The organism is Streptomyces radicis (genome assembly GCF_003626575.1).
Taxonomy (GTDB): domain Bacteria; phylum Actinomycetota; class Actinomycetes; order Streptomycetales; family Streptomycetaceae; genus Streptomyces; species Streptomyces radicis.
Genome location: NZ_RBDY01000003.1, coordinates 113787 through 169143 on the forward strand (window position 1 = coordinate 113787; position 55357 = coordinate 169143).

60 protein-coding genes, 1 other RNA gene and 2 pseudogenes (2 of these 63 only partly in view) are annotated in these 55357 nt (G+C 73.1%); 33 read left to right on the forward strand and 30 right to left on the reverse strand.

What is annotated here, in order from left to right; translation table 11 throughout:
• Positions 1-26, reverse strand: partial view of a glycosyltransferase gene (locus D7318_RS06055; RefSeq protein WP_120695833.1) — the 5' end (the start) only. It extends 1228 nt beyond the left edge of the window; only the first 26 of its 1254 coding nucleotides appear in the window; the start codon lies at positions 24-26; its stop codon lies beyond the left edge, outside the window.
• Positions 27-209: 183 nt separating this feature from the next.
• Between D7318_RS06055 and D7318_RS06060 the strand changes: the two genes are divergently transcribed.
• Positions 210-680, forward strand: coding sequence for an adenylyltransferase/cytidyltransferase family protein (locus tag D7318_RS06060; protein WP_120695834.1), 471 nt, complete (start codon positions 210-212; stop codon positions 678-680).
• Here D7318_RS06060 and D7318_RS06065 read toward each other — a convergent pair.
• Positions 596-1342, reverse strand: coding sequence for a CDP-alcohol phosphatidyltransferase family protein (locus tag D7318_RS06065; RefSeq protein WP_230423418.1), 747 nt, complete (start codon positions 1340-1342; stop codon positions 596-598). The two genes, D7318_RS06060 and D7318_RS06065, sit on opposite strands and share 85 nt — an antisense overlap.
• A gap of 110 nt (positions 1343-1452) precedes the next feature.
• On the opposite strand from D7318_RS06065, the gene D7318_RS06070 reads away from it, so the two are divergent.
• Positions 1453-2427, forward strand: a complete 975-nt coding sequence (locus D7318_RS06070) for a hypothetical protein (protein WP_147437629.1) — start codon at positions 1453-1455, stop codon at positions 2425-2427.
• Positions 2428-2458: 31 nt separating this feature from the next.
• Here D7318_RS06070 and D7318_RS06075 read toward each other — a convergent pair whose 3' ends face one another.
• Genes D7318_RS06075 through D7318_RS06085 form a run of 3 tightly spaced genes read right to left on the reverse strand, consistent with a single transcriptional unit; the run spans position 2459 to position 5767 of the window.
• Complete coding sequence (locus D7318_RS06075) at positions 2459-3178, reverse strand: bifunctional DNA primase/polymerase (RefSeq protein WP_120695837.1); 720 nt, start codon at positions 3176-3178, stop codon at positions 2459-2461.
• Positions 3179-3230: 52 nt separating this feature from the next.
• Positions 3231-4439 carry a small ribosomal subunit Rsm22 family protein gene (locus tag D7318_RS06080; protein WP_230423419.1) on the reverse strand — a complete coding sequence of 403 codons (1209 nt, stop codon included), beginning with the start codon at positions 4437-4439 and terminating at the stop codon, positions 3231-3233.
• Entirely contained in the window at positions 4436-5767 is a 1332-nt protein-coding gene (locus D7318_RS06085) for a multidrug effflux MFS transporter (protein ID WP_120695838.1), read from the reverse strand. The genes D7318_RS06080 and D7318_RS06085 overlap by 4 nt, the downstream gene beginning before the upstream one ends.
• A 256-nt stretch (positions 5768-6023) precedes the next feature.
• Between D7318_RS06085 and D7318_RS33695 the strand changes: the two genes are divergently transcribed.
• From D7318_RS33695 to D7318_RS06110, 5 genes are all read left to right on the forward strand, one after another.
• Complete coding sequence (locus D7318_RS33695; RefSeq protein ID WP_120695839.1) at positions 6024-6284, forward strand: hypothetical protein; 261 nt, start codon at positions 6024-6026, stop codon at positions 6282-6284.
• A complete protein-coding gene (locus D7318_RS06095) occupies positions 6256-6786 on the forward strand; it encodes a DUF6879 family protein (protein ID WP_120695840.1) in 531 nt (176 codons plus the stop codon). Before D7318_RS33695 ends, D7318_RS06095 begins: the two co-directional genes overlap by 29 nt.
• A 19-nt stretch (positions 6787-6805) precedes the next feature.
• The gene (locus D7318_RS06100; protein ID WP_120695841.1) at positions 6806-7654 is read left to right on the forward strand and encodes a helix-turn-helix domain-containing protein; all 849 of its coding nucleotides are present in this window, start codon (positions 6806-6808) and stop codon (positions 7652-7654) included.
• 319 nt (positions 7655-7973) lie between these two features.
• Positions 7974-8942: a hydroxymethylbilane synthase gene (gene hemC, locus D7318_RS06105; protein WP_268987330.1), complete on the forward strand. Its 969-nt coding sequence runs from the start codon at positions 7974-7976 to the stop codon at positions 8940-8942.
• 86 nt (positions 8943-9028) lie between these two features.
• Complete coding sequence (locus tag D7318_RS06110; RefSeq protein ID WP_120695842.1) at positions 9029-9892, forward strand: PhzF family phenazine biosynthesis protein; 864 nt, start codon at positions 9029-9031, stop codon at positions 9890-9892.
• Between the two features lie 24 nt (positions 9893-9916).
• On the opposite strand, the gene D7318_RS06115 is transcribed toward D7318_RS06110, so the two are convergent.
• Entirely contained in the window at positions 9917-10183 is a 267-nt protein-coding gene (locus D7318_RS06115; RefSeq protein WP_120695843.1) for a DUF1876 domain-containing protein, read from the reverse strand.
• A gap of 141 nt (positions 10184-10324) precedes the next feature.
• Between D7318_RS06115 and D7318_RS06120 the strand changes: the two genes are divergently transcribed.
• The gene (locus D7318_RS06120) at positions 10325-11320 is read left to right on the forward strand and encodes a YihY/virulence factor BrkB family protein (RefSeq protein ID WP_230423420.1); all 996 of its coding nucleotides are present in this window, start codon (positions 10325-10327) and stop codon (positions 11318-11320) included.
• Here D7318_RS06120 and D7318_RS06125 read toward each other — a convergent pair.
• Both D7318_RS06125 and D7318_RS06130 read right to left on the reverse strand, forming a co-directional pair.
• A complete protein-coding gene (locus tag D7318_RS06125; protein ID WP_120695844.1) occupies positions 11271-11948 on the reverse strand; it encodes an AIM24 family protein in 678 nt (225 codons plus the stop codon). The genes D7318_RS06120 and D7318_RS06125 overlap by 50 nt on opposite strands.
• A gap of 349 nt (positions 11949-12297) precedes the next feature.
• Positions 12298-13785 (reverse strand): MFS transporter, encoded by a 1488-nt coding sequence (locus D7318_RS06130; protein ID WP_120695845.1) that lies wholly within the window; start codon positions 13783-13785, stop codon positions 12298-12300.
• 224 nt (positions 13786-14009) lie between these two features.
• Between D7318_RS06130 and D7318_RS06135 the strand changes: the two genes are divergently transcribed.
• The gene (locus tag D7318_RS06135) at positions 14010-14669 is read left to right on the forward strand and encodes a TetR/AcrR family transcriptional regulator (protein WP_120696084.1); all 660 of its coding nucleotides are present in this window, start codon (positions 14010-14012) and stop codon (positions 14667-14669) included.
• Between the two features lie 750 nt (positions 14670-15419).
• On the opposite strand, the gene D7318_RS06140 is transcribed toward D7318_RS06135, so the two are convergent.
• Positions 15420-17087: an amidase family protein gene (locus D7318_RS06140; RefSeq protein ID WP_120695846.1), complete on the reverse strand. Its 1668-nt coding sequence runs from the start codon at positions 17085-17087 to the stop codon at positions 15420-15422.
• Positions 17088-17422: 335 nt separating this feature from the next.
• On the opposite strand from D7318_RS06140, the gene D7318_RS06145 reads away from it, so the two are divergent.
• Genes D7318_RS06145 through D7318_RS06155 form a run of 3 tightly spaced genes read left to right on the forward strand, consistent with a single transcriptional unit; the run spans position 17423 to position 21391 of the window.
• Positions 17423-18250, forward strand: coding sequence for an ABC transporter ATP-binding protein (locus D7318_RS06145; protein ID WP_408055448.1), 828 nt, complete (start codon positions 17423-17425; stop codon positions 18248-18250).
• Between the two features lie 50 nt (positions 18251-18300).
• Positions 18301-19287 (forward strand): ABC transporter substrate-binding protein, encoded by a 987-nt coding sequence (locus tag D7318_RS06150; RefSeq protein WP_120695847.1) that lies wholly within the window; start codon positions 18301-18303, stop codon positions 19285-19287.
• Positions 19288-19294: 7 nt separating this feature from the next.
• Positions 19295-21391 carry an iron ABC transporter permease gene (locus tag D7318_RS06155; RefSeq protein ID WP_120695848.1) on the forward strand — a complete coding sequence of 699 codons (2097 nt, stop codon included), beginning with the start codon at positions 19295-19297 and terminating at the stop codon, positions 21389-21391.
• A gap of 157 nt (positions 21392-21548) precedes the next feature.
• Here D7318_RS06155 and D7318_RS06160 read toward each other — a convergent pair whose 3' ends face one another.
• Positions 21549-22034, reverse strand: coding sequence for a hypothetical protein (locus D7318_RS06160; protein WP_230423422.1), 486 nt, complete (start codon positions 22032-22034; stop codon positions 21549-21551).
• Between the two features lie 349 nt (positions 22035-22383).
• Here D7318_RS06160 and D7318_RS06165 point away from each other — a divergent pair, with 349 nt between their 5' ends.
• The 6 genes from D7318_RS06165 (at position 22384) to tyrS (ending at position 29307) form a co-directional block, all read left to right on the forward strand.
• A complete protein-coding gene (locus D7318_RS06165) occupies positions 22384-22983 on the forward strand; it encodes a DUF4254 domain-containing protein (protein WP_120695849.1) in 600 nt (199 codons plus the stop codon).
• A gap of 45 nt (positions 22984-23028) precedes the next feature.
• A complete protein-coding gene (locus D7318_RS06170) occupies positions 23029-24729 on the forward strand; it encodes a pyridoxal phosphate-dependent decarboxylase family protein (RefSeq protein ID WP_120695850.1) in 1701 nt (566 codons plus the stop codon).
• A complete protein-coding gene (locus tag D7318_RS06175) occupies positions 24726-25802 on the forward strand; it encodes a glycosyltransferase family 9 protein (protein ID WP_183091280.1) in 1077 nt (358 codons plus the stop codon). Before D7318_RS06170 ends, D7318_RS06175 begins: the two co-directional genes overlap by 4 nt.
• Complete coding sequence (locus D7318_RS06180) at positions 25799-26752, forward strand: phosphotransferase family protein (protein ID WP_183091279.1); 954 nt, start codon at positions 25799-25801, stop codon at positions 26750-26752. Before D7318_RS06175 ends, D7318_RS06180 begins: the two co-directional genes overlap by 4 nt.
• A gap of 4 nt (positions 26753-26756) precedes the next feature.
• Positions 26757-27902, forward strand: coding sequence for a glycosyltransferase family 4 protein (locus D7318_RS06185; RefSeq protein ID WP_220729521.1), 1146 nt, complete (start codon positions 26757-26759; stop codon positions 27900-27902).
• A 136-nt stretch (positions 27903-28038) separates the two neighbouring features.
• Entirely contained in the window at positions 28039-29307 is a 1269-nt protein-coding gene (tyrS, locus tag D7318_RS06190; protein WP_120695853.1) for a tyrosine--tRNA ligase, read from the forward strand.
• Positions 29308-29386: 79 nt separating this feature from the next.
• Here the strand turns inward: tyrS and rnpB are convergent.
• Positions 29387-29785, reverse strand: an RNA gene (gene rnpB / locus D7318_RS06195) — RNase P RNA component class A.
• A gap of 6 nt (positions 29786-29791) precedes the next feature.
• On the opposite strand from rnpB, the gene D7318_RS33700 reads away from it, so the two are divergent.
• On the forward strand, positions 29792-29968 hold the full coding sequence (locus tag D7318_RS33700; protein ID WP_230423423.1) for a hypothetical protein: 177 nt from the start codon (positions 29792-29794) through the stop codon (positions 29966-29968).
• On the opposite strand, the pseudogene D7318_RS06200 reads toward D7318_RS33700, so the two are convergent.
• Positions 29917-30687 (reverse strand): annotated as a pseudogene (locus D7318_RS06200) (DMT family transporter); the annotation flags it as partial. The gene D7318_RS33700 and the pseudogene D7318_RS06200 overlap by 52 nt on opposite strands.
• Positions 30688-30697: 10 nt before the next feature.
• Entirely contained in the window at positions 30698-31570 is an 873-nt protein-coding gene (locus tag D7318_RS06205; RefSeq protein ID WP_120695854.1) for a helix-turn-helix transcriptional regulator, read from the reverse strand.
• 44 nt (positions 31571-31614) lie between these two features.
• Between D7318_RS06205 and yaaA the strand changes: the two genes are divergently transcribed.
• Complete coding sequence (yaaA, locus tag D7318_RS06210) at positions 31615-32400, forward strand: peroxide stress protein YaaA (RefSeq protein ID WP_120695855.1); 786 nt, start codon at positions 31615-31617, stop codon at positions 32398-32400.
• On the opposite strand, the gene D7318_RS06215 is transcribed toward yaaA, so the two are convergent.
• The 5 genes from D7318_RS06215 to D7318_RS06235 form a co-directional block, all read right to left on the reverse strand.
• On the reverse strand, positions 32387-32578 hold the full coding sequence (locus D7318_RS06215) for a hypothetical protein (protein ID WP_120695856.1): 192 nt from the start codon (positions 32576-32578) through the stop codon (positions 32387-32389). The genes yaaA and D7318_RS06215 overlap by 14 nt on opposite strands.
• On the reverse strand, positions 32575-33324 hold the full coding sequence (locus D7318_RS06220; protein ID WP_120695857.1) for an SAM-dependent methyltransferase: 750 nt from the start codon (positions 33322-33324) through the stop codon (positions 32575-32577). Before D7318_RS06220 ends, D7318_RS06215 begins: the two co-directional genes overlap by 4 nt.
• Before the next feature lie 96 nt (positions 33325-33420).
• Complete coding sequence (locus tag D7318_RS06225; protein ID WP_120695858.1) at positions 33421-33693, reverse strand: hypothetical protein; 273 nt, start codon at positions 33691-33693, stop codon at positions 33421-33423.
• Positions 33694-33769: 76 nt separating this feature from the next.
• The gene (locus tag D7318_RS06230; protein WP_230423424.1) at positions 33770-34225 is read right to left on the reverse strand and encodes an NUDIX hydrolase; all 456 of its coding nucleotides are present in this window, start codon (positions 34223-34225) and stop codon (positions 33770-33772) included.
• A gap of 197 nt (positions 34226-34422) precedes the next feature.
• Entirely contained in the window at positions 34423-34764 is a 342-nt protein-coding gene (locus tag D7318_RS06235; protein WP_230423425.1) for an ATP-binding protein, read from the reverse strand.
• A 300-nt stretch (positions 34765-35064) separates the two neighbouring features.
• Here D7318_RS06235 and D7318_RS06240 point away from each other — a divergent pair, with 300 nt between their 5' ends.
• Positions 35065-35907, forward strand: a complete 843-nt coding sequence (locus D7318_RS06240) for a helix-turn-helix domain-containing protein (RefSeq protein WP_230423430.1) — start codon at positions 35065-35067, stop codon at positions 35905-35907.
• Positions 35907-36140, forward strand: coding sequence for a DUF397 domain-containing protein (locus D7318_RS06245; RefSeq protein WP_120695861.1), 234 nt, complete (start codon positions 35907-35909; stop codon positions 36138-36140). Before D7318_RS06240 ends, D7318_RS06245 begins: the two co-directional genes overlap by 1 nt.
• Positions 36141-36197: 57 nt before the next feature.
• On the opposite strand, the gene D7318_RS06250 is transcribed toward D7318_RS06245, so the two are convergent.
• A complete protein-coding gene (locus D7318_RS06250) occupies positions 36198-36803 on the reverse strand; it encodes a hypothetical protein (RefSeq protein WP_147437630.1) in 606 nt (201 codons plus the stop codon).
• Positions 36804-37038: 235 nt separating this feature from the next.
• Between D7318_RS06250 and D7318_RS06255 the strand changes: the two genes are divergently transcribed.
• Positions 37039-37572: a hypothetical protein gene (locus D7318_RS06255; RefSeq protein ID WP_120695863.1), complete on the forward strand. Its 534-nt coding sequence runs from the start codon at positions 37039-37041 to the stop codon at positions 37570-37572.
• Here the strand turns inward: D7318_RS06255 and D7318_RS34880 are convergent.
• From D7318_RS34880 to D7318_RS06270, 3 genes are read right to left on the reverse strand one after another with little or no spacing between them, the layout of a single operon-like run.
• Positions 37493-37951: a helix-turn-helix domain-containing protein gene (locus D7318_RS34880; RefSeq protein ID WP_408055449.1), complete on the reverse strand. Its 459-nt coding sequence runs from the start codon at positions 37949-37951 to the stop codon at positions 37493-37495. The two genes, D7318_RS06255 and D7318_RS34880, sit on opposite strands and share 80 nt — an antisense overlap.
• 2 nt (positions 37952-37953) lie before the next feature.
• Positions 37954-38460 carry a DUF6879 family protein gene (locus D7318_RS06265; protein ID WP_120695864.1) on the reverse strand — a complete coding sequence of 169 codons (507 nt, stop codon included), beginning with the start codon at positions 38458-38460 and terminating at the stop codon, positions 37954-37956.
• Positions 38441-38668 carry a hypothetical protein gene (locus D7318_RS06270; RefSeq protein ID WP_120696088.1) on the reverse strand — a complete coding sequence of 76 codons (228 nt, stop codon included), beginning with the start codon at positions 38666-38668 and terminating at the stop codon, positions 38441-38443. Before D7318_RS06270 ends, D7318_RS06265 begins: the two co-directional genes overlap by 20 nt.
• Positions 38669-38792: 124 nt before the next feature.
• Here D7318_RS06270 and D7318_RS06275 point away from each other — a divergent pair.
• Both D7318_RS06275 and D7318_RS32680 read left to right on the forward strand, forming a co-directional pair.
• A pseudogene (locus D7318_RS06275) lies at positions 38793-39212 on the forward strand (cupin domain-containing protein); the annotation flags it as partial.
• Between the two features lie 37 nt (positions 39213-39249).
• Entirely contained in the window at positions 39250-39417 is a 168-nt protein-coding gene (locus tag D7318_RS32680) for a DUF6126 family protein (protein ID WP_183091278.1), read from the forward strand.
• A gap of 222 nt (positions 39418-39639) precedes the next feature.
• On the opposite strand, the gene D7318_RS06280 is transcribed toward D7318_RS32680, so the two are convergent.
• The 5 genes from D7318_RS06280 to D7318_RS06300 form a co-directional block, all read right to left on the reverse strand.
• Positions 39640-40647, reverse strand: a complete 1008-nt coding sequence (locus tag D7318_RS06280; protein WP_230423432.1) for an FAD-dependent oxidoreductase — start codon at positions 40645-40647, stop codon at positions 39640-39642.
• A complete protein-coding gene (gene cynS, locus D7318_RS06285; protein WP_120695865.1) occupies positions 40644-41093 on the reverse strand; it encodes a cyanase in 450 nt (149 codons plus the stop codon). Before cynS ends, D7318_RS06280 begins: the two co-directional genes overlap by 4 nt.
• Before the next feature lie 61 nt (positions 41094-41154).
• The gene (locus tag D7318_RS06290) at positions 41155-42258 is read right to left on the reverse strand and encodes a bifunctional RNase H/acid phosphatase (protein WP_120695866.1); all 1104 of its coding nucleotides are present in this window, start codon (positions 42256-42258) and stop codon (positions 41155-41157) included.
• A gap of 10 nt (positions 42259-42268) precedes the next feature.
• Positions 42269-43012 (reverse strand): zinc ribbon domain-containing protein, encoded by a 744-nt coding sequence (locus D7318_RS06295; protein WP_183091287.1) that lies wholly within the window; start codon positions 43010-43012, stop codon positions 42269-42271.
• A gap of 20 nt (positions 43013-43032) precedes the next feature.
• A complete protein-coding gene (locus D7318_RS06300) occupies positions 43033-43887 on the reverse strand; it encodes a Nif3-like dinuclear metal center hexameric protein (protein ID WP_120695867.1) in 855 nt (284 codons plus the stop codon).
• 262 nt (positions 43888-44149) lie between these two features.
• On the opposite strand from D7318_RS06300, the gene D7318_RS06305 reads away from it, so the two are divergent.
• The 3 genes from D7318_RS06305 (at position 44150) to D7318_RS06315 (ending at position 47239) form a co-directional block, all read left to right on the forward strand.
• Entirely contained in the window at positions 44150-45472 is a 1323-nt protein-coding gene (locus D7318_RS06305; protein ID WP_120695868.1) for a hypothetical protein, read from the forward strand.
• A 154-nt stretch (positions 45473-45626) separates the two neighbouring features.
• On the forward strand, positions 45627-46235 hold the full coding sequence (locus tag D7318_RS06310; protein ID WP_230423485.1) for a class I SAM-dependent methyltransferase: 609 nt from the start codon (positions 45627-45629) through the stop codon (positions 46233-46235).
• Positions 46236-46393: 158 nt separating this feature from the next.
• Positions 46394-47239 (forward strand): hypothetical protein, encoded by an 846-nt coding sequence (locus D7318_RS06315; protein ID WP_120695870.1) that lies wholly within the window; start codon positions 46394-46396, stop codon positions 47237-47239.
• Positions 47240-47323: 84 nt separating this feature from the next.
• On the opposite strand, the gene D7318_RS06320 is transcribed toward D7318_RS06315, so the two are convergent.
• The 3 genes from D7318_RS06320 to D7318_RS06330 form a co-directional block, all read right to left on the reverse strand.
• Positions 47324-48397 carry a prenyltransferase/squalene oxidase repeat-containing protein gene (locus D7318_RS06320; RefSeq protein WP_120695871.1) on the reverse strand — a complete coding sequence of 358 codons (1074 nt, stop codon included), beginning with the start codon at positions 48395-48397 and terminating at the stop codon, positions 47324-47326.
• Positions 48394-49164: a class I SAM-dependent methyltransferase gene (locus tag D7318_RS06325; RefSeq protein WP_120695872.1), complete on the reverse strand. Its 771-nt coding sequence runs from the start codon at positions 49162-49164 to the stop codon at positions 48394-48396. Before D7318_RS06325 ends, D7318_RS06320 begins: the two co-directional genes overlap by 4 nt.
• Before the next feature lie 74 nt (positions 49165-49238).
• On the reverse strand, positions 49239-50531 hold the full coding sequence (locus tag D7318_RS06330) for a glycosyltransferase family 4 protein (RefSeq protein WP_120695873.1): 1293 nt from the start codon (positions 50529-50531) through the stop codon (positions 49239-49241).
• A 168-nt stretch (positions 50532-50699) separates the two neighbouring features.
• Between D7318_RS06330 and D7318_RS06335 the strand changes: the two genes are divergently transcribed.
• From D7318_RS06335 to D7318_RS06350, 5 genes are all read left to right on the forward strand, one after another.
• On the forward strand, positions 50700-51278 hold the full coding sequence (locus D7318_RS06335) for a TetR family transcriptional regulator (RefSeq protein ID WP_120695874.1): 579 nt from the start codon (positions 50700-50702) through the stop codon (positions 51276-51278).
• Between the two features lie 243 nt (positions 51279-51521).
• On the forward strand, positions 51522-53003 hold the full coding sequence (locus D7318_RS06340; RefSeq protein WP_230423434.1) for a prenyltransferase/squalene oxidase repeat-containing protein: 1482 nt from the start codon (positions 51522-51524) through the stop codon (positions 53001-53003).
• Entirely contained in the window at positions 53000-53746 is a 747-nt protein-coding gene (locus tag D7318_RS32685; protein ID WP_183091277.1) for an SCO2322 family protein, read from the forward strand. Before D7318_RS06340 ends, D7318_RS32685 begins: the two co-directional genes overlap by 4 nt.
• Positions 53743-54927 (forward strand): energy-coupling factor transporter transmembrane component T, encoded by a 1185-nt coding sequence (locus tag D7318_RS06345; protein ID WP_183091276.1) that lies wholly within the window; start codon positions 53743-53745, stop codon positions 54925-54927. The genes D7318_RS32685 and D7318_RS06345 overlap by 4 nt, the downstream gene beginning before the upstream one ends.
• Positions 54924-55357 carry the 5' portion of an ABC transporter ATP-binding protein gene (locus D7318_RS06350; RefSeq protein ID WP_120695876.1) on the forward strand. Its footprint extends 1225 nt past the window's final position, so only the first 434 of its 1659 coding nucleotides appear in the window; it begins with the start codon at positions 54924-54926; its stop codon lies off the right edge, out of view. The genes D7318_RS06345 and D7318_RS06350 overlap by 4 nt, the downstream gene beginning before the upstream one ends.

Here is a 55357-nt window from a genome sequence, read left to right on the forward strand (position 1 = left end):
GACACGAGCAGCAGCCGTTCGCCCACGGTGGGTCTCCTCCCCGGCGCTCCACGCCGCCCATGCCCCTGAGTCTGCCCCTGAGTTCCGCCCCGGGTATCCAGCCTATCCGCAGAATCGCCACGCGTTGTGGCGCTATGGTCAAAGGATCGTCGCGCGTGAAGGACGCGTGAACCCGGTGAATTCGGCGGGACCAGTGGGGGGTCGGACGAATGCCGCAGACGGTGGGCTACGCGCCCGGGGTCTATGACCTCTTCCATGTGGGGCACCTCAACATCCTCAGGCACGCCAGGAGTCACTGCGACTACCTGGTGGCCGGGGTCGTCTCGGACGAGATGGCGACCCTGGCCAAGGGCAGGCCGCCGGTGATCCCGCTGGTGGAGCGCCTCGAGATCGTGCGCTCGATCCGGCATGTGGACGCGGCGTTCGTGGAGACGGTGCCGGACAAGCTGGAGACCTGGCAACAGGTGCGGTTCGACGTGCTGTTCAAGGGCGACGACTGGCGGGGCACCCCCAAGGGGGCGCGTCTTGAGCGGGACTTCGCGACCGTGGGCGTCCGCATCGTCTACTTCCCCTACACGGTACACACGTCCAGCACTCAACTGCGGGCGGCGCTCGACGCGTTGAGCGCGGACAGCTCGCGGAACCACTTCACCGAGAACGCCACGCAGAACAGCACGTAGACCGCGCACAGCGCCGCGTACCCGAGGCGGAACGCCGTCTCGCTGCCCAGCAGCAGGAACAGCGCGCACAGCACCCCGTAGTCCACGGGCAGCAGCGCCACCGCCCGCACCCGGGACGGCGGCGCGCCCCCCGGCGAACTCCCCGGCGCCGCCTTCGGCTTGAGCTTGTCGGTGAGCAGCCCGCCGAAGAAGATCAGCACGGCGGCCAGCTGGAAGAGCAGCGGCACCAGCAGCCACCCCTCGCCCGGCAGGTCGAAGAACCGGTGGAACGAGATCAGCACCGCCGCGTGCAGCACCGTGATCTTGGCGCAGTCCACCACATGGTCGAGCCACTCCCCCACCGCGCTCGACTCCCCGCGCAGCCGCGCCAGTTGGCCGTCGGCCGAGTCCAGCGCGAAGCCCACCACGAGGCCCGCCCACACCGCGAGGGCCAGCGGCCACGACGGCTCGGCCAGCGCGACGCCCGCGATCGCGGCGTAGCTCAGCAGGGCGCTGAGCGCCGTCACCTGGTTCGGGCGCAGCCCGGCCCGGTGGGCCGCCGCGGCGAACACCCGGCCGAGCGGCCGGTTCAGGTAACGGGAGTACAACGAGATCCCCTTGGCGGTCTTCTGCGCGTCACGAAGCCGCCGCAACGCCGCCCCGTAGCTCCCCGTCCCCGGCATGCGTGGCATCATCCCATGCGTCGGGCCCCCTCGGGCATCGATACGATGCGCGGGCCGGGCGTGAGACCGGCGAGACAACAGGCATGACGGGGAGGGCCCTGACGATGCGGGTGCGAGCACGACTGACGACGGCCGCGGCGGGGTCGACCCTGGCCCTTGTGGCGTCCCTGTCGGGCTGCATGACGGTCCACGGCGAGGAAGCGGTGGTGCCCGCCGCCTCGGAGGAGGAGGCGGAGGAGGCCCTTGAGCGCTATGTGGAGACCAGCAACGAGGCGGGTCGCGCGTTCGACCCCGAGCTGAACTCCACGGTCGAGATCGGCCCGCTCGGCGCCATCCGCGCGGCCCAGTTCGCGTCGTTGCGCGCCAGGAACCCCGGGGGCAACCAGGACTTCGCGCCCCTCGCGGTCAACGACACCCAGTTCCACATCCCGCAGCAGGCGGGCTGGCCCAAGTTCTTCGTCGCCGACACCCAGACCAACCAGGACCCGGACAACCGCTGGATGCTGGTCTTCACCCGCAACAGCGTCGACGAGGAGTGGAACGCCTCCTATGTGACGGTGCTGCCCACGGGCCGAGGCCCCGAGCTGGCCGAGGACGAGGACGGGTACCTGGACGACCTGCCGGTGACCGGCGAGACGGACACAGGGCTGGCCGTCGAGCCGGGCCAACTCCCCACCGCCTACACCGAGTACCTGGCGAACGGCTCGGGCCCGTTCAACGACGGCGCCTACACGAGCGACGAGGTCGCGGCCAGGGAACAGGCCAACGGGAGCGCCGCGTTCGTCATGGACTACCAGGACATGCCGCCCGACGAGGACGAGTTCGCGTACCGGCCCGTGGCGATGCGGACGGCGGACGGCGGCGCGCTCGTGCTGTTCTCGACGCTGCACAACCAGAAGCAGACGATGGCCGAGGGCCAGGCGATCGAGGTCCACGAGGCCATCGAGCCGCTGCTGTCATCCCCGGCGGAGCGCGCGCTCACGGTGGAGCAGGTCGCGATGTTCTCGGCGGTGGTGCCCGAGGGCGAGGGCGAGGTGGAGCTGCTGTTCCGCTCGCTCGGCGTGATCGCGGCCGCGGGCGAGTGACGCGTCGGCCCGGCGCCCGGGCCCCGCGGCGTCAGCGGCGCGGGCCCGCCTCGGCCTCGCGCGCGGCGCCGCGCCCCGACAGCTCGTCGCCGCACGCGTCGGTGAGCGCGGCGAGCAGCGTCAACGGCTCGGGCAGCGGGTGCTCGGGCCCGCGCAGCCAGCGCACGCCCGCCTCGCTCGCGCCGGGGACGCGCGAGGGCGGCAGCAGCACATAGCTGCCGCGGCAGTGCCAGCGCAGCCCTGGGTGCTCGTCGAGCGTCTCGGGGTGGCAGTCGAGCTCGCAGGGCCACCACTCGTCCTCATCGTCCGGGGTGCCGCGGGTGGCCGTGAAGAACAGCACACGGTCGGGGTCGGCGACGGCCACGGGCCCGAACGTTTCGGCCCCGCCCGACAGCCGCTCGAGCGCCGCGTAGCCCGCGGCGGCCGGGAGGTCGAGAACGTCGTGGGCGCGGCCCGTCGCGGTGATGAAGTTGGCGTCGGGGTGGACGCGCAGCCAGCGCCCGATCTGGTCGGGGTCGGTGGTGGCCTGGGTGGCCCAGGCGAGCGACAGCGGATGGCGGCCCGGGCTCGGACAGCCGATGCGGTCGCAGGAACAGCCGTAGTCCAGCGGGTGGGCGGCCGGGGCCAGCGGAAAGCCCGCCTCGGCGGCGGCGAGCAGCAGCCCTTCCCTGGCGCGGGCGGCGGCGACCCCCGCGGCGGCGCCCCGGGCCCCGCGTCGCAGCCAGCGGGGGAATCTGCTGTCGCGTTCCATGAGCCTTCTGCCGCCTCACTTCCGTCCCGGTGCAGCGTGGCGGCCCGGGCCGTTATTCCGCGTCGTCCGCGCGTTCCGCGGGTGCCGCGGGGTCCCGTGCCGCGTCCGTCCGCTGCACATCCTGCCCTGGATGAGCGGCGGATGGGTAATCGGGAGGAGAGGGTGGAGAGGGGGACGGATGGGGCGGCCAGGGCGCTCCCCACTCGCTGTCCCTGGCGGCCCTGTACTCCTGGCCGCGGCGCTTGGAGACCGTCGTGCGGCGCAGCCCGCCCTCGGGCGTGCACAGGTCGAGCAGCACCTGGCCCTTGCGCAGCAGCGGCCTGCGCACGATGCGGCCGGGCGCGGGACCGGCGTCGGGGCCGGGTGTGGCGGCCGCCACATACGCGAACTTCTCGTCCTCGTACGGCAGTACGCCGCCCTTGACGCGGCGGTGCAGCGCGGAGCGGCTGACGCGGGCGGCGAAGTGGCACCAGTCGGCACCCACCTCGATGGGGCACTCGGCGCCGTGCGGGCAGGGCGCGAGGACGCGCAGCCCGGCGCCCAGGAGGCGGTCGCGCGCGTCCCTGATCCGCCGGTACCCCTCGGGGGTGCCGGGCTCCACGAGCACGACGGCCCCGGTGGCGGCCCGTTCCCCCGCGTCCCGCGTGGCGCGCGTCACCGCCGCCGCCGCGGCGTCCACCACGGCGTCGCGGGCGGGCTCCGGCAGCTCGCCCAGCACATAGGAGACGGTGACCAGGTCGGCGCCCGGCAGCTCGGGCGCCCCTTCGGCGGTCGCGCCGAGCCGCCCCTGGCGCCACTCGACCTGGCCGCCGAGGCCGCCCGCCGTGGCCAGCTCGCGGCCCAGGTCGAGCGCGGGCCCTGCCCGGTCGACGACGACGGTGCGGCGGTCGCGCCCCGGCCACACCTCGGCCGCGGCCCAGGGCGCCGCGCCGGTGCCGCCGCCCATGTCGAGGTGGGCGGTGGGGGCCCAGCCCGGCAGCCTGGCGGCCAGCTCGCGCAGCGCCGCGGTGACCGCCTCGAACGTCGCGGGCATGCGGTAGGCGGCGTAGGCGACCGCGTCCGCGCGGTCCCGCAGGACCGGCGCGGGGGCGAACGGGCCGCCGCGCTCGGCGCGTTCGGCCCCTTCGGAACGTTCGGCCCGTTCCTGACGCTCGCGGTAGCCCGCCATCAGCCGCTCGACCGCGCCTGCCGCCTGGCGTGGCGGCAGGCCGTCGAGCAGCTGGTCGAGCGCGGCGCGCAGGGTCGTGGATGCGCTGGTCACCGGGACAGGATAGGGCGGCCCGCCCGGCGCCACGGGCGGCACAGGGTCACGAAGCAGACGGCCGCGAGCAGCACGGACGTGAGCTGGACCACGGCCATCGGCAGGGCCGTTCCCTCGCCCGCGACGCCGACGAGCGGCGAGGCGATGGCGCCCACGAAGAACGCGGACGCGCCCAGCAGCGCGGAGGCCGAGCCCGCGGCGTGCGGAGTGCGTTCGAGGCCCTCGGAGTTGGCGTTGGGCAGCACCAGGGGCATCGAGCCCATCAGCAGGAACAGGCCGACGGAGACGGCGACCAGCCCCGGGTCGCCCAGCACGCCGCTGGTCATGACGAGCAGCGCGAGCGCGGACAGGGTCACCCCGGCCAGGCCGATGGCCATGATGTGGTGGGTGGGGAGGCGGCCGACGAGCACGTTGCCGTTGATCTGGCTGACGCCCACCAGGCCGATGGAGTTGACCATGAACAGCATGCTGAACGTCTGCGGCGAGGCGCCGTAGATCTCCTGGATGACGAACGGCGAGGCGGCGACATACGCGAACAGCGCCGCGAACGTCAGGCTGCCGACCAGGAGATGGCCCGTGAAGACCCGGTCCCTGAACAGCCCGCCCATGTCGCGCAGCGCCGAGCGCACGCCCCCCGCGTGGCGCCGCTCCCTCGGCAGCGTCTCGGGCAGCCAGCGGGCGACGACCAGGGTCAGCACGACCCCGGCCGCGGCCAGCACGACGAAGATGCCGCGCCAGTCGGTGAACCGCATCAACTGGCCGCCGAACACCGGCGACAGGATGGGCGCGGCCCCCGAGATCAGCATCAGGGTGGAGAAGAAACGGGCCATGGCCACGCCGTCGAACAGGTCGCGCACGATGGCCCGGGAGATCACGACCCCGGCCGAGCCCGCGAGGCCCTGGATGAAGCGGAACGCGGTCAGCGACTCGACCGTGGGCGCGAGCGCGCACGCGACCGAGGCCACGACATAGCAGCCCATGCCGATCAACAGCGGGCGACGACGGCCGAGTTGGTCGCTCATCGGGCCGACGATCAGCTGGCCTAGACCCAGGCCGAGCAGGCACGCGGTCAGCGTGAGCTGCACCGTGGCGGCGCCGGTGCCGAGCGAGTCGCCCACCTCGGGGAGGGCGGGCAGGTACATGTCCATCGACAGCGGGGGGACCGCGGAGAGCGCGCCGAGGATCAACGTCAGCAGCACCCCGGCGCGTTGGCGGCGCGTGAGCTGGGCGGCGGTGGCCCCCGCCGGGTCGCGGCGGGGGCCGGATATCGGAAGCGTGTCGGGAGTGGAGTCGGGGGCGGCCATGCTGGATGGGCCGGGCAGGTTCATGCACCTCTCCGTGACGTACTGGGGATCGGCCCAATCATCCCACGACCACCCCCTCGGGCCCCAGTCCGTCAAGCGCCTCCGGGCCCCCCGCCGGGGGCCCCGCCGTTGGGCACGGCCCGTTGAGCACGGCCCGTTGAGCCGGGCCTGGTCGGCGGGGTGAGTGCGATCACCCACTGTGTCTGGCCATTGACAGAACGCGCGTCCAGGGGTGATTGTCATGCAATCCGACGCAACCCCTTCTGCGCAGGAGCCCGCCATGACGCTACGGTTCATCGGAGTGGACCCGGACACAGGACAGCAGGGTTCACCAACTATCTGGATCGACGACGCAAGCGGCGAGATCATCGTGCAGGGATGGAAACCGAGCCCTGATCTCGAGGCTGCGTGCGCCGCGTCCCCGGCCCCGGGGCATACCCCGGGCATCCCGGCCCATGAGGCTGTCGTCCGTATCCCGGCACGCAGGGTGCCGATGCTGAGGGAGGCATGCGATGTCGCAGAGCGAACCCGGCTTTCTTGATCTGCTGGCCAGCGCCCGGCACACGGCGATGCATCTTGAGATGCGCGACATCTACGACGTCGGCGATGAGGCCGCTGACTTCGAGCGCTGGCAGCGCACCGGTGAGCGGGACGTCGACCCGGCATCGGAGTACTGGGCGCCGTGGGTTGGTCTGATCGAGGAGACCGTGGCTCGCGGTGTCGCCGTTCGCCGGGCCCGCGTGGTGTCGGAGCCGGTGAGCGACTACATCCGGTACGAGCACGCCGGGGCAGCGGTGAACGTCGCCGCTGGTGAGGACGTGCGATGGTTGCCCAGGCGGCGTGCGTCCGACCTCCTGCTCCCTGGGAACGATCTGTGGGTCTTCGACGAGACCGCAGTGTTGTTCAACCACTTCGATGGGCACGGGAATTGGTCCTCGCCGAAGTGGGAGGTGCGCACCGAACCTGACCTGATCGCCCAGGTCCGCGGCTCGCTCAGGGCCGTGTGGGACAGGGCCGTGCCCCACGAGCAGTACAAGGTCTGAGCCGCTCAGCGATCCGCCGATGCCCGCGAACCCGTCATCGTCCGCCCAGGAAGCGCGCCAAGTCGTCGCAGGGAGACTACGTGACCTACGGCTGGACGCCGAGATCACAGCCCGCGAGCTGGCGTCCCGCTGTGGCTGGAGCGAGGCCAAGTCCTCTCGCATCGAGCACGCGAAGACGGCGCCATCGGACGCGGACATCCGCGCTTGGTGCACCGCCTGCGGGGCCGCCGACCAGGCCGCTGAGCTGATCGCGGCCAACCGGCGGGTCGACGAGATGTACGTGCGCTGGCGGCGGCTGCACGGGCACGGGATGCGGCGCGCGCAGGAGGCGGTCCTGCCGCTGTACGAGCGGACCCGGCACTTGAGGGTCTACGTGTCCAACGTGGTGCCCGGCATTCTCCAGACCGAGCAGTACGCGACCGCCCTGCTGTCGACCATCGCGCGGTTTCAGGGCACCCCGGACGACGCCCCGCAGGCTGCGGCTTCACGTATCGAGCGTTCGCAGGTGTTGCATCGGGGCCACCACACCTTCGCGTTCCTGTTGGAGGAGACGGTGCTGCGGTACCGGATCGGGGACGCCGAGACGATGGCCAACCAACTCGGATACCTACTGGCGGTGATGGCGCTGCCGAACGTCAGCCTGGGCGTCATCCCGTTCTCGGCGCACCGCGCGTTGTGGCCGTTGGAGGCGTTCTACCTCTTCGATGACCAGCGCGTCAGCTCGGAGTTGCTGACGGCTGCGGTGAACGTCTCGGCCTCGAGTGAGATTCAGGTATACGCGAAGGCGTTCGCCGAGCTTGCCGGGATGGCGGTGCACGGCGCTCGCGCACGGCGTCTGATAACGGATGCTATCGCCGCGCTCGGGTGACACGGTGCAAGTTCGCGTAAGCTCGTAGCCGCCCGTCAGCGCGCGCTCCTACGGTCCTGCCACAGGCTCTCGACCGTGGGAGGCGAACATGAGCCAGTACATCCCTGAGTGGGCACGCGAGGATCACACCGCCCCACCCCCTTTGTCCGATGACGAGCCGATGACGGTGATCGTCGGGCGGGAATGTCCCCCGGCGACGCCGCTCGGCCTGTGCCTCGGCTGCCGCGACCGCCTACACGCTCCCGCACCCCCGGATCGCCGCGCGGCTGCGCGCGGGGCCCGGCTGCCGTGAGATCCGCGACACAGAGAGGACCGCCACGTGAACGACTTCCCCGCCGACCGGCCGCTGAGGATCGGCACCCGCGGCTCACCCATGGCCCTGGCGCAGGTTGAGCACGTCAGCGGGTTACTCCGCACGTTGGCGCCCGACCTCGACATCCGCCCTGTGCCCGTGACCACTGAGGCCGACATGTGGCAGGGCGACCTCGCCAAGCTCGGTGGCAAGGGGCTGTTCACCAAGCGCATCGACGAGATGTTGCAGCGCGGCGAGGTGGACATGGCCGTGCACTGCGTCAAGGACGTGCCGGGGGACGTCCCCCTCCCGGAGGGACTGATCTTCGCCGCCTATCTGCCGCGCGAGGACGTGTCGGACGTGCTGCTGTTCCCCGAGGGCAGCGAGCGCCGGACGCTCGCCGACCTGCCAGCCGGGGCCACGGTCGGCACCTCGGCCGTCCGCCGGACGGCACAGATCAACCGCGTCCGCCCGGACCTGAACGTCGTACGGATCCGCGGCCTGGTCGGCACCCGCGTCGAAAAGCTGGACGGGCGGCGGGAAGGCCCCGCCCTTGACGCGCTGGTCCTCGCCCTCGCCGGGCTCGAACGCCTCGGCCTGACCGCACGCGCCCGCCAGGTCTTCACCCCGCGGGAGATCCTGCCCGCCGTCGGCGCCGGGGTCCTCGGCCTTCAGTGCCGCGCCGACGACGGCCCGGTCGCGGGCCTGCTCGCCCGCCTCAACCACGAACGCACCACGCGCGAGGTCACCGCCGAACGCGTCATGCTCCACGGGCTGCGCGGCCACTGCAACAGCCCCATCGCCGGGTACTGCGTCACCGAGCCGGACGGACAACTGTCCCTGCGCGGCACGGTGTTCAACCGCGACGGCTCCCGGTTCGTCCACGCCCACCACTGGGGCGAGGACCGCAACGACCCCGCCACCCTCGGCACCCGCGTCGCCGCCGAACTCCTGCGCCAGGGCGCCCGCGACATCATCTCCGGCATCCCCCACTGACCCGTTGGCGATCCACCGGGTACCCGGCGGGCGCCTGTCCCGCGGGTGACGGAATAACGCGCCGGGCGGCGGCCGTTGCCCCCGGCATGACCACGGGGGACACCACGCGGGTGCTGCGCTACGCGGCGTTCACGGACGACCCCGCGGGGGGCAACCCCGCGGGGGTCGTGCTCGACGCGCGGGGGCTCGACGAGGCCGACATGGCGCGGATCGCCGCCGACGTGGGGTACTCGGAGACCGCTTTCCTGGTGCCACGCGAGGGCCGCGCGTTCGGGGTGCGGTACTTCAGCCCGGTGGCCGAGGTGCCCTTCTGCGGCCACGCGACGATCGCGGCCGCGGTCGCGCTGGGTGAACGGACGGGCGGCGCCGGGGAGTTGCTGTTCGACACGCCAGCGGGGCACGTTCCGGTGAGCGTGGAGGCGGCCGAGGGGGCACCGCGGGCGCTTCGGGCGACGCTGACCAGCGTGGCGCCCCACCAGGAGCCGGTGGACCCGGCCGACCTGGCCGAGGCGCTGGCCGCGCTCGACTGGTCCCCCGGTGACCTCGACCCCGCCCTGCCGACGGTGATCGCGTTCGCGGGCGCCCGCCACCTGGTGGTGCCCGCCGCCACCAGGGCGCGCCTGGCGGATCTCGACTACGACGTGCCCGGGCTGACGGCGTTGATGCTGCGCCTCGACCTGACGACGCTCCAACTGGTGTGGCGGGAGCGCGCGGACGTCTTCCATGTGCGCGACCCGTTCCCGGTGGGCGGCGTCGTGGAGGACCCGGCGACGGGCGCCGCGGCCGCCGCGCTCGGCGGCGCGCTGCGCGCGGCGGGCCTCGTCCCCGACGAGGCGGTGCTCACGCTGCACCAGGGCCATGACATGGGCCGCCCCTCGACGCTGACCGTGGAGCTGCGCGCGGGCGACCCGCGCGTCCGGGTCTCGGGCACGGCCGTTCCCCTCACCTGACGCGCGCCCCTCGCGCCCGGGGGCTCATTCGAGCCGGGTGACGGGGTGGTGCGTCCCCGCCTCGATGTCCTGCGCGGTCAGGTGGAGCAGCTGGTGGGACAGCTCCGACAGCGCACGCGCCACCGCCAGCTCCCGCCCGATGCCCGGCTCCTGCGGGTCCTCGGGGTTGGCGCGCGCGGTGCCCTCCGCCACGAGCACCGTGTCGGGCCGGTCCTCCAGGCGTGCCTCGGCCCGGGTGAGGCGGCCGTCGGAGTCGATCGCCACCCGGACATTCCAGGTCTCACTGGTCATGCGTCCATCCTCACCCCGGCGTCCCCCGCCCGCACTTCGGCCGTTCAACGCCCCCGCGGAGCGCCCGGGCGGCGAGGCGCGTCGCGGTCCGGGAAAATGGGCACCCGCGAAGGGAATGTCGAGTCGCGACGAGAGGGAGCCATGGCACCGGAGGGACGGTCGTCCGAGCCGTGGGCGCGGGCGTTGCGCCGCACGCCCGTGGCGATGTGGCGGGACGACATCGACCACTGGGCGGCGGCGCTCACGTACTACTCGGTGCTCGCGGTCTTCCCCACCCTGATGGTGGCGGTGTCCGTCGCCGGTGTCGCCGATCCGCGCGCCGCGCACCAGCTGATCGCCGAGGTCACGTCGTTGCTCCCGGCGGGCTCAGGGGCTGAGGTGCGTTCGGTGCTCGGCCAGCCGCGGGACGAGCGTTCCACCGCGTGGCTGGTCATCGCGGTGGGCTCGGCGAGCGCGTGGCTGTCCGCGTACAACTACCTGAGTGTGTTCCGCCGGGTGCTGCACGGGATGCACGGCGTGGAGGACCACAGGCCGCCGTGGCGCTCGGTGCCGCGCATGATGATGGCCTCGCTCGGGCTGCTCTGGCTGCTGGTCGGCAGCGCGACGGTGCTGATCCTGACGGGCGGCGCGGTCCGTTCGATCGGGCGGCTGCTCGGCACGGGCGAGGCGGGGACGACCGCGTGGAACGTCCTGAAGTGGCCGTTACTGCTGGTGCTGGTCACGGGGTTGGTGCTGGTCCTCTTCCGCACGGGGCCCGCGGGGACGCGCGCCCCGCACCGCGCGGTGCCCGGCGGGGCGCTCGCGGTGGGGCTCTGGCTGGTGGCGAGCGCGGGCTTCGCGCTGTACGCCTCCCATGTGCCCACGTACAACCGGCTCTACGGCTCGCTCGCCGGGATCATCGTCTTCCTGGTGTGGCTGTGGGTGTCCAACCTGGCGCTGCTGACCGGGGCGCAGTTCAACGCGGAGCTGGCCAGGCTGCGCACGGCGGCGCCCCGTCTGGCCACGCCAGGCGGTGGGCGGCCGAGGCCGCCCACCGGCGGCGGCGGAAGCGACGGGAGCACCGGCGGCGCCGGGACCGAGGGGCTGGCTACTTCTTCTCGCCCACGCCGGGCTGCGCCTCGCTCGGCTGGACGATGACGAAGCCCTCGCCCTGGAGCACCAGCTGATACACCTCGCCCGAGCCGCCGCGCAGCATCGACTTCAGGCTCTGGCTGCGGTTGATCGAGGTGTTGAGCCCGCTCGACCAGCCGACGACCGCGTCCGTGTCGACATAGACAGGCGCCTGGGAGGTGACGGGGATGATGATGGGCGCCCCGTCGCACACCAGGCCGATGCGGCCCTGCCCGGAGAACAGGCAGTTGAACAGTCCACCGCCCGTCATCCCCGCGCCGCTGACCATCTTGATCTCGTAGCTGAGCGTGGGGTCGAAGCACAGGACGTTGCGCCCGTTGATGGTGAGCATGTCCTGCTGCTCGAGGTCGATGAGGAAGCAGTTCTGCGCGTAGTGCGCGAACCACACCTCCCCCTGGCCGCGCACGGCCATGAGCGCCAGGCCCTCGCCGGTGACGGCGCGCTTGAGGAAGTTCCCCACGCCCTGGGACTTCACCTCGAACTGGAGATTCCCCCTGAAGGCGACCATGGCGCCCTGCCGGGCGTGGCACTCGCCGTTGACGACGTACTTGATCGCCTTCGAGTGTTGCAGGGACATCCCGGGGGCGGTGGGCGCCTGCGCCTGGTACTCGGACTTGAAGAGGTCACTTCGCACGCCGCCATCCTAGGGCCCGCCTTCACAGGAGCGCCCGGCTCGCGACGACTTGCATCCCCTCTGGCTGCGTTGCCGAATCGCGCGAGTACGGACAGGTACGAGCTGCGATCCGGCGCCTTGCCAGAAGGGCGCCAGCCGCCGCTCGCTGATCGGACGCCCCCGTGAAGGCGGGCCCTTGCGCCCGCCCGTTCGAACGCGCCCGAACGCGGCAACCGGGTCAGCCGGGACAGAGCGGGAGGGAGCCACCGCGGGCCCGGCGTCTCCCGTAGTGGCAACGTAACGGTGGCAACGTAACGACCCCGCACGGGCGTTGGCGTCCCCCGCGGCCGACGGGGCCCGAGGCCATCGCTCAGCCGCGCGCCGCCGCGTTCCGCGTGGACGGGGCGGTCGTCGAGGCGGCGACCGGGGACGTGGCCGGGGCGCGGTGGCGCGGGAGGAAGGACGCGATCACGAACGCCACCAGGGCCGCCGCCGAGCCCAGGGCCAGCACCACGCGGAAGCCGTCCTGCGACGGCAGGGCCACGCCGCCGAACGACGTCGTCAGCTGCGCCAGGATCACGCCCGCCACCGCGCTGGAGACGGAGGTGCCGATGGCGCGCATCAGGGCGTTGAGGCTGTTGGCGGCGGCCGTCTCGGAGGGCGGCACGGCCGCCATGATCAGGGACGGCATCGCCCCGTACGCCAGGCCGATGCCCGCGCCGATGACGCTCGAGGCGATCACGATCTGCCACAGCGAGGACATCATCACGATGCTCAGGGCGTAGCCCGTCGCGACCACCAGGGCGCCCAGCATGAGGGTGACCTTGGGGCCCCTGGTCCGGGAGATCGTCGCCGAGAGCGGCGCGGTCGCCAGCATCACCAGCCCCGTGGGCGCCATCACCAGGCCGACGGTCAGCATGCTCCGGCCCAGGCCGTAGCCGGTGGCCTCGGGCAGTTGCAGCAGCTGCGGAAGGACCAGGGACATCCCGAACAGCGAGTAGCCGAACACCACGGACGTCACATTGGTCAGCAGCACCTGGCGACGCGCGCTGGTGCGCAGGTCCACCAGCGGGCCGGTCGTGCGCAGCTCCCACAGGCCCCACAGGCCGAGCGTGACCGCCGCGACGGCGAAGAGCCCGAGCGTCAGTCCGTCGCCCCAGCCCCAGTCGCCGCCCTTGGAGATCGCGAGCAGCAGGCTCGCCAGCGCCGTCGAGAGCCCGATCGCGCCGATCACGTCGAACCGCCCGCCGGTGCGCACGGGGGATTCCGGCACCAGCCGGACCACCAGCACGAACGCCAGCACGCCGAGCGCCGCCGACGACCAGAACAGCGCGTGCCAGTCGGCGTTCTCGGCCAGCAGCGCCGCCGCGGGCAGCCCCAGGGCGCCGCCGACGCCGAGTGACGCGCTCATGATCGCCGTGGCCGCGCCCAGGCGTTCCACGGGCAGCTCGTCGCGCATGATGCTGATGCCCAGGGCGATGACGCCCGCCGACAGGCCCTGGAGCGTGCGGCCGACGATCATCGGCGTGAGGCTGTCGCTCAGGCCCGCGACCACCGAGCCCGCGACCAGCAGGACAAGGCTGGCCAGCAGCATGCGCCGTTTGCCGTACATGTCGCCGAGCCGCCCCACCACCGGGGTGGCGACGGCGCCCGCGAGGAGCGTCGCGGTGATCACCCACGTCGCGTCGGACGGCGACGCGTCGAGCAGCCCGGGCAGCTCGGGGATCAGCGGGATCACCAGGGTCTGCATCAGCGCGACCACGATCCCGGCGAACGCCAGGACCCCCACGACCGCGTTCGCGCGCGGCGCCGCCGCCGGGGCCGCGTGGTCGGTGGGGTGGGCAGGGGTGTCGTGCACGGGGGAGCCTCCGTCTTGACGCGGTACGCGACCTCATCGGATTTAAATCAATCGATTGACCGAGACTAGCCGATCGTGTTGCCTGGTTTCGACGCGGCTCGTCCGGGCTGAGAGGCTGGCCACCGGCGGGTCGCACGGGCGGCGGGTCGCACGGGCCGCATGAGGTGTCGTATGAGGTGTCCTATGAGGTGTCGTACGAGGTGAGGACGATGGCGGGCGGGACCATGGAGGGCAGGACGGCGCGGGCCGAACGGGTCGGCGCGACGCGGGAGTCGATCCTGAACGCCGCGGAGCGGCTGTTCGCGGAGCGCGGCGTGTACGCCGTCTCGAACCGCCAGATCAGCGAGGCCGCGGGCCAGGGCAACACGGCCGCCGTCGGCTACCACTTCGGCACCAAGACCGATCTGGTGCGGGCGATCATCCGCAGGCACACCGGGCCGATCGAGGAGATCAGGGAGCGGATGGTGGCCGACCTCGGCCCGTCGCCCGACCTCAGGGACTGGGTCTCCTGCCTGGTCAGGCCGTCCACCGAGCACCTCGCGGCGCTCGGCAGCCCCACGTGGTACGCGCGGTTCTGCGCCCAGGTGACCACGGATCCCACGTTCCAGGCCATGATGCGCGAGGAGTCGCTGGCCTCCCCCGCGCTGCGGCGGGTCGTGGACGGGACGCGGGAGTCGCTGCCCGAGCTGCCGGTGGAGGTGCGCCGGGAGCGCAAGCTCATGGCGCGCGACCTGATCGTGCTCTCATGCGCCCAGCGCGAACGGGCGCTCGCGCGGCGCGAATCCACGAGCAGGGCCTCGTGGCACGAGGCGGCGACGGGGTTGGTCGACGCGCTGGTGGGTCTGTGGCTCGCGCCCGTGACCGTTTCGTCCGCTTCGCGGTGAGGTTTGCGGTGAGGTTTGCGGTGAGGGTGGGCGGCTACGGGCTGGACGTCCTCCCGTTCGCCGCCTGCCGGTTGGTCGGTTTCGTGGTGGGTGCGGGTCAGGGCTGGCACCTACGGGGGAGGGGGCGTCGGGTGTGCGGCCGTCCCGGTCACCGGGCTGTTTCGTTGTGGGCTGCGACCGTTCGCCAAACGGGCGCAGGCGGATACCGGTTTGCGGGTGGCCGACTTCCGCGTGGTCGGCCGGGGTGGCGCGCACCCTTCGGGCCTGCCCTGGCCGCCGCCATCGTCGTTCACCGCGCGCACGTTGAGCTGATGTAGCGGGCCGGTTCCTTATCTGCCGCTTACCCGGGGTCGGGGTCTCTGCTGAAACGCGGCACGTTCTGTTCAACACAAAGTGTGCGCCGTTTCAAAAGACCACCCGCCCCGGCATAAGCCGCAGATAAGCACCGGCGCGCTACATCAGCTCGTCGGACATCAGGAATGAAAACGCTTCGGGCGGCCAGGGCAGGCCCGAAGGGTGCGCGCCACCGCAACCGACCACCGGGAAAACGGCCGCCAACGAGGGACGCGGCCGCGCCCGTTCGGCGAACGGTCCAGGCCAACGACGAGAGCTACCGTTTACCGGGACGGCCGCACACCCGACACCCCTCCCCCGTAGGTGCCAGCTCTTACCCGCACCCACAACACCAGACACCCGGCCGACGGCGAACGGGAGGACGTCCAGCCCGTAGCCGCCGCCGCAGCCGCAGGCTCAAAGCGGCGCAGGCGCCGCCCGCCAAAGCGACTCCTGCTCGTAGTCGTAGGCATACCCGAGCAGTTGGCCCTCGCTGTACGGCCTCCCCATGAACGACAGCGTCATCGGCAGCCCCTGCGCGCCGAAGCCCATCGGGACCACGATGCCGGGGAAGCCGACCGAGCTATACCCGGCGAACGTCGACGGCCTGGGGCGCGACGACGGCACATGGGTGGGGTCGTCGACGCTGAAGACGGGGCTGCGGATCGGCGCGGCGAAGCTGCTCTCGTACGGGAACACCATCGCGTCGAGCCGGTGCCGGTCGAACATCGCCAGCTTCAGCCGCGTCGCCTCGGGAAGGACGCGCCGCATCAGGTCGCGGTACGCGGGCGCGTCGGTCGACGTGGTCAGCGACGTCGTCAGCAGCTCCATCACGCTGTCCTCGACCGGCAGCGGCGACGCGTTGACCTCCGTCTCGTAGATGTGGACGAACTCCTCGACGGTCTTGGGCACTTCGGGGCCCAGCGTGGCCAGGTAGCCCTCCCAGTCCTCCTTGAAGCGGTAGTCGGCGACGTCCCTGATGTTCGCGCCGCCGCCGGTGATGTAGAACTCGACGAACTCCGGGTCGAGCGTGATGTCGACCAGCCGTGCACCCAGCGAGCGCAGCGTGTCCAGCGCGTCGTCGGCCAGCGCGTCGATCTCGGGGTCGCCGCCGAAGAAGTCGCGCACCACGCCGAGTCGGGCCCCGCGCAGCGAGCGCCTGCGCAGGTAGCGGGTGTGGTCCAGGTCGCCGCGCGCCGCCTTGCGCCGCAGCGGCCCCGGGTAGTCGCCGTATACCTCGACGCTCAGCGGGTCCGCGGGGTCCAGGCCCGCGACGGCGCTGAACAGCAGCGCCGTGTCGGTGACCGTGCGCGCCATGGGCCCGGCGGTGTCGAACGTCAGGTTCTTGGGCGCGATACCGTCGCGGCTGATGAGGCCCGTGGTGGGTCGCAGACCTACGAGGCCGCAGAACGACGCGGGGCCGCGCACGGACGTGCTGGTGTCGGTGCCGATGGCGAGCACGGCGAGGTTGGCGGCGATCGCCGCGCCCGAACCCGCGCTGGAGCCACCGGTGTTGCGCTTGGCGTTGTACGGGTTGACGACCTGCCCGTCGATGGTGTTGTAGCTGCCGCCCGCGAACTCGCCCATGGACGCCTTGCCCAGGATCAACGCGCCCTGCCGCCGCAGCGCGCGGGCGATGAACGCGTCGTCCGGGGGCACCGAGTCCCTGAGGATCACCGAGCCGTTGCTCGTGGCCATGTCGCGGGTGTCGACGTTGTCCTTGAGCAGCACGGGGATCCCGTGCAGGGGGCCGCGCCGCCCGCGCCGACGGCGTTCGCGATCCACCTCCTCGGCGGCGCGCAGCGCGTCGGGGTTGACGGTGGTGATCGAGTTGAGGCGGGCGCCGCCGTCCTCGTGCGCGGCGATCCGCGCGAGATACATCTCGGTCAGCTCGACGCAGGTCAGCTCGCGGGAGTCATAGGCCGCCGCGATGTCGGCGACCGTGGCCTCCTCGAGGTCGAAGCGCGGCCCCGGGCGGCGTCGGGGCGCCGGGCCGCCTCGGGCGTCGGCCCCCGTCGCCGTTCCCGCGGTCAGGCCCACGGCCCCCGCCCCGGCGATGAAGCCGCGCCTTCCGAATCGATTCACGTGCTCAGGTCCTTTCCGATGCCGATCATGGGGAAGCGGGCGTGCGGGCGCGCCGAACGGGCCAAGGGAAGAGGGGAGTTCGAGGTGGGGGTGGGTGGTGGGAGAGGGGGGAAGGCGAGACGGGAGGGGCGCCGAGTCGTCAGGCGCCGCGGCTCGGTAAGTGCATGGTGCACCTTTCCATGGGCGGCTTCACCACCGGCTCACCACTGTGGTCCTCGCGCCCCGCGCGCACCACTCCGCGCGTGTTACGACTGGGGAGAATGTGTGTTACGCACCTCACCGTGGATCCCGCCCCGGGGCCCCCATGTTATTAGGTATGCCTTACCTTAGTGCGCGTGACAGTGAACTCAGTGGCCGCGGACGCGGCGATGCGGGCCGACGGCGTCCGGGCGGGCTACCGCGGCACGGCCGTCGTGGACGACGCCTCGGTCCGGCTCGCCGCCGGGCGCGTGACCGCGCTCATCGGCCCCAACGGCAGCGGCAAGTCGACGCTGCTGCGCACCATGGCCGCGCTCCACCCGGCGATGGCGGGGCGGATCGAGCTCGCGGGCGACGTGGCCGTGCGCGACCTCGCCCCCCGCGACCTCGCCCGGCGCGTCACCCTCCTGTCACAGGCCCGGCCCACCCCCGGCGGGGTGACCGTGCGCGAGGTCGTCGAGTACGGCCGCCATCCGCATCGCCCGCGCTGGGGCTCGGGGGACGCCGAGGGGCCCGAAGTGGTCGGGCGTGTCATGGAGATGACCGGTGTCACCGAGCTCGCGCTCCGCCCGGTCGACAGCCTCTCGGGCGGCCAGCTGCAACGCGTCTGGCTGGCCAGCTGCCTCGCCCAGGACACGCCCGTGCTGCTGCTCGACGAGCCGACCACGTTCCTCGACCTGCGTTACCAGGTCGAACTCCTCGACATCGTCCGCGACTTGGCCGACCGCGAGGGCATCGCCGTCGGCCTTGTCCTCCATGACCTCGACCAGGCCGCCGCGGTCGCCGACGACGTCGTGCTGCTCGTCGAGGGCCGCGTCGTCGCCGCGGGGCCGCCCGCCGAGGTCATGACCGCCGAGCTGCTCAGCCCCGCGTACGGCATCGACGTCGACGTCCACCACGACCCCGCGTCGGGGCTCATCCACACCAGGGCCAGGGCCCGCCACCACGGCCGCCTCGGCGCCTGACCGCCGAGCGCTCCCCGCGTTCGCGCCAACCACCCACGAAGGAACCTCTGTTGAGATACACGACCGCCTCCGTCCTGTCCGCCGTCGCCCTCGCGGCCACGCTCGCCGCGTGCGGCACGACCGATGACCCCGCCGACGACGAGGAGGCCCCCGAGTCGTCCGCCGAGTCCATCACCCTCACCGACGCCCGCGGCGAGGAGATCACCCTCGAAGGCCCGGCCGTCAACGTCGCGGGCACCGAGTGGAACGTCATCGAGTACCTGATCTCGCTCGGGGTCCAGCCCGTCGGCGTCTCCGACATCGAGGGCTTCGAGAAGTGGAACAACTCCGTCGAACTGGCCCCCGAGGCAACGGACATCGGCACCCGCGGCGAGCCCAGCCTCGACACGCTCGCCACGCTGGACCTCGACGCGGTCTTCGTCACCGACCAGCTCGTCGAGGGCGCGGTCGAGCAGATCGAGGAGAACACCCCCGTCATCGTCGTGCCGGGGGGCGACGCCGAGGACCCGATCGGCCAGATGTGGGACAACCTGGACCTGGTCGCCCGGGCCACCGGCACCGAGGACCGGGCCGCCGGGCTCCGCGAGCAGTTCGACGCGGCCGTGGCGGACGGCCGTTCCAGCCTCGCCGAGGCCGGGGCCGAGGGCTCGACCGTGGCGTTCAGCGACGCCTACCAGGCGGGCGAGACGATCACCATTCGCCCGTTCGGCGAGGGCTCGCTGATCGGCGGCGTGCTGGCCGAGCTCGGCTTCGTCAACGCGTGGGGCACCGTCGAAGGGCTGGAGTTCGACCCGGTCTACGGCCTGGGCGCCACCGATGTCGAGGGGCTCGCCCAACTCCCCGACGACTCCGCGTTCTGGTACATCGGCGGGGCGGGCGAGACCGACCCGTTCGCCGAGACGCTCAGCGACAACTCCCTGTGGACCTCGCTGCCGTTCTCCGCGGACGCGGTCCGACTCCCCGACTCCATCTGGATGTTCGGCGGCCCGGTCTCGATGATCCAGTTCGTCGACGCGGCCGTCGAGACCGCGAGCTGACACGGCGATGGCGATCGGTACGCTCACCGAACAGCCCACCCGGCGCGGGGCGTTGCCGCCGACCGACCAACGGCCCCCGTCCGGACGGCTGTTCGCGCTGACCGGGACCCTGCTCGTCCTTCTGGTGCTGCTCGCGGCGGTGCACCTGGTGCAGGGCACCGCCGCGGTGGGCGTCGCCGACCTCGTGTCATGGGTCCTGCGGCGCGAGTCGGGGCTCGAGGCCGCCGTCGTCGTCGAGTCCCGCATCCCCCGGCTCGCGGCGGCGCTCGCGGTCGGCGTCGCGCTGGGCGCCGCGGGCTGCGTCCTCCAGTCGATCTCCCGCAACCCCGTGGCCTCCCCCGACATCCTCGCGGTCAACAACGGCGCCCACTTCGCGCTCGTCGCCGCCTCCGTCGCGGGCCTTTCGCTGCCGTTCGTGGGCGACATCGCGCTGGCGTTCGCCGGAGGGCTGCTGGCCTCGGCCGTGGTGATCGCGCTCACCGGCACCGCGTACGGCACGGTGCGGCTCGTGCTCGGCGGCACGGCCGTCTCGCTCGCGCTCTCCTCGCTGACGACGTCCCTGCTCATCCTCCGCCCCGAGGAGGGCACGGGCCTGTACGCGTGGGCGTCGGGCTCGTTGAGCCAGAACGGCTTCGGCACCCTGCGCCTCATGGCCCCGTTCGTCGTGGCGGGCGTGGCCGCCCTGCTGATGCTCGGCAGGCGCCTCGACGTCATGATGCTCGGCGACGACGAGGCGAGGGCGCTCGGGATCCCCGTGCGGCGCACGCAGCTCACCGTGCTCCTGGTGACCGTGCTGATGTCCGCCGCCGCGGTCGCCGCCACCGGGCCGATCGGCTTCGTCGGCCTGGCCGCTCCCGCGCTGGCCCGCCTGCTCGTTCCCCATGTCCCAGGGCTGCACCGGCACAGGGCGCTCGTCCCGGTCTCCGCGCTCATGGGCGTCGTGGTGGTCCTCGGCGCGGACGTCGCGCTGCGCGCCGCCATGGGGGCGCAGACCGCGGTGCGCGTCCCCACGGGCGCGGTCACGTCGTTGCTCGGCGGAGCCCTCATGGTCGCGCTCGCGCTGCGGCTGCGCGCGGCGCCGATCGGCGGCGCGGGCTCGTCGCTCGAGGTGCGCGGCACGGGCGTGCGCCGGCGCGCGCTGCTGGCCGGGGCGGTGGGGGCGGTGCTGCTCGGGGTGGCCGCCGCGGCGGCGCTCGCGGGCGACCGCTCCCTGCTGGTCGGCGACCTGCTGCTGTGGGCGCGTGGCGAGGCGGGCCCGCTCGTCAACACCGTGCTCGGCACCCGGATCCCGCGCGTGGTCGCGGCCCTGCTCGCGGGCGTCGCGCTCGCCGTGGCGGGGGCGACGATCCAGGCCGTGACGCGCAACCCCCTCGCCGACCCCAGCGTCATCGGCGTCGCCGGGGGCGCGTCCGTCGGCGCCGTGCTCGTGGTGACCTACGCCCCGCTCGCGGGCTTCTGGGCGCTCACCGGCGCGGCGGGCGCGGGCGCGGCCGTCGCCGCCGCGGTCATCTTCGCGCTCTCGGCGCGCGGCGGGTTCGCCTCCGACCGGCTCGTGCTCGTGGGCGTCGGCGTCTCGTATGTGACAACGGCGCTGGTGACGACGTTGATCGTGGCCACCGACCCGTTCAGCGCGGCCAAGGCCCTGACGTGGCTCTCGGGTTCGACCTACGGCCGCAGCTACGAGCACCTGCTGCCGCTCGGTCTCGTGTGCCTCGTCGTCGTGCCGCTCGCGTGGGCGGGCCACCGCCATCTGGACCTGATCTCGATCGACGAGGACACCCCGCGCGTCCTCGGCCTGAACGTGCCGAGGACCCGGCTCGCCCTGCTGGCGTGCGGCGTGGTGCTGACGGGGACGGCGGTCGCCGCGATCGGCATGATCGGCTTCGTCGGCCTGGTCGCCCCGCACGCGGCCCGCACGCTCCTGGGGCGCCGCCACCGCTGGGTGATCCCGGTCGCGGCCCTGCTCGGCGGCGCGCTCGTCGTCCTGGCCGACGTGCTCGGCCGCGCGGTGATCGCCCCCGACCAGCTCCCCGCGGGCCTGCTCACCGCGGTGATCGGCACCCCCTACTTCCTGTGGCTCCTGCACCGCACGCGGGCGACGTGAACGACGCGCGCCGCCCGCGCGGCGGGTGTCAACTCACGTGGGTGCGGCCCACGTAGACGTTTCTGGCGCGGTAGTAGGTGTCGCCCGAGGGGCCGGAGTCGCCCGCCGAGCCCTCCATCGGCTGGTCGACGAAGTCGGCGCCGCGGTGGACGGCGTGTCACGTGTCGTCGAGGTAGTGGTGGATGTCCACGTCCGTGGCGCCGACCCGGGTGATCCACGCCCGGTAGGTGTGCCAGCTGCCGGGCGCGCTCGGCGCCTGGAACTCCCCCTTGACCTCGTAGTTCGGGAACTGGCTCGTGATCCGCACCTGGTCCTTGGCGTGGATCGTGCCCGAGTGGTAGCGGATCGGCAGGTGGGGCGGGGAGCCGCTGGTGCCCTCGTCCCACGTGATGCGGCTCGCCTTGAGCGTCAGCACGCCGCCGGAGAGGGTCACGTGGTTGTGGTCGGTGGGGCTGCCGTACATGCGGGCGCTGCCGTTGTGGTCGGAGCCCCAGGGGTACCGGTAGTTCCAGTTCGCCTCGAGCGCGGCGTAGTTCGCGAACGAGCCCGCGCCGAGCACGGTCTCCCCCGTCTCCGCCGCCCGCGCCCTGGCGGCGGCCGCCAGGACGGCGGCGGATCCGGTCAGTAGGGATCGACGTTGCATGCTTCGCGCCATGGATGACCTCCAAATCTCCATAAAGTGCACGAGGTTACGTAAACATCGCCCGGCCGATGCCCGTCGGTATGAGGCGGCCCTGACCTCCGTCAAGCGCGCGCACAAGAAGGCCCGTAATCCAACACCCAGTTGAGGCCCGGAGGGCCAACACCCCGTTGGTTGTTGAGGTTTCCTGAGCGATTCGGCCCGGGCGCAAGGGTCAGAAGACCAAGCGCGGCGTCAACTGCTCGTTCTCCCCGAGCTGTTAGCGTGCCTTGAGATCACATCAAAGTGCGGGACACGAACCTGTGACCGTCGGCAGCGGCTGTCTCGACGAGATATCGAGGGATCACCACTGATGACCGAGTCGCCCGCTCGCCGCGATGCGGACACGAACGGATCGGGGCAGGGCCCACGTGCGACAACGATCGAGGGCAGTCCGCGCCTCACCACCGCAGACGGGCAACGCGGATGGTGCGAAGACGCTCTCGCGGGGATGCCGTTCCCCTGCCCGTCCGAGATGTCGGAGCCGCTGGGCCACCTCCACGCGGTCAACGGTCGGCAGTGGGACGCCGAAGATCGGGTGCGGCAGGTCGAAGACCGGGAGATCCCGGCCATCAAGCGGCGGATCGACGAACTGAACAGCCTTCGCCACGAGCTCATCGAGCGGGTCGACCGGATCCTTGGCGCGCGCTGGGGCGCGCACCACGACGTGCCTCCTCTCACGGAGTCGATCGGCTCGGCACTCGACCGACTCTCGGTGCTGACGCTTCGTATCGCACACACCGAGCGGCTGTCCGAAGGCGGCGCCGACGCGGCGGAACGCGCCGCGATCCTGCGCCGTCAGCGTGAAGATCTGGTGTGGTCCATCGCGGTCGCCTGCGAGGACCTCGTGTCCGGCCGACGACGCCCACCCCTGCCCGAACGCATCAAACTCTACGGAAAACCCGGGCGATGAGCGCGGTTGCGTTGGCTTGCCTCTCCGAGACGCCGGGGTTGTCCCATGACCACTGAATCCGCCGAATCCACCGAGGACCCGGACCACTTCCGACACTGGCGCAACGGCCTGTTCCTGCGCCCCGACGGGGGCAACGCCGACGCGCTTGTCGAGCTCATCCGCCGCGCCCTCGCCGAGGCGTTGAGCCATCAGGGCGCGGGCCCCGTGTATCCCCGCCGGGGTCACGCGGATGAGCGCTCGCCGGTGGGTGAAGGACACCTACCGGAAGGCCCTGTCGCCCCGGAGACAGCCCTCGGCCAACTGCGTTGGTGGCTCGCCGGGGCGGTCAAGGTGCATCACCCCTTGTTTGCCAAGAACATCGTTCCGCCGCCGTCGTTCGTCAACCTGGCGGCTCTGTGCGCGGTGTCGTTGTTCATGCCGAACGGCGTCACCGGGGAGGACGCCGGGGATACCCTCTCCGCCGAACTGTCCTGCGCCCGGGCGATGGCGCGGCTGGCGGGGTACGACCCGGATCGGGCGGGGGGCCTGTTCACGTTCGGCGGCACCGCGACCAATCTGTACGCGATCAACGTCGGCATCTCCAAGGCGCAGCCGGACCACGCCGAGCGCGGGATCGAGCCCGGGATCTCCGTCGTGGGCTCCTGGCCGGCCCACTATTCACACAAGTCCGCGTGCGCGTGGCTCGGGATCGGCACCCAGAACTATGTCGCCGCCGCGTCGCTGCCCGACCAGACGACAGACCTGGACTCGATGGAAGCGGCCTGTCGCGATGTGCTGGCGCGCGGACACCGGCTCGCGTGCATCATGGGCGCAGGCGGGACGACCTCCAACATGGCCGTCGACGACTTCACCGAGATCGCCGCGATGCGGGATCGGCTGACCGCCGAGTACCGGTTGGACTACACACCCCATGTGCATGCGGACACGGTCATCGGATGGGCCTATCTCTGCTTCCTCGATTACGACCTGCGCCGCAATTCCCTGGGATTCAGCCCACCCGTGGTGGCCAAGATCGCACGACTTGTGGAACGTCTGCGAACGGTGCGGCACGCCGACTCGTTCGGAACCGACTTCCACAAAACCGGATTCGCGCCGTACACGTCCAGCATGATCGTCATGAGGGACGGGCGGGACTTCTCCCGGCTGCGCCGCGACGGCGGGCTCATGACCCCGCTGTTCCATGACAAGGATGCCTACAACCCCGGGGTCTTCACACTGGAGACGTCGAGGTCGGCCGCCAACATGGTCGCGACCTGGGTCGGCATGCGAGCCCTGGGGAAGCAGGGAATGCGGCGGCTGCTCGGTCACGCGCTCGAGACGGCCGAAGCGCTCCGGCGCCACATCGACGCGCAGGTGGCTCCTGATGTGACGGCCATCAACAGACATTCGTACGGCCCGGATGTGTTCTTGCGCTGTTACCCGCCGGACGATCCGGCCGCTTCCGACGAGGACTTCGGCGACACGAGCTCGGTGCGCCGGATGAACCGGTACACCTCCGACCTGTTCACATGGCTCTCGCGTCACCATGCGCCGGACGCCGAGCAGTTCGCGGTGAGCAAGACCTCGGCGGCGTTCTACACACCGACGGGAGAGCCGGTCGTTGCTCTGCGGGTGTACTCCCTCAATCCGTATTTCTCCGATTCGCACGCCGAAGAGCTGATCGTGCGCCTGCTCAAGGGCAAGCGGCGGTTCGACGCCATGTATCCGGACGCACCGGATTCCAACATGAACGAGGAGGCCCGGTGAATCCACCGTCGATCAGCGAACCTGAAGGGCTGCCGACACGCTTCGCCGCCGCGGACCTCTCCGTCCGTGACTGCGTCGAGTTGACGGCCGGTCTGGCCTCCTACGCCCGCAGCAACGGACTGTCCCGCGTCGAGGTGAGCGGGCCACCGGCGATCAGCGAGCTCATCGAGGAGTTCGGCTGGGACGAGGTGTGCTTCGTCGATGCGCACCAGAAGCCCGCGGTGGACATTGCGGCGGCTCCCCGCACCTGGCGCTGCGGGCAGCGCGGGCTGCGCTGTCTGAGCGACCAGCTCGTCGGCGCGGCGGGAGCCGCCTCTGAGGCGGACACGCCGCCCTCGACGCTCTCCACGGGGTCCGTGCTGTGGTTCGCCCGGCACAATCGTCTCGGCGATGCGCTGGGCATCGTCACCGGCCTGGAGCACTACTGCCGGGACAACGACGTGCCGTCCATTGCTGTCACCGGCTCGCGCGCCCTCGCCGAGGTCGTCGAGGTGTTCGCCTGCGAGCGGGTGACCTGCGTCCCTTCGCCCGACGAGGCGAGCACCGGCGAAGTACTCAGTGGCGACGCGATCTTCGCCCGGTCTTCGTGGAGCATGCCATGGCTCGACCGGCTCAACCACGCCGTCACGGACACCTTCGGCGGGCGTGCCCGCCACGGTGTGCCGCCCTTGCCGCTCCGTCAGGCTCGGGAGCCCGGTCGCCAGGAGAACGTGGTGTACTGCCAGTTCGACGCGCGTTCCAGCACCCCACCACCGCCGCACTCCGTCCGGCGGATCATGAGCCAGTTCGCGGCACACGGCGACGTGCGTGTCCTCGGTGGCCCCGACACCCAGGACTACCTCGGCCACGACCTGACCTACATACGGGCGGAGCTTCCCGAGATGGTCGACCGCCTGCTGTCATGCCGTCTGTTCGTGGGGTGCGACAGCGGCCTCGGTCACCTCGCCGGCTGCCTCGGCGTGCCAGGCCTGATCCTCAGCACCGACGACTTCGAGACGACCTGGTCGTTCTTCCGGGGCTACGCCGCCCTGAGTGTCGTCCCGCTCGCCGCGACCGACCTGCTCCTGTCGTGAACCCTCCGACCGAACGGGCAGTCCTCCGAGCGACCCGCCGTTGCCTGCGCCGAGAAGCGCTGAGCGCGCGCCGCGTCCCGATGGGTCGCAGTCATTTCGTCTTCACGGTGGAGTTGGCATCCGGTGAACACGTGATCGCGCGGATCACGCGGCCCGGCCGTGCGGAGTGCTTCGCGGGGTTCGCCTATTGGCGCCGCCAACTCGCTCGGGTGGGAGTACCCGTTCCCCGCGTGCTGTCCATGGACCTCACCACGACGGTACTGCCCTGGCCGATCATGCTCCTCGAGAAGGCATCGGGGGATGATCTCTGCAACGTCTACGCCGACCTCACGGCCGCTGAGAAGCGCGGCGTCGCCGACGACCTGCTCGATATCAGGGACCGCGTGCGCAGCCTTCCGCCCGGCCCCGGATACGGCGGTGTCGCCAACTACGGCGACCTTCGCTGCCACCCCCACTGGTCGGACGTGCTCCGGGAGTACTTCACCGGCGCGATCGATCAACTCACGCCTTCGCAGCGGCAGAGACCGGCCGTCGGGGAGATCCGCGGGGCCCTCCGCGAACTACGCCCCGAGTTCGATCGCATCGACCCGTTGCCTTGTCTCATCGACGCCACCCACCAGAACGTGCTGGTGCATGAGGGGAGAGTGACGGCGATCGTCGACCTGGACGAGGTCGGATTCGGTGACGCGCTGTACCCGCTGGGCGTCGCTCGCGCAGGCCTCCTCGCCCGCGGACCAGAGGCGGACTGCATCGAGCACGTCGCCGCGCCGCTGTGCGTCGGCCCCGTTCGGCGGCGCGTGTTCGACCTGTACTCAGCGATCGCCTGCCTGAAGATGCTCGCGCCCAGTCCTCTCGGCGTCACCGGCCCGCCCCCGGTCGACAGCCGGATCGCCATACGGCTCCTGACCCTGCTCGACGCCTTCGCCGCCGCCGCAGCCCACGGGGAGTGACACCATGACCGGCGCCGTCTTCGTGAGTCTCGACGACTTCACCCGCGAGGGCTTCACCAACGGACTCTTCCTGCACGTTCGCGAGCTACTGCGACGCGTCACCGCCCGAGGGCACCCGGCCACCCTCGCCTGCATCGCCCAACGCCGGGATCCGGAGATCGAACGCAGGACCAGCACGGTCCAGGGCTGCGCCGTCCAGGAAGTCTTCATCGCTGCTCCGGCGTCAACGAGCGCATATCGGCGGGCGCTTCGAGATCTTCTGGACGAGCTCGACCCGGCCGTGGTCCTGCTCAACTCGTGCGCGGTCCGCCTCGATGAAGCGCATCCGGCCGTGCTGGACGAATGCCTCACGAGCGGCCGACAGGTGGCCGTGCTCGTGACCGACCAGCTGTACCCCACCGGCCACGACCACCCCACCGAAGAGGTCCGGCGCTACTACCGCCTGCTGCGCCAGGCCAGTGTGCACGCGGTCAGCCGAACCATCGCCGACGCACTCCACAGCCAGACGGGCGTGTCGGCGCAGGTGCTCCCCAACCTCCTGCCCGGGCGACGAGTCGGTCCTCCGCCTCCGGAGGCTGAGGACCGGTTCCTGACGTTGATCAACCACCACCCCATCAAGGGCCGCCGCGTCTGGGACGCGCTCATTCGCCAACGTCCCGGCGATGCCTACCTCGTTGTGGAGACCTGGCCCGATGCACCGCCGTACGCGCCGCCCTCGCCCCACGTCCGCGTGGCCCCCTTCACTCCGGACCCCACCACGATCTACCACCGCACCAGGATTCTGCTGGTGCCGTCCCTCGGCCCCGAGGGCCTCCCCCGAGTCGCCCTCGAGGCAATGGAGTCAGGAGTGCCCGTCGTCGCCCACCGCATAGGCAGCCTTCCCGAACTCGGAGACGCGGCGATGTTCGTCACCCCGCCACCGATCGCGGGCCACGAGCTCGACGAGGACACGGTGCTGTATCCGGTGGTCTCTCCGAGCGACATCGAGCGGGCCGCGCGGGAACTCGGCCGGGCGATCGACGCGATCGACCAGGATCCGGCACTCAGGACGCGACTCGTGGCCAGGGGCAGAGCATATGTACGCGACTACCGCGATCACAGCGAAGCCGTCAGCGGCCGACTGCTCGACGCATGGTTCGGAACCGTGTGACCCAGGACGCCCCCGGCGGGCGACGGCCGGCCACTCTCCCCCGCCGCACAACCGCTGACCAGCGCAAACACACCTGTGCGACTGGAGCACTACACTGGCCGCCACACCGACACCAGACTCAAGGAGACACGGGACCGTGACGGCCATCGTCGACGAGTTCCAGTGGCGTGGGCTGATCGCCCAGGCCACTGACGAGGACGCACTGCGCAAGGCTCTCGCGGATGGCCCCATCACGTTCTATTGCGGCTTCGACCCCACCGCGGCCAGCCTGCACGTCGGCCACCTGGTGCAGGTGCTCACCCTTCGCCGACTCCAGCAGGCCGGACACCGACCGCTGGCGCTCGTCGGCGGCGCGACCGGCCACATCGGCGACCCTCGGCCGACGGCCGAGCGCACGCTGAACGATCCGGAGACCATCGCTCAGTGGGTCACCCGGCTGCGCGCGCAGATCGAGCCGTACCTCTCCTTCGAGGGCGACAACGCCGCGACCATGGTCAACAACATGGACTGGACCACGGGCCTGTCCGTGATCGAGTTCCTGCGGGACATCGGTAAGCACTTCCGGGTGAACAAAATGCTCACCAAGGACTCGGTCGCCCAGCGCCTGGCGTCCGACCAGGGCATCAGCTACACCGAGTTCAGCTACCAGCTGCTACAGGCCATGGACTTCCTTCAGCTGTACCGGCGGTACGGCTGCACCCTCCAGACGGGCGGCAGCGACCAGTGGGGCAACCTCACGGCCGGTCTGGATCTCATCCACCGCCTGGAGCCGAACGCCGAGGTACACGCTCTCGCGACACCACTGATGACGAAGGCGGACGGCACCAAGTTCGGCAAGACGGAGACCGGCGCGCTCTGGCTCGACCCGGAGATGACCACGCCGTACGCGTTCTACCAGTTCTGGCTCAACACGGACGACCGGGACATCTCCCGGTACATGCGCATCCTCTCCTTCAAGTCCCGCGAGGAGCTCGAGGAGTTGGAGAAGGTGACCGAGGAGCGGCCACAAGCCCGTACCGCACAGCGCGCGCTCGCCGAGGAGCTGACCACGCTGGTACACGGCGCCGACCAGTGCGCCGCCGTGATCGCCGCGTCGAAGGCCCTGTTCGGGCAGGGTGAGCTTCTCGACCTCGACGAGGCGACGCTGGCCGCCGCGGTCTCCGAGCTCCCGAACGCCACAGTGAGCGAGCTCGGCCAGGTCACCGATCTGTTCGCGGAGGTGGGCCTGGTGGCGAGCAAGTCGGCCGCCCGCCGCGCCGTCAAGGAGGGCGGCGCCTACGTGAACAACGTGAAAGTGACCGCAGAGGACGCGGTGGCCTCGGCCGACGAGCTGTTGCACGGACGCTGGCTGGTGCTGCGCCGCGGCAAGCGAAGCCTGGCGGCGATCGAGGTCACCGGGGCCTGAAGCAGCTCGGTCCAGGCTTCCTCGCGGCGCGCCGGGAGCCAGGGCGTAGCACCCTGGCCGGGACCGGCCTGTGGGGCGGCGGACGAGTCGGCCTCTACGCCGGGTTCTGTCTCCCCGGCGCCTCGCGGCGCCGGGGGAGGCGGCCATCCATCTAGGACCGGTGTCGCCACCGGCCTCGTGCGGTCCACCCGCGGACTCGGGCGGGCAGCCCTCGATCATCCGCGCAGGAGCGCCGGGGCGCTCCCTCTTGACCTTGCTCCGGGTGGGGTTTACCGAGCCGCCCAGGTCACCCTGGGCGCTGGTGGTCTCTTACACCACCGTTTCACCCTTACCGGCCGCGAACGACCGGCGGTCTGCTTTCTGTGGCACTTTCCCGTGGGTCACCCCAGGTAGGCGTTACCTACCACCCTGCCCTGCGGAGCCCGGACGTTCCTCGGCGAGGTCCTTCGGACCCCGACGCGGCCGCCCGGCCGGCTCGTCCGCCGTGCTGTCCATCGTACCCCTGGCCTGCGGCGCGCCGTCCGGCGCCGCCTCGGGGGAGCGGCTCGTGGCCAGGAAGGACCCGCCCAGGATCAGCGCGAACGCCGCCGTGATCGTCCCGCTCAACGGCTCGTTCAGGAAGATCATTCCGGCGCCGACCGCGACCGCGGGGTTGACATAGGTGATCACCATGGCGCGGGATGTGCCCACTTCGCGGATCAGCTCGAAGAACACCAGGAACGCCAGCGCCGTGCAGACCACCCCGAGACCGGCCAACGCCGCGAGCACGCGCCCCGGGGGCGGCTCGGCGGGCCACGTCGCCGCCGCGGGCAGGGCGTAGACGAGCGCGGCGAACGACAGACACCCGGCGGTCAGCGGCAGCGTCGGCACGTCGCGCAGGTACCGCGCGGCGACGAGCGGGCCCGCGGCATAGCCGACGGCGGTGAGCAGCACCTCCGTCACCGACCACGCGTCGCCGCCGCGCAGCTCGGGCGCGGCCAGCACCGCGACGCCGCCCAGGCCCACGCCGAGCCCCGCCCAGCGGCGCGCGCCCAGCCGTTCACGCCCCCCGGTGGCGCGGGCCAGCAGGACGGCGAAGACCGGGACGACCGCGATGAGCAGCCCGGTCATCGAGCTGGACAGGTGTCGCTCGGCGTCGGACAGCAGCCACCAGGGCCCCAGGATCTCCAGCACCGCGAAGGCCAGCAGCGGCCAGGCGTGGCCGCGCAGCCGACGCAGCCCCGCCCAGGCGAACGGGAGCAGCAGCAGCGCGCCGATCGCGGTGCGGGCGAAGACGACCACGGGCACCGAGACGCTGTCGACCGCCACCTTGATCATCAGATACGGGATGCCCCAGATGACGCTCATCAGGGCGAACAGGATCCAGCCTCGTGGTGACATGGCGCGATGGTCACCCGGGCGAACGGCGCATGTCTTGAACGCTGTTGCGGTACGCGCCGGGCGTCACCCCCAGCACGCGGCGGAACCAGCGCGTGAGATGGGCCTGGTCGGCGAAGCCGACGGCCGCCGCGGCCTCGGCGGGGCGGCGCCCGGCGTCAAGGAGCGCGCGGGCGCGCGCCACCCGGTGCTGGGCGAGCCACGCGTAGGGCGGCATGCCCGTGACATCGCGGAACGCGCGGACCAGGTGGAAGCGGGAGAGCCCCAGGTCGGCGGCCAGCTCGGCCAGCGTCGGGGGCGTGCGTATCTGGTCCGCGAGCCGGTCGCGCACGGCGCGCGCGACGCGATCGGCGTGGGGTATCGGGCGGACGGGCCTGGCGCCCGCGTGCCGCACGGCCAACTCCGCCAGCAGGTGCGGCAGCTCGGACTCGGCGCGCAGCGGGTCGTCCCCGCCGGGCCCTTCGGTGACCGCCCGGTGGGCGCGGGCGAGCGCGTGGGCCAGCGCGGGGTCGCGCACCACGGCCTCGGGGAAGTGCGGCACCCCGCCGCCCGCGAGGCCCTCCCCGACGAGCGCGGCGGAGGGGTAGAGCACGCGGTAGGCGTACCCCTGGGGCCCTGCGGCGCCGCCGGTGTGCGACTCGCCGGGCTCGAGCACGACCAGGCCCCCGGGGCCCGCCAGGTGCTGGGCGCCGCGGTAGGCGATGGCCTCGAGGCCGTCGACGCACACGCCGATCGCGAACTCCTCGTGCGCGTGCGGCGCGTACCGCTGGTGGCGGAAGCGCGCGGTCATCAGGTCGAGGGGGCGCGCGTCGGGGCTGAGCGCGACCCGGGTCCAGGTCGCGTGGTCGTCCCCTGGCGCGGGGGCTGTGGTCGTGCGGTCGTCCATGCTCGCAGTGTGCACCCGGGCACTGACAACGTACGCTGCTGCCCGTGCTGGTACTGCTGCCGCCCTCCGAGGGGAAGGCCGAGAAGAGGTCAGGGGCGCCGCTCGACGCCGCGTCGCTTTCGCTGCCCGGGCTGACCCGGGCCCGTGAGCGGGTGCTCGACGAGCTGATCGCCCTGTGTTCGGGGGATCAGGACAAGGCGCGTGAGGTGCTTGGCCTGAGCGAGGGGCAGCGCGGCGAGGTGGCGCGCAACGCCGCGCTGCGGAACGCTCCCGCGCGCCCCGCCGGTGAGGTGTACACCGGCGTGCTCTACGACGCGCTGGCGCTCGGGACGTTGAGTGCGCCAGCGCGTAGGCGGGCGCGCGGCTCGTTGCTGATCTTCTCCGCGCTCTGGGGCGCCGTCCGGATCACCGATCGCGTCCCCGCCTACCGCTGCTCGGCGGGGGTACGGCTGCCGGGCACGGGCCCGTTGACGTCGTTCTGGCGCGCGCCGCTGGCCGAGGCGCTGGCCGACGAGGCGGCCGAGGGCCCGGTGCTCGACCTGCGCTCCACGCCGTATGCCGCGATGTGGCGCCCCGACGCGGAGACCGCGCGCCGCACGGTGACCGTGCGCGTGCTCCAGTCGAGGACCGTCAACGGCGTCGAACGGCGTTCCGTGGTGAGCCACTTCAACAAGGCGACCAAGGGCCGCCTGCTCCGCGCCCTCCTCGAGGCCGGTCCACTGCCCCGCACCCCGGCGAAGCTCAACGCCGCGCTGCGCGACCTGGGCTGGGCGGTCGAGGAGGACCCGGCGCACCCGGGCCGCCTCGACGTGGTCGTCACCGAGGTGTGAACGGCTCGGGCGGCGTGACCTCGAGCGCCCCGCAGCCCACCGCGGGCGCCATCGCCGCGACATAGCCGGGGAGCACGTCGGCGGCGATGGCGCCGTAGGGGCCGCGGTGCTCCACCAGGAGACCGGCCAACGCCGCGGCCAGCACGCCGGGGTACCGGCGTAACACCGCGCCGATCACGCGCCGACCGGCTTCCTGGCGACCAGGCCGTAGAGGTCCACCGGGTCGGGCAGGACCGCGTCGGGGCGCCAGTGGCTCACGGGCCCGACGCCAGGGGGCAGCACGTCGAGCCCGGCGGCGGTCGCGGCGATCTGCTCGGGGGTCCGCACGAGGTAGGGGTGGGCGCCCGAGTCGTTGTACGCCTGCTGCGCGGCGAGCGTCTCGGCCGATGTCACGCCGTCGGCGGTCACCAGACAACTCCCGGGCGCCAGCAGGGACATGTACCCCTGGACGAGCGCGGCGGCCTCGTCAGGGTCAGGCACGTGCCCGAGCGCGCAGACCAGCACCAACGCCACCGGCTCGCGCGGGTCGAGCGCGGCGGCGGCGTGCCCGAGGACGGTCTCGATGTCCCTGAGGTCGGCCTCCACGCAGGTGGCCGTGGTCCCCGCGGCGTGCCGCAGCACGAGCGGGTCGTGGTCCACATGGACGACGCGGCAGTCGGGCGCGTGCCGCCGCGCCACCTCGTCCACGCCGCCCGGCGCGGGCAGCCCGGCGCCCAGGTCGAGGAACTGCCGTATGCCCGCCTCCTTCACCAGGAACGAGACGGCGCGCCCGAGGAACGCCCGCCCCTCCCGCAGCGCGGCCACCGCGCCGGGGAACTCGCGGATCACCTGGTCGCCCATGTGCCGGTCGGCGGGGCCCCAAGCGGTCCCGCCCAGCAGGTAGTTGGTCAACCGCGCGGAATGCGGTGGCGGTTGCTCCGTCATCGAGGCCCCTCCCCCGCCCCCAGGCGCGTCAACGTCGCGGTGCGTGACCGAAGTTACTCGACTTCGCTGTGTGACGCCAGCGGCGGTCGTGACGGCTCAGGACACCGCGGCGTGCCACCACTGCGGAACGGCCGGATCGTGCGCCCCCGCCTCGCGCCAGCCGACGACCCTGCCGCCCTCGAGTGCGACGACATAGCGGCCCCGTTCACCCTCGTCGCCGCACTCCCCGCACGGCTCGGGGCTGCCCGGCACCTCGGCGTAACGGGTGGTGCCCCGGCCACGGCGGAACCGCAGGACCAGCGGGCTGACCTGCCCACAGCCGGAGCACGGCTCGGCCCGTTCGACTTCAAGACGGCGGTAGGGACCCATGCCAAGGCTTGTACGCGCGGAGGGCGTACGCGGGGTGGACCGGACGTTAAGGGAGGGCGTACAGCGGAACGCGTCCTCAGGCCGTCTCGTCGCCCAACGCCAGGGCGCGGTGCACGGGTTGCATGCCCTGGGGCAGGTCGTCGAGGGTGCACCAGCGGGCCTCCAGGATCTCGAACGGGTCGATCTCCAGTGTTCCGCCGGTCAGTTGGGCCTCGAAGGCGACCTCGACGCGCAGGCGGTAGCCGCTCCTGAGCCTCACCAGGCGCCCCGGCTCCACATCGAGCCCGGTCTCCTCGCGCACCTCGCGCACCACCGTCTGCCTGAAGTCCTCACCCTTGACGGCGAATCCGGTGGGGAACCCCCACTGCCGTCCCTCGGGCCACAGTCGGTGCCGCAGCAGCAGCATCCGCCCCTCCCCGTCCCGCACCACGCCGGTGACCCCGACCATGAACGTGGCGTTGGCCAGCCACAGCACCCGCCACTGGACGGACCCCCTGAGCATGCGCCACAGCCGCGCGACAAGTCCCTTCACCGGTGCGGGTCCTTCCTCTTTCAGCGGGTGGTTCAGCCGGGGTCCGGCGGGGGTCCGGCGATGCGGCCCGCCCGGGAGGGGCCGCCATGTCCTGCACGGTGAACGCCCACCCACCGATGACCAGTTGGTCCCCAGACGCACGGTACTCGCGTCGACCTCGACCGCCACGACGGCCCCTGCCCGGGGCAACGACGGCCTCATCCATCCCCCTTCAGAGTGAAAACCAGGCTCTTCCCTGTCGTGGTCCGTTCCGTGCGCCAGTGGGAGGCCAGCAGCCCCAGGAGTTCGAGGCCGCGCCCGTGCTCGGCCAACTCGTCGGCCATCAACGCCACGGGCGCACCCGACCCCTGGTCGTGCACCTCGACCTGCACACTCCCGTCCGCGAGCGACGGCGAGTGGCACAGCACGAAGAAGTCCGAACCCCCCGAGTGGACAACGGCGTTGGTCGCCAGCTCCGAGACCAGCAGTTCCACCGTGCCCGCGTTGATCCACGGGAACGGGGCGTACGCCCGCACCGCTATCCGTCTGGCCTCGGCCACGGCCCGGGGCTCACACCGGTACCGTCCCACGGCGAGAACATGCCCGCGCTCATGCATCACTGCTCCCTCCGATCGCGCACGATCAAGGACTACGCACTGCGTGCGAGCAGCGCCGCAGTGTGTGCGTCACAGTGTGGGTCACGTGACCAGTCACGTGCAAGCATCCCCGGGGAATTCCCTTCTGACGAGGGATGGTTGTGCGCCCGTGCGCGGGCGGGGGCGATACGCTGACGGCAGTGCGGCAAGAGCGCCGAGCGGGAGGGAGAGGCCGTGTCCGTCAGCGTCAACACCAACGCGATCATGGCCATGCAGGCCGTCGGCGAGCACCTCGCGCAGTTGCGCAACGCGGCGGGTCTGCGCCAGGAGGACGCGGCGGAGAAGCTGAACGTCACGCGCTACACGGTCAGCAAGATCGAACGCGGCAAGGCGTTCCCGACCGACGAGCAGTTGAAGACGCTGCTGCGCGCCTACAAGGCCACGACCGAGGAACGCGCCGCGATCCGCGCGATCATCAACCAGGGCCGGTCGTTCGGCCGCGCCTGGTGGGAACAGCCGCGCTTCCGCAAGCTGTTCCAGGGCGACTCGTACCGCTACTTCTACATCGAGGACGCGGCGGAGCGGATTCTCGTCCACTCCGGCACGTATGTGCCGGGCCTCTTGCAGACCCAGGAGTACATCGAGGCCATCGCGGCTTTCGGGCAGGCACACGAAAGCGCCGAGCGCCGGGAGGTGTTCACCGAGGCGAGGCTGAGGCGGCAACACGCCCTGTCGCGACGCCAGTTGATGGCGTTCGACGCCCTGTGTCTCGAGTCGGCCCTCAGGGCGGTGGTCGGCGGTCCCGAGGTGATGCGGAAGCAGCTCGATCACCTCCTGACGGTGATGGAGCGGCCCAACGTCACGCTGCGAGTCATCCCCCACTCCGCAGGGGCTCCCAGCGTCTCGGGCACACCATTCAGCGTCTTCGACTTCCCTGGGGAATCGAACCGACCGGTGGTCTTCCAGGAGAAGGTCACCGGCGAGATGCTGGACGAAGAGCCAGCAGAGGTAAGAAGGGCACGACGAAAGTTCGCCGACCTCGCGGCGCACGCCCTGAGCCCCGAGGGAACCGTCCGCTTCATCGAAGAGATCGAGAAAGACCTGTGATGAACGAGAAGGCCGACCTGTACACCGCCACCCTCGACGGCGAGTGGATCAAGTCCAGCTACAGCAACGGCAACGGCAACGACTGCGTGCGGCTGATGAAGATCGACGGTGGGGTCGCGTTGGACGACTCCAAGTCACCCCACCGCGAACCCCTTCGCTACACCACCGCCGAGCTCGACGCGTTCATCCGGGCCGCGAAAGCGGGCGAGTTCGACCATCTCGTCGAGGGCTGAGGCGACCACACCGGATCCGGAGGGCGCACCCGAGTGGTTCGCTCATGGACCGCGCGGTCAGCCGTCCTGGAACAGCGCCGCCTCCAGGGCGTGAGCGCAGGCGCGCAGCCGTGTCCCGTACTCCGCCGGGGATGCGGGCCCGGGCCTGAGCCGCGTCGGCAGATGGGCGACGCGCCAGATGCGGAAGACCAGGTCCGGTTCCGTGCCGGGGAGCAGCCCGCACGCCACGCGCAGCGCCTCGGCCAGCAGCCGCGCCGTCCGGTCCATCGGCTGTGGGCCGTTCAGCGCGGCGGACACCAGGGCGTGCAGGAAGCGGACCGCCTGGTGGTCCGCGCCCATGCCGACCATCCGCCGGAAGGCGGCGGGGTTTTCGGCATCGGTCGGCAGGGGGTGGTAGGCGGCGGACCACATCACGAGCCACGGCGCCGCGTCGTCGGCCAGGTGCCAGCCCAACTCGTCGAAGAGGGCCATCGTTTCGGGGCCGAAGCCGGTGAGCTCCTGAACGATGGCCAAGAGCCGGTCGAGCTCTCCCCGGCGTGCCGCGGAGAACGCCCCCGCGGAGAACGGCACCCTCCCCCGCGCCGCCGCGGCGCCCACGACCATGACCCCGCCCAGCGCCGCGAACACCTCGCGCGCGAGCAACTCCTCTTCCGCCGCAGACACTTCGTTCCCTTCCGCCCCACTCGTCCCCGGGCCCGCCACCGGCTACCCTGCCGCATCGCACGGTCGCGGGGGGGGCGTGGCGTCACGGGCGTTCCGCGAAATCGGGCACTTGGTCACAGAACCGGGTCAGTCGCGTCTCAGCCGCCCCCGGCCCTTCCTCCGGCTCCTACGCTGCTCGCGTCGTCGGTCCGCCACCATCGGCGGACCCGCCTCAACGCAGCGGAGGGGCATTCCCATGAAGCGCAGCAGAAGCCACAGACTCTGGCCGACCATCGTGCTGGTCGGCGCCCTCACGTTCGCCACCGCCTGTGGTGGCGACGACAGTTCCTCCGACAACGGCTCCGGCTCGGGCAACGGGTCCGGGGCCGGGTCCGGCTCCGATTCCGGGGCGGACTCCGGGTCCGAGGAGAACGCCCTCTGCGGCACCCTCACCGACGAGGAGATCACCGACGCGATCGGTGAACACGAGCCCGGCACCCACGACTACGTCTTCGGCGGCTGCGTGTGGACGGCCTCGGCCGCCGACGCGGACGGGTTCACCGCGTCCATCCACGCCGCACAGCTCCCCGCCGACCAGTACGAGAGCGTGGCCGAGATCGGCGAGCCGATCGACGGCTTCGGCGAGGGCGCCACCTACGACGACATCCATGGCGAGCTGTGGTTCCCGTGCGGCGACGCGTTCTGCGGGATCAAGGCGGGCACCGCCGACAGCGGCCCGCGCCAGGACATCGCCACCCGCCTCGCCCAGTCACTCCGCGATCGCGTCTGATCGCCATCTCCCAGGCCCCGCCCGGCCGTTGGCGTCGCCGCTGCCGGGCGGGGCCGTCGGTCTCGGGGGCTACTTGTCGCCCTCGCCGCCACCGCCGGGCTGGGGGGCGCGGGGGCCTCGGGGGGCATGGGCCCGCCGTCGTGCTTTCCGCCGTCCGCCATCGCCCGGATGGGCAGTGGGCCCCGCAGTGCAGCGCCCAGGACCGCAGGTCGTCGTCCGAGGGACCGGTGGGGCCGTTCTCGATGCGGCTGCACTTGCTCTCGTGCCAGCCCGCCCGAGAGGCGAGTTCACGCGCGGTGAGTCCGGAGTCCTTCCGGATCTCCCGCAGGCGCTTCCCCAGGGCCTCCCGGGCCTGCTGGACACTGGACGACGAGGCCACGGTCAGGAGACGCGGTAGTCCTCGTGTGGAATGGCCCGTTCCCAGACGGCCTCGAACGACGTGGCGCAGAGCTTGGCCGCCTCGGGGTCGGTGACCAGCTCCTTACCGGCTGAGTTGCCGTCGCCGTCGAAGTGGTTCCAGAGCACGGTGGTGCCGTCGAACAGCCAGAAGTCATTGCCCGGCAGCGCCAACAGGGAGGCGTCGCGGCGCGGCAGCCAGCGAACGGCCTCGCCCGCCCGGATGTTGTTCTCCGGCGTCACGTCGTACTCGTAGCGGATGTATGACGAGACCGGCTCGGACACGATGCGCGCTCGGCGAACGTCCACCCCGCGGGCCACTCCTTCGGCGATGAGGGCGATCCACGACGCCCAGCGCTCCGCCACGTCGAACCGTTCGCCCGAGGTCCATGCCTGGTAGTCCTCGTTCAGCGCGTACCCGTCCCGCATCTCCAGATGGAACGCGCTGTGCTTCGCCTCACGGAAGAGCTGCTCAAACGGCTCCTGAGCCATGGGCCTTCACCTCCGGGAAGAACCGCATCATACGCCGGGGGAACTCGATCACCGTCTCATGCGCCGGGATGTCGAGCTGCGCCAAGCGGTCGGGGTCCGTCACCCGCCATCCTTGCAGGACGTAGTGCCCGGTCTCGTCATCCAGGTAGACCGTCGGGGAGTTGTCGTTCGGGCTCTCGGGGTCCCTGCCCAGTCGGTGTAACGCCATGGGGTGCTCCCGTCTCTCTCGGTGTCCGTCGATCGGCATGAAGAATCCTGCGCCGTCACGCACCGCGCAGGCCAGCGACGTGCGGGAACTTCTACGCGGCTTGTCGTAAGCGCCCCGAGCGGCCGGGGAACGTGGTAGGGCCGCCGCACACGCTCCGCATCGCGGCGCGGTCGGGTCCGCATCGAAGGAAGGGCGACCCTGGACGTACTGGCAGGCGGGCGGCTCGGGGCGCGGGATGCGGGCGTTGCACGTGCTCGTGCCGCACGGCGGTCGGCAGGACGAGCTGGTACGGGTGCACCCCGGCGAGGAGTGGCTGCATGTCGTCAAGGGGCGGCTGCGGCTGACCCTCGGGGACGCGGAGCATGTGCTCGACCCGGGCGACAGCGCGCACTTCGACTCCCTCACCCCGCACCGGATCGGCGCGTTGACGCACCCGGGCGCGGAGATGCTGTTCGTCCACACCCTGCTCTCCACACCCTGCTCCAGGCCGCCACCGCGGATCTGTGCCTCGGCTCCGCCCGGCACTGAACACGCGCGGCACTGAACGCGCGCCGCACCCCGAACGGACAAGGAGGGCGCCCATGTCGGCGCACCAGCCCCGCCCCGAGCCCCCGCACCGGCCCACCCCCCGCCGCCGCGACCGCATCCCGCAGGGGCTGTGGATCCGCGTGCTGCTCCACGGGATCGCGGGGCACCTGGTGGCGGCGTTCCTGATCTTCCTGTTCTCGCTGGGCGCCGACAACCCGTAGCGAAAGGGGGGGTGGGCGCGGCAACCTCACGCGTTCACGCGGCAACTGGCGGGTGACCACGCCTCGTTCCGTTGTCACCCCGCGAACGAAGGAGACGCCATGTCCCCCCGCCGCCGCCGTCGCACCCTCCTGTCCGCGGCGACGGCTTCCTGATGAAGGCGGGCTCGGCGACGCGGATCACCGGGTTCGACGCCTGGATGGACCGCGACTTCTGGCGCCATCTCAAGGACCGCTACGGCCTGTGAGCAGGGCAAGGGCCTCGGCCGCGCAGCCCCACGAGACGGTGACGCCACAGCCGCCGTGGCCGTAACTGTGCACGCACACCACCCCGTTGGGCAGCGTCTCGCGCTCGAGCCTGACGCGCGGGCGCCAGGGGCGCAGCCCGACGCGGTGGGTGAGGACGCGCGCGGTGGCGAGGGCGGGGTGCGCCGCGGCGCAGCGCCGGAGGATCCGTTCGGCGACGCGCGGGTCGGGTGTGGTGTCCCAGCGGTCGCGGTGGGCGGTGCCGCCCAGGATCACGGTGTCGCGCTGCGGCAGCACATAGACGATCTCCTCGCCGCCCTCACCGTCCTCGCCCGAGACGTCGACGAACCACCGTTCGATGCCGGGGTTCGCCACCCGCAGCACATGGCCGCGCACCGGGCGCAGCGCGTCGTCGGGCACGAGGTCACGGGCGCCGAGCCCCGTGCAGTTGACCAACGCACCGGCCTGGTCGCCGAGTTGGGCGAGGGAGCCGACGGTACGCCGCTCGATCCGGCCGCCCGCGGCGGCGAGGCGGTCGGTCAAGTACCCCAGGTAGCGCGGCATGTCGAGGAGCGGCAGCCTGGCCCGGTGGCCCGAGCGGTAGCCGGGCGGCAGGTCGGCCGGGGCGGCGGGGCTCACCAGACCCGGCACCTCGGCCGACCACCACGGCGGCGGCGCGTCGGCGGAACGGTGCGCCTCGACGCCGTCGACCAGCCGCACCCCGGTCTCCCCTTCGCGCTCGGCGAGTTGGGCCAGCACGGGCAGCCCCTCGTACGCCCACCGCGCCAGACGCTCCCTCGGCTCGGCGAGAAACGGCTCCCACAGCGCCCCGGCGAGGGCCGAGGTGGTCGCGGCGGGCGGCTCACGGGTGAGAACGCGGACGGCGTACCCGGCCTCGGCGACCACGATCGCCGTGGTGAGGCCGATGACGCCCGCGCCGACCACGACGACGGGCTCCCCTCCCCGGGTCGCCAACTCCCCCTTCACCACTTGTAGTCGAGGAACTTGCCGTCGAACGTGACGACGACGCGGTCGCCTTCGGGGTCGGGGCGGCGGGAGATGTCCACCCGGAAGTTGATGGCGCTCATGATCCCGTCGCCGAACTCCTCGTGGATCAACGCCTTCAGAGCCGGTCCGTAGACGGCGAGCGCCTCGGTGAAGCGGTAGATCGTGGGGTCGGCCATCGGCGCGGGGTCGGTGCCGCGGGAGGGCTGGAGCTGGAGGCTCTCGACGACGGACGCGTCCAGCTCGAGCAACGCGCAGACGCGCGTGGCCTGTTCCTTGGTCATCGGGTGCTGGCCGAGGAGCGCGGCCGTCGCCCACACGACGGGCGCGTCGATCTCCTCGGCCAGCTTCGCCCAGGACAGGCCGCGGCGTATGCGGGCGGCGACGACGAGGTCGGCGGCGGCTTGCTTGCTCAGGATGGGGGTCATGCCCCAGCTGTTCCCCCGAGGTGCCCGTCTCGACACGCCGCCGCACCGGGCCCGTTGACCCCTACCGCAGGTGCCCCGTGTCGTTGAAGCGGCGGACGCTGGCGTTGCCGTCGGCGTAGTAGGCGACCTCGGTCAGGGCGGCGGGGGACAGCTCCATGCGGAACATCGCGCGGGGCGGGGCGTCAAGTGCCAGGCGGAGCAGGGTCTTCACGGGGGTGACATGGGTGACCACCAGGACTGTCCTGCCCGGGTGGCGGGCGAGGGTCTTGTCGCGGGCGACCGCGACGCGGCGCGCCACCGCGGTGAAGCTCTCGCCGCCGCCCGGGGGTTCGGCGTCGGGGGAGGCGAGCCACGCCTCGAGCGCGTCGGGGTGGCGCTCCCTCGCCTCGGCGAACGTCAGGCCCTCGAACGCGCCGAAGTCCGTTTCGCGGAAGCCCTCTTCATACCTGATGTCCAGGCCGAGGCGGGCGGCGACGGGCTCGGCGGTCTGGCGGCAGCGCACCAGGGGCGAGCTGATCACGGCGTCCACCTCGGGCAGCGCGGCCGCCGCGGCCGCCGCCTGGGCGCGGCCCACGTCGGACAGCTCGGGGTCCGAACCGCCGCTGCCGGAGAAGACCTTGCGCGGCGTCAGGTCGGTCTCGCCGTGCCGCAGCAGCAGGAACGTCGTGGGCGTCCCGGCCGACGGGCCCCAGCCCACGGCGGGGGGCTTGGCCGGGGCGGGCTCGGCCGCGCGCTCGCGCGGGCGCCAGCGCTCGCCCCGACGGCCCGCGTCCATCGCCTCGTTGGCGAGCCGGTCGGCGTCCTTGTTCCGCTCGCGCGGGATCCACTCATAGCGCACGGCGCCCGGCGGGAAGACGCCCTGCGCCTCCGCCGCGAGCGGCCGCATGTCCGGGTGCTTGATCTTCCAGCGGCCCGACATCTGCTCGACGACCAGCTTGGAGTCCATCCGCACCTGGACCGTTGCCGAGGGGTCGAGCGCGAACGCCGACCGCAGCCCGGCGATCAGGCCGCGGTACTCGGCGACGTTGTTGGTCGCGGTGCCGATGTACTCGGCGGTCTCGGAGAGCAGCTCGCCGGTGGTCGCGTCGCGGACCACGGCACCGTAGCCCGCGGGCCCCGGATTCCCCCGGGAGCCGCCGTCGGCCTCGATGATGAAGCGGGTCATCACGGGGTCGTCACAGTCCGGACTTCGGGGTGCGGACGAGGATACGGCGGCAGTTCTCGCAGCGGACCACCGCGTCGGGGGCGGCGGCGCGCACCTCGTTGAGCTCGGTGATGTTCAGCTCGAGGCGGCAGCCCTCGCAGTGGCGCTGGTAGAGGCGGGCGGCGCCGATGCCGCCCTGCTGCTCGCGCAGCTTCTCGTAGAGCTTCAGCAGGTCGGCCGGGACGGCGGCGGCGACCTCGGCGCGCTCGGCGCGGACCGCGCCCGACTCGGCCTCGATCTCGGCGAGCGCCGCGTCGCGCCGGGCGGCGGTCTCGGCGGCCTTGGCCTCCAACTCCTCGACCTTCACCGCCAGTTCCTTGGCGCGGGCGCCCGCGGTCTCCTGGCGTTCCATGATGTCGAGGACGATGGTCTCCAGGTCGTCCTGGCGCCTGGCGAGCGACGCGATCTCGCTCTGGAGGCTCTCCAGGTCCTTGGGGTTGGTCACCAGGCCCGACTCGAGGCGCTGCTGGTCGCGCGCGGCGCGCTGGCGGACCTGGTCGACGTCCTGTTCGGCCTTGGCCTGCTCGCGCGCGGTGTCGCTCTCCTCGGTGCGCGCCGCGACCAGCAGGTCGCGCCGCTGGGCGACGTCGCTCTCCAGCGCGCGCGCCTCGGCGTGCTCGGGCAGGGTGTCGCGCCGGTGCGCGAGCTGGGTCAGCCGGACGTCCAGGGCCTGGACGTCGAGCAGACGGATCTGGTCGGCGGGCGCGGCGTTCAGTTGGGGGCTCCTTGAATGACTCACGGGGCAGGGTGACTGACTCGCGGTGAGGGGGACGGCTGATGGAGGATCCAGGGGTCGGTGACCCGGTGGGACACCTGGGTGCGCAGGCCCCAGCCCCGGCGTTCGGACACGGCGTCGAGCTGGGCGGCGGCCTGCTGGCACCAGGGCCACTCGGTGGCCCAGTGGGCGGCGTCGAGCAGGGCGACCGGCGCGTGCTCGCGCGCCTCGGAGGCGGGGTGGTGGCGCAGGTCGGCGGTGAGGTAGGCGTCGGCGCCCGCCGCGCGTACCTCGGCGAACAGACTGTCGCCCGCGCCCCCGCTGACCGCGACGGTGCGCACCGGGCGGTCGGGGTCGCCGGAGGCGCGGACGCCCTGGGCGGTGGCGGGCAGCCGGGCGGCGGCGTGCTCGGCGAACGCGGCCAGCGTCATCGGCCGGTCGAGCGCGCACAGCCTGCCCAGGCCCCTGCGGCCCTCGCGGTCGGCGGGGTCGGGGGCCAGGGGCCCGGTGACGCGCAGGTCGAGGGCGGCGGCGAGGGCGTCGGAGACGCCGGGGTCGGCGATGTCGGCGTTGGTGTGGGCGACATGGAGGGCCACGCCGTTGGTGATCAGGGTGTGCACAACGCGGCCCTTGAACGTGTCGGCCGCGACGGTCGATGTGCCGCGCAGGTAGAGGGGGTGGTGGGTGACGAGGAGGTCGGCGCCGACGGCCACCGCCTCGTCGGCGATCTCCCGCACGGGGTCGACGGCGAACAACACCCTGGAGACCTCGGCGTCCGGGTCGCCGCACACCGTGCCGACCGCGTCCCAGTCCTGCGCCCACGCGCGGGGCCATAGGGTGTCGAGCGCGGAGATCACGTCGGAGAGTACGGGCACGGGCCCAGGCTACCTGTCCCGCCGGGCCCGGCCGGGGGCACGGGCCGCGACCGGGCCAGGGCCGGACCCGGAACGGGCCCGGAACGGACCCGGCGCCGGGGCGAGATGGCCGGGGGTGGCCCGGGGGAAGGCCAGGGGATGCACAGCCGACCCCGGTTGATCTTGTGATTCCGGCAACGGTCACCCTTATGCATGAAGCCGCGCAAGGCGAGTTGTTCGGCTGGCAGTGCGAAACCTAGCGTCCTCCCCGGAGGTGAGCGACATGACGGCCCGACCGGCGTTACTGCCCACGCCCCTGACCATCGCGGCCGGAGGGGCCTACGCGGCCCGGCTGGTCGCCGGATACGGCGACGGCGGCTGGTGTCCTGAGCGTTGGACGCTCGACGGCCCCGAGCCGTACACCGTCCAGCTGCCCGGCGGCCAGCCCGAGGAGGCCGGGAGCAGACTCCAGCCGCTCGCGGACGGGCGGGTGCTGATCGCCCGCCGCGCGGACGGGCGTTACCACTTCTCGCTGCTCTATCCCTCGGGGCCCGACACGGGGGAGCTGCCGCTCGGCGCGGTGGAGTCCGACGGGCTCACGCTGCTGCCGCCGGCGCCCGACGGGGCGCGCGTGTACGCGCTCGCGCCGCAGGGCGAGGACGCCTCGGCGGGGCGGCCCGCGGGGACGGCGCTGTGGATGGTGTGCGGGGGGACGTTCGGCCCCGAGTTGGTGACCGTGCTGGCCGGGGAGTGCTCGGGCGGCGCGTGGCTCGACGCGGAGGGGCGGCTGCTCGCGCTCGACCGCACGGACGCGACGGGCCAGACGCGCGCCGTGACGGTGGACGTGGAGCACGGCGGCGAGCCGACCGAGCTGCTGCGGATCTCCGAGGACAGCAACGACAGGCTGCTGCTCGCCGACCCCGACAGCGGGCTGCTGCTGGTGAGTTCGGACGCGCCTGGCACCGAGCGGATCGGGTGGGGCGTGCTCGGCAGCCACCGGCCGGTGCGCTTCCCCGAGGCGCTGCACCCCGAGGGCGGGGTGCGGGTGACGCCGTTCGCCGCGCAGCCGGGGCAGATGCTGCTGCCGGAGCGGTGCGCGGTGGCGCTGCGGATGACGACGCCCGAGGCGGAGTGGGTGGCGGTGTGGCGGCCGCAGCAGCGGGAGCTCGTCCATCTGCCGGTGCCGGAGGGGTGGTTGGCGGGCGCGGGCCGGTGGACGGCGGACGGGCAGCTGCTGTTGCCCTATGTGTCGGCGTCGACGCCGTGCGGGCTGGCCCGGCTGAACGTGCCGGATCCGCCGGAGGCGGCGGGCGCGGCGACGGGAGCGGCGGGGCCCGCGGCCCCGGAGAAGCCCGGAGCGCCGGGAACGCCCGGAGCGCCGGAAACGCCGGAAGCGGCACCGGAGTCGGCCGCGCCACCGTCCGAGCCGGGGTCGGGGTCGGAGGGGGCGCCCGAGGGGGCAGGAACGGAGGCCGCCGCGCCGGCGCGCACCCCCGCGCCCGGCCCCGAGACGCACCCCAGGCAGCACCCCGAGCCCGAGGACCTGCCGCCCGCCGTGGCCAAGCCCGTTCCGCTCCAGCAGGCGCCGTTGGCCCGGCTCGGCTGAGAGCGACCCGGCCGACACCCCGGCGCACACCCGTTCGTACGCATGGTGCAGCATGGGCGAGAGCCGGAGACAGGCCGGGGACCAGGCCCGAAGGGCCCGAGGGGGATGTGTGGCGAAGGACGTCTTCAAGGCGTTTCTGGCCGCGAAGGGCTTCATGCCGCCCGACGAGGGGCGCGCCCTCCACGCGGCGGCGGTCGAGGCCGCCGCCTCCCTCGGCCTGCCGCTGCTCGAGATCGGCAGCTACTGCGGCCGTTCGACGCTGCTGCTCGCCGACGCCGCCCGCGCCGCGGGCACCGTCGCGGTCACCGTGGACCACCACAGGGGCAGTGAGGAGCAGCAGCCGGGGCAGGAGTTCCACGACCGTGACCTCGCCGACCCCGCGGCGCCGGGGCGGATAGACACCCTGCCGTTCCTCCGGCGCACGCTGGCCGACGCCCATCTCGAGGAGCATGTGATCGCGGTGGTCGGCCGTTCCGCGCGGGCCGCCGCGGCGCTCGGCGGGGGCGGCGGGGGGCGGTTCGGGCTCGTCTTCATCGACGGCGGCCACACCGACGCCCACGCCACCGCCGACTTCGAGAGCTGGTCCCCCCAACTGGCCGAGGGCGGGCTGCTGGTGATCCACGACGTCTTCCCCGACCCCGCCGACGGCGGGCAGGCGCCCTACCGGGTGTGGCGGCGGGCGCTCGACGAGGGCGCGTTCGCCGAGGTGTCGGCGCATGGCTCGTTGCGTGTGCTCCGGCGCGTGAACGGGCGCTCGCCGTAAGGGGGCAGAGCCGCGGCCGAAGGTCACAGCAGGATCACAAGCGTGTCGCTCGGGGAACAGTAAGCCCCATCCCCCGGCTCGGCTCTCGACTTCATCCGTACGATGGGCCCGCCGGTACCTGACCAGACCATGACGACGAGAACGACGAAGGATCTGAAGTGAACAACCGCTCGCTCTCCCGAGGCGACGGAGTAGTGCTCGTCGCAGCGCTCCTGCTCTTGATCGCCTCCTTCCTGGACGCCCGCTCGGCCGATGCGTACGGAGGCGGTGAGCAGGGCTGGAGCGGCTGGTCGGCCGACTGGTTCCCGATCCTCCCCTCCGTGTTCCTCGCGGGGATCCTGGGGGCCGCGGCGATCGTCGGCGCCCGCTTCCTGCCGCAGCCGCAGCGCGAGTTCCTCGGCCTGCGCGTGGACCAGTGGGGCATCGCCCTCTCGGTCACATCCGCGTGGGCCGGTTTCTGGACCCTGATCGGCGGCCCCGACGGGGTCGACGCCGGCGTGGGGATCATCCTCGGCTTCATCGCCAGCCTGGCCCTGGCCGGTGCCGCCGCGGCGACGCCGGTGGTGCCCGCCCTCCAGGCCCCGCTCACCGGCGCGCCGAAGCCCGCCGGTTACGGCCAGCAGCAGCCCTACGGCGGCCAGCCGGGCTACGGGTACCCGGGCGCCGGCACGCCGCAGTACGGCCAGCCGGGGCAGCCGGGCGTGCCCGGTCAGCCGCAGCCGGGCCAGCCCGGCGCGGCCGCGGGCGCCAACGTCGCGCACCAGCCGACGCAGGCCGTTCCGTCGGTGGGCGGCGGCGCCGACCCGAACTTCCAGCCGTTCTGGTTCGCGGTCCCGGCGGCCCGCCCGCTGTACGGGGAGGACGGCTCGCCGACCCCCGTGGCCGAGCTGGCCCCCGGCACCTGGTACCTGGCCGTCGAGCAGCGGGGGCAGTCCCTCGTCGCGCAGACGCAGGACGGCCGCCGCGGCGTTCTCCAGGACACCTCGGGCATCCAGCGCGGCTGAGCGCTCCCTCCCCTCGTGACGGCGGTGGCCCCGCCCGGCCTTCTCCGGACCGGGCGGGGCCACCGCCGTTGGTGCGCGCGGCCCTCAGCGGCAGCAGTCGGGCTCGAGGCCAGGCGGCAGGCCCGTTCCGCCGAACACGGTGCGCGTGGGCCCGTGTCCGGTGAGGGCGGCGACGGCGAGGAGCACGGCGCCCGCCGTCCACGTGGTGCGCTCCGCAGGCCAGATCGCGTCGTCGGCGTAGACGTAGCCCGTCCAGTACAGGCCGTCGGGGGCGCGGAGATGGCCCATCCAGCGCAGCATCTCGGCCGCGCGCTCCGGCGCGCCGGCCACCCAGAGCGCCAGGGCGAGCTCGGCGCTCTCGCCGCCCGTGACCCAGGGGTTGGTGGAGACGCAGCGGGCGCCGAGCCCAGGCACCACGAACTCGTCCCAGCGCGCGGCCAGTCGGGCCGCCGCCTCGGGCCCGGTGACCGCGCCGGAGAGCACCGGGTAGTACCAGTCCATGGAGTAGCCGGACTTGTCGAGGAAACGCTCAGGGTGGCGGCGCACGGCGTGCGCGAGGCGCCCGGCTGCCAGCTCCCAGTCGGGCTGGGGCTCGCCCGCGAGCTCGGCGAGCGCCAGCGCGCAGCGCAGCGCGTGGTAGCCCGAGGCGGAGCCGGTGAGCAGCGCGTCGGGCACCGCGGTGCCGTCGGGGTCGCGGCGCCAGCCGAGCTGCCCGCCGTCGCGTTGCAGCGCGAGCACGAACTCCGTCGCGGCGCGCACGACCGGCCACATGCGGCGGCGGAACGCCTCGTCCCCGGTGGCCAGGTAGTGGTGGAGAACGCCGACGGCGGGGTAGGCGCAGAAGTTGCTCTCGGCGGCCAGGTCGGTGGGGCGGGCGGCGTCGCCATCGGCGTAGGCGGCGTGCCATGAGCCGTCGGCGTTCTGGTGGTGGGCCAGCCAGTCGTAGGCGGCGGCGGCGCGTTCGTGCTCGCCCGCGGTGTCGAGGGCCATCGCGGCCTCGACATGGTCCCAGGGGTCGAGGTGGTGCCCGGCGAACCACGGTATGGCGCCGTCGGGGCGCTGCACCGCCGCGATGCCCGCGGCGGTGGCGGCGGTCTCGGCGGCGGTGAGCACGCCGGGGAGCGCGGGGCTGCCGCGCCGCTCGGTGCCGCCGGTCACGCGCGCCCCGCGTCGGGCTCGGCGGTGCGCGGCTCGGGCGTGCGGGGCTCCGGCGTGCGGGGCTTGGTGGCGTAGGCGACGAAGCTCTTGCCGAGCAGGGGATTGAGGGCGCGTTCGGCGGCGCGCGTGGCCAGCGGGCGCTTCATCAGGTCCCACACCAGCAGCTTGTGGTAGGCGCGGACGGGCAGGGCCGTGTCGTTGTCCACGCCGATCGCGCACTTGAGCCACCAGTAGGGGGCGTGCAGGGCGTGCGCGTGATGCGTGCCGTAGGGGCGCAGCCCCGCGCCGCGCAGCCTGGCGAGCAGCTCGTCGGCGCGGTAGATGCGGATGTGGCCGCCCTCGACCCTGTGGTAGGCGTCGGACAGCGCCCAGCAGACGCGTTCGGGCCCGTGGCGCGGGACGGTCACGGCGATCCGGCCGCCGGGGCGCAGGACGCGGACGGCCTCGGCGAGCAGGCCCTTGTCGTCGGGGATGTGCTCCATGACCTCGGAGACGATGAGCGCGTCGAAGGTGTCGTCGGGGAACGGCAGCGCGAGGGCGTCGCCGACCAGCGCGCGGGCGCTCGCGGTGGGCGGCGCCTCGCCCGCCTCTCTCATGGCCGCCAACCAGCCGGCCGTCGTGGCGACTTCCTCCGGGTCGCGGTCCAGGGCGACGACATGGGCGCCGCGCCGGTAGCACTCGAACGCGTGCCGCCCGGCGCCGCAGCCCAGGTCGAGGACGCGGTCCCCCGGGGCGAGGGGGAAGCGGGTGAAGTCCACGGTCAGCACGTGGTCGGCTCCTTACGGCGGTGCGATGTGGTGCGTGGCGGTGCGGGGGGCGCGTGGGGTGGGGCGCGGGGCGTTCAGGGGGCGCGGCGGCGTGCCCGGGCGGCGTGCGCGGCGCGTTCGGCGCGGTAGTGCTCGACGGTGGCCAACGCGGCGCGTTGCCAGGTGAAGCGCGCGGACACGCGTTCGCGCCCCGCCGCGGCGATGCGGGCGCTCAGCGCGTCGTCGGCCAGCAGCCTGCCGAGCGCGGCGGCCAACGCGCCGGAGTCGCCCGGCGGAACGGCCAGGCATGTCTCGCCGTCGACCCCGCTGACCTCGGGGATCGCGCCGCCCGTGGTGGCGACCAGCGGGGTGCCAGCGGCCATCGCCTCGGCGGCGGGCAGGCAGAAGCCCTCGTACAGCGAGGGCACGCACGCGACATGGGCGCCGCGGACCAGCTCGGCCAGCTCGGCGTCGCTGATGCCCTTGACGAACTCCACGGCGCCGCCGAGCCCGAAGCGGTCGAGCGCCTCGGCGACGGGGCCACGCTCGGGGCGGTCGCCCACGACGACGAGATGGGCGCCCGGGTGCTCGGTGCGGAGCTTGGCCAGCGCCTCGACGAGATGGATCAGGCCCTTGAGCGGCGCGTCCGCGCTCGACGTGGTGACGATGCGCCCTGGGACGCGCGGGGTCGCGGGGTCCGGGTGGAAGACGCGGGTGTCGGCGCCGATGGGGACGACGTGGACGCGGTCGGGGCGCACGGCGAAGTCGTCGATGATCTCGCGGCGCGAGGCGCCCGAGACGGTCAGCACGGAGGGCAGGCGGCGCGCGACGCGGCCCTGCATGCGCGTGAAGCCGTACCAACGCCGCAGCGACGCACGGCGCTTGGCGCTCCCGGCCGCGGCCAGCTCGAGCCTGCGGTCCACGGTGATCGGGTGGTGGATCGTGGTGACGAGCGGCAGGCCGAGGCGGCGCAGCGCCAACAGGCCGTAGCCCAGCGTCTGGTTGTCGTGGACGACGTCGAACGCCGCGCGCCGCGCGGCCAGCGCGCGCCGGGCGCGCAGCGAGAACGTCAGCGGCTCGGGGAAGCCGCCGGTCCACATCGTCCCGACCTCGAGCACGTCGATCCAGTCGCGGAACTCGTCGCGGCGCGGCGTGCGGAACGGGTCGGTCTTGCGGTAGAGGTCGAGACTCGGCAGCTCGGTGAACGGAACGCCGTCGTCGAGGACCGGGTAGGGCTGGCCGCCGATGACCTCGACGTCGTGCCCGAGCGCGGCGAGCTCGCGCGAGAGATGCCTGACGTAGACGCCCTGGCCGCCGCAGAAAGGATTGCCCTTGTAGCTCAGGAGCGCGATCCGCAACGGGCGGTCCTCGTCTGCCCCAGCTGCCACTCCTCGCCCCTCCGCCCGTGATTACCCGCGGGTAGTGCCGCGGCTCCCGACGATAACGCGCTCTTCGGCGGCGGGAATACGATGACTCAGGTGATTATCACCACGCCCCACAGCGCGTAAACTGCACCTCGTTTCAGCGTCGTTTCAGCGTCGGCTCCGGAGCGGCCCATGACCGAGCGGCAGCGGGCCCGCAGGCGGCGCATCCTGGACGCCAGCACCGAGTTGGCCGCCGCGGGCGGCTTCGACGCCGTGCAGATGCGGGACGTCGCCGAGTCGGCCGAGGTGGCCATCGGCACCCTCTACCGCTACTTCCCCTCCAAGATCCATCTGCTGCTCGCCGTCCTGGACGACCAGTTGGAACGGTTGCGCGCGACACTCAGGGAGCGCCCGCTCACCGAACGCGACCCCGCCGAGCGCCTGGCGCACACGCTCAAGCGGGCGTTCCGTTCACACCAGCGCGAACCCCGGCTCGCGCAGGCCATGATGCGCGCCCTCCAGCTGGCGGACGCCTCGGCGCGCGAGGAGTTCAGGGCGGTCACCCGGCTGACCACGGCGCTGCTCGTGGAGGCGTCGGGGCTGCCAGAGGCGGAGGCCGCGCGCCGGCTGAGCGCGATCCGGGTCATCGCGCACACGTGGCACTCGTCGTTGCTGTACTGGGTCTCGGGCAACGCCACGCTCGCCGAGGCCCACGAGGACATCGAAACCGCCTGCCGACTGCTCGCCGGGGACGCTGCGCCGATAGAGTGACCGGCATCAGTTCATCCGAGGACGGGAGAAGCCGGTGCGAATCCGGCGCTGACCCGCAACCGTGAGTGGGCCCGCCGGGCCCGCGCAGCCGGAGCGCCCGCCCGTGGAGCGCACTGGCCATCGGCCGCCACATCGGCGGTCGGCACCGTCGAGGAGTACGGCGCTGCGCCCGGTGCCCCGCAGCGCGTCGCGCGCCGTGGTGGTCAGCCGTGCGGGCGGACCAGCACAGCGAAAGGCAATCCCGTGTCCCCCTTCCCGCTCCCGCGTCGGCGCCGCAGCGCCGCGGCGCAGGGCCGCGCCACCACCGTCGCGACCGCCGCCGCGGCGGCCATCGCGGCCGCCCTGCTGACGGCCGCGACCCCAGGCTCGGCGGCGGGCGCGCCCGCGCCGATCGCTCCCGCGCCCGTTCTCCCGGCGTACGCGCCCGCGCACGCGCCGGGATCCGCGCCGGCGCAGACGGCCGATCCGCACGAGGCCCTGTTCGGCGAGGGCGACCCGCAGAACGACGCGGTGTGGCGGCAGTCGTTCGCGCTGCTCGGCCAGGACGCGGCCGGTTACACCCCGGCCGCCGAGGCCGTCGACTGGCTGCTGGCCCAGCAGTGCGAGGACGGCTCGTTCCTCTCGTTCAGGCCCGACCCCGAGGCGCCGTGCGACGACGTGACCGCGGCCGACTCCAACGCGACGTCCGCCGCCGCGCAGGCGCTGGCCGCGCTCGGCGGCCACGACGAGGCGGTGGGCCGCGCGGTGCGCTGGCTCGCCGGGGTGCAGAACGAGGACGGCGGCTGGAGCTACAACCCAGGCGCCGCGTCCGACGCCAACTCCACGGCGCTGGCCATCGGCGCGTTCACCGCGGCGGGCGAGGACCCGGCGGAGACGCGGCGCGACGGGAGCTCGCCGTTCGACGCGCTCGCCTCGTGGCAGCTCGGCTGCGACGCGGCGAACGAGGACGAGCGCGGCGCGTTCGCGTGGCAGCCCGACCAGGAGAGCGGGGAGCTGTTCGCCAGCGACCTCGCGACGGCGGACGCGGTGCTCGCGTCCTACGGCGCCGGGCTGCTCGTCGACCCCGCGGACGAGGGCGCGGGGGCGCCCACGCCGCTGGACTGCGGCGGCGAGGGCGAGGGGGAGACCGAGGGCGGGGACGCGGGCGACGGCCCGACGGAGGAGACGCCAGGGGAGGCGACGGAGGGCGCGACCGAGGAGGCCGAGCCCGAGCCGTCCCCCGAGCGCGCGTCGGCGTCCGCGGGCGCCGCCCACCTGGCGGACGCGCTCTCCTCGGGCAACCAGCACCTGGTCTCCACGCCCCCCGGCGGCGAGGAGCAGCCCGACTACATGGCGACCGCGCGCACCGTGCTCGCGCTCGCGGCGGGCGGCCACGAGGAGGAGTGGCGGGGCGCGTTCAACTGGCTCGCCGACAACCACCACTCCTGGACCGGCTGGTCGGACAGCCCCACCGCGGTGGGCACCCTGATGCTGGTCGCCCGGGTCGCCGACGTCGACGTCCGCGACTTCGGCGGCAACGACCTGCTGTCCACGCTCGACGCCCTGGGCCCCGCCCCCGAGGAGGGCCCGGGCGTGGCGACCGACGCCGCGGGGGAGGACGACGACTCGGGCTCGGGCGGCGGCGCGCTGCTGTGGATGCTCGGCGTCGGGCTCGCGATCGGCGTGGCCATCGGCGTGTGGCTGAGCTTCAGGCGCCGGCGCGCGCAGGGAACGCCCCGGCCATGAGGCGCCACCCGTGGACGCGGACGGCCGTCGCGGGGGCGCTCACGGCCGGGTTCGCGCTGGCGCTCGCGCTCCCCACGGCGCAGGCCGCCACGCCCCGGGCCGCCCCCACGGCCCCCGGGACCCCCGGCGCCCTCGCCGCCCCCGCCGATGAGGAGCGGGGCGGCTATGTCTACTGGTCGTTCTGGCTCTGGGACGCCGATGAGGCCCGGTGGGTCTACGCGACCGAGGGCCCGGGCACGCGGCGGCCCGACGACGGGGACGTGCTGGGCTTCCGTTTCACGGAGAGCGCGAGCCCTTCGGACGTGGAACAGCCGCGCGACCCCGGCGACTTCGCCGCGACATGCGGCGCCGTTAACGGCGGCGACGCCCCCGAGGGCGAACGCGTCGCGCTGGTCATCGACTTCGGCACCACCGATGCGGCGCCCCCCGGCGTGACCCCGCCCGAGCCGCGCGCCGAGTGCGCCCCCCTGCCGGACGGCGGCACCGCGGCCGAGGCGCTGGCCGCGACCGCCGAGCCGCTGCGTTACAACGCGGACGCCCTGCTGTGCGCCATCGCCGGCTACCCCGAGACGGGCTGCGCCGACCGCCTGCCCGCCGGGGACGGAGCGGACGCGGCGGCGGCCGACGAGGGCGAAGGGGCGGACGGCGGGGGCGGCGGCACCCTCGCGTGGGTCGCGGGCGTCGGCCTGGTCGCCCTGCTCGGCGGCGCGGCGTGGGCGCGCGCCAGGCGACGGCGGGCGTGAGCCGCGCGCCGTGGCGCGCGCCGGTGGCCACCCGGAGCAACGCCCTGCACGCCGGCGCGTGGTGGCTGTGGGCGCTGGGGCTCGCCACCGCCGCCTCCCGCACGACCAACCCCCTGCTGCTCGCCCTGATCGTGGCCGTCGCGGGCTATGTCGTCGCCGCGCGCCGCACGGACGCGCCCTGGGCGCACGCCTTCCGCTTCTTCCTGGCCCTCGGCGCCCTGGTGGTCGCGGTCCGGGTGCTCTTCGCGATCGTGCTCGGCTCCCCGATCGGCGGCACCACGGTGCTGTTCACGCTGCCCGAGGTGCCGCTGCCCGACTGGGCTCAGGGGGTGCGCGTCGGGGGCCGGGTCACGGGCGAGGCGGTGGTGTTCGCGTTCAACGACGGGCTGCGCCTCGCCACCCTGCTGATCTGCCTGGGCGCGGCCAACGCCCTGGCCGATCCGGCCCGGCTGCTCAAGTCCCTGCCGGGCGCGCTCTACGAGGTGGGCGTGGCCGTCGTGGTGGCCATGACGTTCGCGCCCCGGCTGGTCGCCGATCTGCTGAGGACCCGGGACGCGCGGCGGCTGCGCGGCAGGAGCGACCGGGGGGCGCGGGCGATCGTGGGGGTCGCGCGGCCCGTGCTCGAGGGCGCGTTGGAGCGTTCGGTGGCGCTCGCCGCCGCCATGGACGCCCGGGGCTATGGGCGCACGGCCCACGTGCCGCCCGGCGTGCGGCGCGCGACCACGGCGCTCACGCTGGGCGGCCTGCTCGGCGTGTGCGCCGGCTCGTACGGGCTGCTCGCCGCCGAGGGCGCCGCCCTCGGCGTTCCCCTGCTGCTGATCGGCCTCGTGGCGGCGCTCGCCGGGCTGTGGCTCGGCGGCAGGCGCAGCGCGCGGACGCGCTACCGGCCCGACCGGTGGGGGGCGCGGGCGTGGCTCGTTTCGGGCGCGGGGGCGGCCGTCGCGGCGCTCATGGCCTGGGCGGCGGCCGACCACGCCGCGGCGCTCCAGCCGCCCGTCGTCCCGCTGGCCGCGCCCGAGCTGCCGGTGCTCCCGGCGGCGGCCGTGCTGCTCGGGCTGCTGCCCGCCGTGGTCGCCCCGCGCCCGCGCGACCCGGCGCGCCCGACCGCGCCCGTGTCCACGCCCGCGCCCCCGCCCCCGCCCGCGCCGCCGACCGTGCCCTCCCCGAGGAGCCCCGCGTGATCCGTTTCTCCCAGGTCTCGATCCGCTACGCGGACGGCGCCGCGCCCGTGCTCGGGCCCGTGGACCTCACCGTTCCCGAGGGCGAGCTGTGCCTGGTCGTGGGCGCGTCGGGCACCGGGAAGTCCACGCTGCTCGGCGCGGTCTCGGGCCTTGTGCCGCACTTCACCGGCGGCACGCTCACCGGGCGCGTCACCGTCGCGGGGCGCGACACCCGCACCCACAGGCCGCGCGAACTGGCCGACGTGGTCGGCACAGTGGGCCAGGACCCGCTGGGTCACTTCGTCACCGACACGGTCGAGGACGAGCTGGCCTACGGCATGGAGTCGCTCGGCCTGCCGCCCGCCACGATGCGCCGCCGGGTCGAGGAGACGCTCGACCTGCTCGGCCTGGCCGAGCTGCGCGACCGGCCGCTGGCCACGCTGTCGGGCGG

Bases quoted from the DNA above. Each gene is read 5' to 3' on its own strand.
- D7318_RS06060 (WP_120695834.1), top strand. From the start codon at position 210: ATGCCGCAGACGGTGGGCTACGCGCCCGGGGTCTATGACCTCTTCCAT.
- D7318_RS06065 (WP_230423418.1), bottom strand. From the start codon at position 1,342: ATGCCGGGGACGGGGAGCTACGGGGCGGCGTTGCGGCGGCTTCGTGAC.
- D7318_RS06075 (WP_120695837.1), bottom strand. From the start codon at position 3,178: ATGGAACGCGACAGCAGATTCCCCCGCTGGCTGCGACGCGGGGCCCGG.
- D7318_RS06085 (WP_120695838.1), bottom strand. From the start codon at position 5,767: ATGAACCTGCCCGGCCCATCCAGCATGGCCGCCCCCGACTCCACTCCC.
- D7318_RS33695 (WP_120695839.1), top strand. From the start codon at position 6,024: ATGACGCTACGGTTCATCGGAGTGGACCCGGACACAGGACAGCAGGGT.
- D7318_RS06095 (WP_120695840.1), top strand. From the start codon at position 6,256: ATGTCGCAGAGCGAACCCGGCTTTCTTGATCTGCTGGCCAGCGCCCGG.
- D7318_RS06100 (WP_120695841.1), top strand. From the start codon at position 6,806: ATGCCCGCGAACCCGTCATCGTCCGCCCAGGAAGCGCGCCAAGTCGTC.
- D7318_RS06110 (WP_120695842.1), top strand. From the start codon at position 9,029: ATGACCACGGGGGACACCACGCGGGTGCTGCGCTACGCGGCGTTCACG.
- D7318_RS06115 (WP_120695843.1), bottom strand. From the start codon at position 10,183: ATGACCAGTGAGACCTGGAATGTCCGGGTGGCGATCGACTCCGACGGC.
- D7318_RS06120 (WP_230423420.1), top strand. From the start codon at position 10,325: ATGGCACCGGAGGGACGGTCGTCCGAGCCGTGGGCGCGGGCGTTGCGC.
- D7318_RS06135 (WP_120696084.1), top strand. From the start codon at position 14,010: ATGGAGGGCAGGACGGCGCGGGCCGAACGGGTCGGCGCGACGCGGGAG.
- D7318_RS06155 (WP_120695848.1), top strand. From the start codon at position 19,295: ATGGCGATCGGTACGCTCACCGAACAGCCCACCCGGCGCGGGGCGTTG.
- D7318_RS06160 (WP_230423422.1), bottom strand. From the start codon at position 22,034: ATGCAACGTCGATCCCTACTGACCGGATCCGCCGCCGTCCTGGCGGCC.
- D7318_RS06165 (WP_120695849.1), top strand. From the start codon at position 22,384: ATGACCGAGTCGCCCGCTCGCCGCGATGCGGACACGAACGGATCGGGG.
- D7318_RS06170 (WP_120695850.1), top strand. From the start codon at position 23,029: ATGACCACTGAATCCGCCGAATCCACCGAGGACCCGGACCACTTCCGA.
- D7318_RS06185 (WP_220729521.1), top strand. From the start codon at position 26,757: ATGACCGGCGCCGTCTTCGTGAGTCTCGACGACTTCACCCGCGAGGGC.
- D7318_RS06205 (WP_120695854.1), bottom strand. From the start codon at position 31,570: ATGGACGACCGCACGACCACAGCCCCCGCGCCAGGGGACGACCACGCG.
- D7318_RS06220 (WP_120695857.1), bottom strand. From the start codon at position 33,324: ATGACGGAGCAACCGCCACCGCATTCCGCGCGGTTGACCAACTACCTG.
- D7318_RS06225 (WP_120695858.1), bottom strand. From the start codon at position 33,693: ATGGGTCCCTACCGCCGTCTTGAAGTCGAACGGGCCGAGCCGTGCTCC.
- D7318_RS06240 (WP_230423430.1), top strand. From the start codon at position 35,065: ATGGCCATGCAGGCCGTCGGCGAGCACCTCGCGCAGTTGCGCAACGCG.
- D7318_RS06245 (WP_120695861.1), top strand. From the start codon at position 35,907: ATGAACGAGAAGGCCGACCTGTACACCGCCACCCTCGACGGCGAGTGG.
- D7318_RS06255 (WP_120695863.1), top strand. From the start codon at position 37,039: ATGAAGCGCAGCAGAAGCCACAGACTCTGGCCGACCATCGTGCTGGTC.
- D7318_RS06265 (WP_120695864.1), bottom strand. From the start codon at position 38,460: ATGGCTCAGGAGCCGTTTGAGCAGCTCTTCCGTGAGGCGAAGCACAGC.
- D7318_RS06270 (WP_120696088.1), bottom strand. From the start codon at position 38,668: ATGGCGTTACACCGACTGGGCAGGGACCCCGAGAGCCCGAACGACAAC.
- D7318_RS32680 (WP_183091278.1), top strand. From the start codon at position 39,250: ATGTCGGCGCACCAGCCCCGCCCCGAGCCCCCGCACCGGCCCACCCCC.
- cynS (WP_120695865.1), bottom strand. From the start codon at position 41,093: ATGACCCCCATCCTGAGCAAGCAAGCCGCCGCCGACCTCGTCGTCGCC.
- D7318_RS06290 (WP_120695866.1), bottom strand. From the start codon at position 42,258: ATGACCCGCTTCATCATCGAGGCCGACGGCGGCTCCCGGGGGAATCCG.
- D7318_RS06305 (WP_120695868.1), top strand. From the start codon at position 44,150: ATGACGGCCCGACCGGCGTTACTGCCCACGCCCCTGACCATCGCGGCC.
- D7318_RS06310 (WP_230423485.1), top strand. From the start codon at position 45,627: ATGCCGCCCGACGAGGGGCGCGCCCTCCACGCGGCGGCGGTCGAGGCC.
- D7318_RS06335 (WP_120695874.1), top strand. From the start codon at position 50,700: ATGACCGAGCGGCAGCGGGCCCGCAGGCGGCGCATCCTGGACGCCAGC.
- D7318_RS32685 (WP_183091277.1), top strand. From the start codon at position 53,000: ATGAGGCGCCACCCGTGGACGCGGACGGCCGTCGCGGGGGCGCTCACG.